We start from the raw sequence: 57,671 nt of genomic DNA on the forward strand, positions 1-57,671 counted from the left end.
CAGCCCTTCAGGCGACGTCAAGCATGATGGGTTCAGTGCAAGAGCGGCTCTCTACGGGGAAAAAGGTCAATTCGGCTCTCGATGATCCGAATGCGTTCTTTACGGCCAAGGGTTTGGAAAACCGCGCCAACGACTTGAGCACCCTGCTCGATGACCAAGGCCAGGCGATCCAGACTCTGAAGGCTGCTGACAAGGGGATCAGCGCTATTTCAGAACTGGTCGATGCGGCAAAGGCAAAAGCCAATCAGGCTTTGCAGACCTCCGACATCGGTGAGCGTGAGCAGTATACAAGCGAATATAATGAGCTGCTGACTCAGATCGAGGACATCGCCAAGGACGCTGGTTATAACGGCAAGAACCTGCTGAGTGGCACGGGCAATGATGTAAACGTGATCTTCAACGAAGATGGCACATCGGACCTCGACATCTCTGCGGTCGACTACACTGATACAGCCAATGGCCCACTAAGCCTTGCTTCATTGGGCGACTCTTCGGGTGGCACAGCGACATTCACGCTAAACAATGACGGTGCTACCGGTACACCAGCCCTCACGGGCGGTCAGTTGGTCACCTTGGATGACTCATTTTCTGCAGGCGACACGCTGACCATCACCAATACCGCCGGTGAAGAGACAAAGATCGAGATCACGGACACAATGACCGTTTCACAGCTGGAAACAGCTATTACGGGCACGTCCTCCGATACGACCGCGTCATTCGCCACTGGTACAATGACCATCACGTCCTCCGATGAGGCTGTGCAGATCAAATCCGACAATGCCACCTTCAACAGCGGGAACACGCTGACGGCTGGCACACTTGGCGGCCTGGGAACGGATTCAGCCATCGACACGGTGCTGACCAACTTGAAGAGCGCACAGGACCAACTGCGGTCCCAAGCCTCCACTTTCGGTACCAACCTGTCCATCGTTCAGAACCGCGAAGAGTTCACCAAGGCGATGATCAGCACCCTTGAAGAAGGTGCAGGCAAACTGGTTCTGGCAGACTCCAATGAAGAAGGCGCGAACCTTCTCGCTCTGCAGACACAACAGGCACTAGCTTCGACCTCTCTGTCGATGGCAGCACAAGCAGACCAAAACGTTCTGCGACTGCTTTAAAAAATACAAAACATAGGCGCAAACAAACCATGACTGGATAAGGCGGGCTTCGGCCCGCCTTTTTCGTTTCGCTGTGGCATAATAGGCGGGCAGGCAAATGCGGGTCGCAAATTCTCGCGATGACTGTAGAAGCATGACAAGGACAATTCTGCCCCTCCTGACACTTCCGACATTGTCAGTCGTGATTTTCATTTCGATATAAATAACAGCTGTTTATATCTTTTTTAATGATGAAATTCGTCAAGTAAAACTGCCAATAACGCCTGAAATAAAAGATGCGGCATGTGTCCTGCCGTCGGACCCAGGACGGGTTCCAGTATTGCGTACCCTAGAAAGGACACACTATGACTGATATCGCAATCACAAGCGCCGTTCGCTCGAACCTGAACGCGCTTCAGTCAGCTTCCTCGCTCATCAGCGGCGTGCAGGAAAAGCTGGCAACCGGCAAAAAAGTCAACTCTGCCCTCGACAATCCGAACTCATTCTTCACGGCCAAAGGCCTTGAAAACCGCGCCAATGACTTGGCAACCCTACTCGACGATCAGGGACAATCCATTCAGACCCTGAAAGCCGCCGACAAGGGTATTGGCGCCATCGGCGAACTGGTCGACGCAGCAAAGGCGAAAGCTAACCAAGCTCTACAGACCTCCAGCATTTCCGAACGCGAGCAGTTCTCTAAAGAGTACAACGAGCTGCTGACCCAGATTGAGGACATCGCCAAGGACTCCAGCTACAAGGGCAAAAATCTGCTCGGCGGCACAGGCAACGACCTCAACGTCACGTTCAACGAAGATGGGTCTTCGGATCTGGACATCTCGGCTGTTGATTACACCGACACGTCCAATGCCAAAGGCCTGAATTTGAGTGACCTGAATAGCTCCACCGGCGGTACAAACTCAATTTCACTCAACAATGATGGTGCAACTGGTGACCCAGCTTTGACTGGTAGCCAATTGGTCACATTGGACGATGCATTTAGCGCCGGTGACACACTGACGATCACCAACACCGCTGGCGAAGAGACCACCTTTACGATTACCGAAACAACTACAGTTACTGAGTTGAACACGGCAATCAGCAACAGCTCCACGGACACGTCTTCTTCTGTAGGTTCAGGCGCAATCAACATCACGTCGAGTGACAACGCTGTTCAGATCAAATCAGACAACAGCGCGTTTAATGGAGGCAACACGCTCCAGGTAGGCACGCTTGGCAGCTTTGGATCGGATTCGGATATTGAAAGCACCCTTTCATCTCTGAAGTCTGCACAAGACACTCTCAGAGCACAGGCATCTACCTTCGGTACCAACCTTTCCATCGTGCAAAACCGGGAAGATTTCACCAAGGCCCTTATCAACACGCTTGAAGAAGGTGCCGGTAAACTGACCCTGGCTGATACGAACCAGGAAGGTGCAAACCTTTTGGCGCTGCAGACCCAGCAGCAGCTGGCCTCCACGTCCCTGTCGCTGGCTTCTCAGGCCTCTCAGAACGTGTTGCGTCTTATCGGTTAACTGGTCAGACCGAAAAAACGAAAAAATATTTTCTCCGATCCTGGCGGGCCTCATAGCCCGCCCTTTTTTTGCTTGAACGCAAACATCAATATTTCCATTATATGTCTGTTTTAAATACCTTTTCTCATCCAAGACTCGCCTTAGGTAATTAAAACGCGTTAGCAAAACTGACGTTAAGAGACTCTTTCAAAAAACAACCTTACGTAACTTTTACAGGGTCAACACAGCTTAATCTTGCATTAAGAGTCCATGTCGTTTCTAGCAATACAGCCGCCCAGGAAGGGTTGGTAAAAATACGAGCTAGAAGGAAACGTATTATGAGCGGGATCACCATCACCAGCGCTGTCCGTAGCAACCTTGTTGCGCTTCAATCGACAGCCGACATGATGAGCTCAGTTCAGAACAAGCTGTCGACCGGCAAGAAGGTCAACTCTGCACTGGACAACCCAAATTCATTCTTCACCGCCAAAGGTCTTGAAAACCGCGCAAATGATTTGGCAACGCTGCTTGACGATCAGGGCCAAGCCATCCAGACCTTGAAAGCAGCAGACAAAGGTATTGGCGCTATCGGTGAGCTGGTTGACGCCGCCAAGGCGAAAGCAAACCAGGCCCTGCAAACCTCCAGCATCTCCGAGCGCGAGCAATTTGCCTCCGAGTACAACGAACTGCTGACCCAGATTGAGGATATTGCTAAGGATTCCGGCTACAAGGGCAAGAACCTGCTGGCTGGTACTGGCAATGATCTCAACGTGGTTTTCAACGAAGACGGGTCTTCCGACCTGGATATCACTGCCATCGACTACACGGACACATCCAGCGCCACCGGGCTGAACCTGTCTGATTTGTCGGACTCTGAAGGTGGAACCGCAACGTTTTCCTTGAACAACGATGGAGCGACTGGAACGCCTGCGTTGACTGGCGGAGCGAAGGTTACGCTTGATGACGCGTTCAGCGTGGGTGACACCTTGACCATCACCAACACTGCGGGTGAAGAGAAAAAGATTGAGATTACGGAAGACCTGACCGTAACGGAACTCGAGAACGCGATTAAGGGCTCATCGGACGATACAACCGCTTCGTTCGCCAAAGGCACGATGACGATCACTTCGACTGATGAAGCTTTTAAGATCAGCTCAGATAGCAGCAGTTTCGCCGACAAAAGTGGCGGCACACTCGGCGGGTTTGGCTCAGATTCCGATATCGAATCGACGCTATCTTCATTGAAGTCCGCGCAAGACACCCTGCGCGCCCAAGCCTCCACATTCGGTACGAACCTTTCAATCGTGCAGAACCGTGAAAGCTTCACCAAAGACATGATCAACACGCTGGAAGAGGGTGCTGGCAAATTGACTTTGGCAGATACGAACCAAGAGGGCGCAAACCTTCTGGCTCTTCAAACACAGCAGCAGCTGGCGTCTACGTCTCTGTCCCTCGCCTCTCAGGCATCGCAGAACGTCCTGCGTCTTATCGGCTAAGCCGAAGGGACAAAACGAAAAATTTACAATTTTGAGGGTGGCGGACAGAAGTCCGCCGCCCCCTCCACGCTAAGATTTCCGTAACGTTAATTTCAGCTAACCACGTTTCTTCAGGATTCGTTACCTCGGTAAGATGCTCACTGTTACCCGCACCCAGGAAGGGTGTTTACATGAGTAATCCTAGAAGGGATAAATCCAATGGGTAACAATGTTACACTGACGAGCGCCGTGCGCTCGAACCTGAACGCACTTCAAGCAACATCTCAATTGATGAGCACTGTTCAGGAACGCCTTGCCACCGGCAAAAAAGTCAACTCCGCTCTCGACAATCCGAACTCTTTCTTCACTGCAAAGGGTCTTGAGAACCGCGCCAACGATTTGAGCACCCTGCTCGATGACCAGGGCCAGGCGATCCAGACATTGAAAGCAGCGGATAAGGGTATCAGCGCGATTTCCGAGCTGGTTGATGCCGCAAAAGCCAAGGCAAACCAGGCTCTGCAAACCTCCAACATTGGTGAGCGTGAGCAATATGCCACTGAATATAACGAGCTTCTGACTCAGATTGAAGATCTGGCGAAAGATGCTGGTTACAAAGGCAAAAACCTGCTTGGCGGTACCGGTAACGACCTCAATGTTGTGTTCAACGAAGACGGCACGTCTGATCTGGACATTACAGCGATTGACTACACCGACACTGCCAATGGTCCATTGAGCTTGTCAGAACTGTCAAACTCTTCCGGTGGTACTGCTACGTTCTCATTGAACAATGACGGAGCAACTGGCGCACCCGCTCTGACGGGCGGTCAATTGGTCACGTTGGACGATGCTTTTTCCGCAGGTGACACCCTGACGATCACCAACACGGCCGGTGAAGAGACAAAAATTGAGATCACGGACACACTGACCGTTTCTCAGCTGGAAACAGCGATCGGCAACACCTCGACTGACACCACGGCTTCCTATGCTTCTGGCACACTGACCATCACATCAACTGATGAGGCGGTTCAGATCAAGTCAGATAATGCCAGCTTCAACAGTGGCAACACATTGCAGGCTGGTACGTTGGGTGGTTTCGGTGCGGACTCCAGCATCGATACGGTTCTGACCAGCCTGAAAAGTGCGCAGGACACCCTGCGCTCTCAAGCTTCTACGTTCGGTACGAACCTTTCGATCGTACAAAACCGGGAAGACTTCACCAAGGACATGATCAACACCTTGAGTGAAGGTGCAGGCAAGCTGACCCTCGCAGACACCAATGAAGAAGGTGCAAACCTTCTGGCTCTGCAAACACAGCAGTCATTGGCATCGACATCCTTGTCACTGGCATCTCAGGCATCACAGAACGTCCTGCGTCTGTTCTGATCCAGCAGACATTGCGAAAAGAAATCAAAATGGCGGGCCTTCCCGCCATTTTTTGTTGCAGTCACTTTCAAAGACAAACAATGGCAAAGATCGCCCCTGCCCTTCTTCGCAGCGGAAGATCTCCAATACATATTGCTAAAACCAACAATTGCAGCTAATTCGAAGCAATAAACGCAAAAATTGCAGAAGATATTTTTTTCTAACCTAACGAAACTTCCCGCAAACTCTTCATTTCAATAGTCTTTTATCGTCCTGACCACCCCTACTGGCTCCGCAATAACGAAAACTCCCCTTCGTCATTAACGTTTGATTTACCCTGATTTGGGAGGTTTTTACTGACTGTTAGGGTTAACAGTGTGCGAACACCTAACATTCCGCTCAGGAAGAGCGGTAGTATTCGTTGACCTAGGAAGGGTACACAATGAAAGACATCACGCTATCGGCTGCCGTCCGGCAGAACCTGTTGACGCTTCAATCCACAGCCGACCTGATGTCCGGCGTCCAGAACAAGCTGGCTACCGGTTTGAAGGTCAACTCAGCCCTCGACAATCCAAATTCATTCTTCACTGCATCTGGCCTCAATAGCCGCGCGGGTGATCTCAGCACCCTACTTGATGACATGGGCCAGTCACTGCAGACGATCAAGGCAGCTGACAAGGGCATTCAGACCATTACGGATCTGGTCGAAACCGCCAAGGCGAAGGCCAACCAAGCCCTGCAAAGTCAAAGCCAATATGAGCGCAAGACCTACGCAAAGCAGTATAATGAGCTGCTGGAGCAGATCGAAGATGTTGCAAAAGACTCTTCCTATAAGGGCAAAAACCTGCTCGCTGGTGACGGCAACGACCTGACCACCATCTTCAACGAAGATGCAACGTCCAAACTGACCATTGATGCGGTTGACTACACGGACACCACATTGTCTGGCGGCCTGAACCTGTCCGACCTTGCTGAAGGCGAAGGCGCGGCAACGTCCTTCGGCTTGAATGGCGGTTCAAACACGATCACCTTTACCGACGCTAGTGGTCAGGTTCTAAACACAGCTTCAAAACTCAGCGAATTCACCGGCATAGCCGTAGCCGATGTGCTTCAGCTGTTTGATGACGCGACGACGGGTGCAGTTGTAGGCGGCGTCTCCCTGACCGTAGCAACAGGGACAACCGTGCAGGACCTGATCACAGAGCTGGAAAGCGCGCCAGGTGTTCGAACAGAGTTCGATCAAACGTCCGGCACCTTGACCATCATCTCAAATGAGACAGCGGACCTCAGAAACAACGGCGCCAGCGGCGCGAACACTGGTGACCTGGTCGCGGTAACGGCCGCAGCTGCTGGTTCACTCGGCGCATTGCTTACTGACGGCGCCAGCTTCAAGGTGGGGGACACCCTGTCCCTGACAGACGGCAACAACTTTGAGCTTGGCTCGCTGGAAATCGAAGACGATACGACCGTTCGGGATCTCGTCGAATTTCTTGATGACTTCAACGGTGTCAGCGCAAGTTTCAATGCAGGAACTGGTCGTGTTGGCCTTCAGAGTGACACCGACCTCGCACTTACGAGCGATAACAACAACTTTAACTCGACAAGTTTTGGGGCCGATACGGACGGTGTAACGATCTCCGCCCTCTCCGACAGCGGGTTTGCGACAGACAATGACATCAACCGAGCGGTGGACAGACTAAACACCGCCTTGTCGAACCTTAGATCGCAAGCGTCCGAATTTGGTACCAATCTCTCAACGGTTGAGATCCGGAAAGATTATACCAAGGCGATGATCAACACCCTGCAAGAAGGTGCTGGCCTGTTGACCTTGGCCGATACCAACGAGGAAGGTGCAAACCTCCTGGCACTTCAAACCCGCCAGCAGCTTGCTTCAACCTCCCTCTCCTTCGCTTCGCAGGCTGACCAAACGGTACTTTCGCTCTTCTAGGTTTAGAATCGCGAAACCTGGCGACACACAACCCTACAACCACCATGGCGGGCATTTTGCCCGCCATTTTTCGTGTTTCGTGCTATTTCCAGGCAAAATGGCCCCAGAATTTTTCGTTAATTTTCAAATGCTTGAAAAAAATCTTTTGGTAACTTCTCTTTACAAAAGGTTAAGAGGTGCACTCTTGAGTGGTTTCAACATTAGAATTGCTGGTAATTGCTTGTAGCCAAATAGGTAAAAGGGCTTCAGGCACACAACTGGTAACTGATGCGGTGACCCCTGATGAGTGATATTGTCCTTACAAGTGCAGTCCGGGAAAACCTTCTGGCCTTGAAAAACACGGCAGACTTGCAGTCTCGCACGCAAAACCGGCTTTCCACCGGATTGAAGGTCAATTCCGCGCTCGACAATCCGAATTCATTCTTTACCGCAGCAGGCCTCAATGCCCGCGCAGGTGATTTGGGCAGCCTGCTCGACAATATGGGACAGGCGGTCCAGACGATCCGTGCCGCCAATGACGGTATTGAAGCCATTTCCAAACTGGTTGAATCGGCCAAGGCCATCGCCAATCAAGCGCTTCAAACACAAAGTGAATTTGAGCGTAAAACTTTCACGCAGCAGTTCAATGATGTGCTTGTGCAAATTGAAGATCTGGCCAAAGATTCCGGCTACAAGGGCAAGAACTTGCTCGCGGGCCTCGGAAACGAATTGGAAGTCATTTTCAACGAGGACAGTACATCAACTCTGACTGTCAATCCGGTTGACTATACTGACACTTCTCTTGAAACCGGCCTAAACCTCGCAGACCTTGAAAACGGCGGGACCGGAACCAGCTCATTTACTCTGCAAGGCGGGTCGGTCGAACTTGATCTCGCAACATTGCAAGCTTCTTCTAACCTGACCGACCTAGCAGCCTGGTCGACAGGTGACGTCGTTACCATTGGAGATGGCACGACATCAAAAACACTCACGGTCGGAACAGACATTACAACCGTGCAAGACTATATCGACGCGATTAGCGGTCTCGGCGGGCTTCATGCCACATTCGATGAAGGCACCGACAAAATCACCGTTACTTCTGCGCTTGATACGGGTGTAACACTCAGCGTTGCGAAGGATAATGCAGGCGGCGGAACCGCTACCGACGGCGGCATTGGAACCGGCACAGCCACCCTTACCACAACAGCGCTGACTGCGAACGCCACGCTGATCACATCAGCAGGTTTCCAGATTGGCGACACGCTGACGATTACAGACGGCAATGGGTTTGAGCCAGCCTCACTAGAAATCGACGAAGACACAACGGTCGATGACCTTGTGACCCTGATCGACAATGTGAAAGGTTTGAACGCGACGTTCTCCGGCGGCAGCATCAGTCTGATTGGTGAAGTGTCTTTCACTATTAACAGTGACAACCGGGACTTCAATCAGGGTGGATTGATTGCGACAGACCCTGTCCCCAAATCACCGGCTTCCCTTCTTGCAGATGCATCCGAATTCCAGAAAGACACGGACATTGAACGCACACTTCAAGCGGTCAATGCGGCTCTGGACGAGTTGCGGTCCTCTGCAACATCGCTTGGCGCAAGTTTGTCCACGGTTGAAATCAGAACAGACTTCACAGAAGAACTGATCAACACGCTGGAAGTTGGTGCCGGTGCCCTGACAATTGCCGACATGAACGAAGAAGGAGCCAATATGCTGGCCCTTCAAACCCGTCAGCAGTTGTCATCCACAGCGCTATCCCTGGCGAACCAGGCCGAACAGAGCGTCTTGAACCTATTCTGACGAGTTATTGGCAGAATATGGTTAAAGCCATCAAGGTGGTTAAGGTTTTGGTTAACTTTTGGGAGCGATACTCACAGTCGGAGGTCTCAGAATGGCGCTCAAGGTCGAACTGAAACCCGGTGAAAGAATTATTATCGGTGACAGCGTAATCACCAATGATAATCAAAGAACACGTTTGTTCATCGAAGGACAGGCGCCTATTCTCCGGGAAAAAGACATATTGACACCGGAAACGGCAGACACTCCTGCAAAACGCGTCTATTTGGCAGTACAACTCATGTATCTGTCCGATGACTTGGAGAAAATTCAGGGAAATTACTTTACACTGGTCAATGATATTGTCTCGGCAGCTCCGAGTACCATTCCATATGTTACTCAGATCAGTAATTCAATAATTTCCGGATCATTCTACAAGGCATTGAAAGAGGCGAAAAAGCTTATTGAGTACGAGAGGACGCTAATAAGTCATGTACAAGCAGGCAGCGCAGGCTTATCAGAAAACCAGCCAGGTGGCAGTGTCGCCGAGGGAGCTGGAAGCGAACCTTCTTATGAAGGCCGCAGCCCGGCTCCAGCTGGTTAAGGATGAGTGGCAGCAAACCTCTCTGGCACAGCGCGATGACGCGCTGACCTATAACCGAAAGCTTTGGACCATTCTCGTCACCTCCGCGACAAACGGTGAAAATCCGCTGCCGCAGGAGATCAAGAACAACATTGCTTCACTAGGTGTGTTTGTTTTCAAGCAAACCATGGAAGCGATGACCGACGAAGAAGGCAACAAACTCAACAGCTTGATCAGCATCAACCGCGCGATTGCAGAAGGACTGCGAGCCCGCGCTGAATAAGCAAGATCGAGCAGGCAGCATCTCAAAGATGAACGAACAAGCCCGGTTACCCCGGGCTTTTTTGTGTTTTGGTGCAGGATGTCAATCAAACAAAAAAGGGAGCGCATAAAGCGCTCCCAGTCTTTCTTGCTTCTTATTGGCCGTTATTTCTTAGCGAACCAGACGTCTTCTGTGAGCATCTGACCATTGTTGGCAGATGACTGCATCAAGGTCTCGCCGCGCTCATTCACAACGTCGTTGCGCTGTGTGGAGAGCTGAGTGACACCTGCTTCAGCTGCAGAGCGGAGCTCGCCAGCGTCAACATCGCCGTCACCATTGGCATCAACCCAAACACCCATGTTGGCCATTTCGCCGCCAGTCAGCTGACCGTCACCGTTCTGGTCATAGGTGGCCATCTTCTGGTAGCCGTCTGTGTAACGACCGCCTTGGTCACCCATCAGGGCATTGCCGTCGATCTCGCCATTGGCGCCGATCTTGGTCATGTCGACAACAAGGCCGTCACCACCGGTGATCCACTCGACCTGCTCCTTGGTACCGTCGCCATCGATATCGAAGGCAATAGTTTCACCAACCTGGCCATCGATACGCTGTTGAGCGGTCGAAACACCCGTTGTGGAGATACGGCCGTCACCATTCAGGTCCAGAGCAACCGGAGAGGCAACTTTGTCCTTGCCCTTACCGTTGTTGTAGTCGGCAACCTTTTGACCATCACCATTGTTGATGTGGTACTTGCCACCGCCCTGGTGAACAGCTGTGTAGCCTTTCAACGGGCCTTCCTTGAAGGTGTAACCGCCATTGGCATGGTTGTACTTGCCATGGCCGATCAGCCACTTGCCTTCCTTGCCCTTGACGTAGTCGATCACGGCCTGGTCAGCTGCAGAGATCTGAGGCTGAGCCGGAACGGCTTGCCAGACGCCGTTGTTATTCACGACAGTCCAACCGCCGTTGTTAACTCCGCCACCGTTGTTGGCACCGCCATTGTTGCCAGCGCCGTTGTTAACAACCTCCCACGTACCGTTATTGTTCACAACTGCCCAGCCAGCATCACCGCCGCCGTTATTGGCGCCACCAGCTCCATTGTCCATGAAGTTGATAGCTTGCCAGACGCCATTTTCGTTCATGACAGCCCAGCCCGCGCCGTTACCGCCGCCGACATTGGCGCCACCGCCCCAGTTGCCACCGTTGTTACCGCCCCAGTTACCGCCGTTGTTCCAGCCGCCACCATTGTTCGCGCCGCCCCAGTTGCCGCCATTCTGCTGGCCAGCACGGAACTGGTTGTCAAAGCCATTGAAGTTTGTGTCAAAGAGACCGCCAACTTCATATTCCTTGACAGCTTCCTTATCGCCCTGGGCTACGATTTCACCTTGGGCGTTCTCAATGGCACCACCGCCCTGTGCACCGGCACCGCGGTCGCCGTTACGAGCCTGACCGTCACCATCAACCGTAACACCCCATAGGCCGTTAGGCTTGACGTTGTCAGCCACAGCATTGTCACTGCGGAAGTTGATATCGAGCCAGCCATTCTGGCCAGGGCTGCGCGCTTCAATTGTAATTGTGTATTCGCCAGCCTTGATCGTGACCTTGTTGCCTTCAAGCTTCACATCACCACCAAGGTGCTCGCCCTTGTTGCACGGTTGACCATTGATGGTCAGAGCCCCGGTCTTATCGAAGCCGATCTGATTGCCGCCAACAGAGATTCCCATGGCACCAACGACTGTTGCTCCGCCGCCACCCCAGGCATCAAAGCGGCCGTTGACCTGAACACCCTGATCAGACAGGAGATTATAAGTCTTCCCGGCTTCACCTTGGACGTCATAGTTACCACCATCAGCACCTACGAAATGCGGGTCGCCCCAGATACGGCCGTTCTCAACTTTGATTGGGTCCATTGGTTTGGCGCCACCGCCGTTGCCACCCCAATTTCCACCATTATTGCCGCCGTTACCCCAATTTCCACCAGGGTTCCAGTTGCCGCCATTGTCGCCGCCGTTCCAGCCGCCACCATTGTTAGCGCCACCCATGTCGCCATGATTGTGACCGCCGCCCCAGTTGCCACCATTGTTCCAGGCACCACCGATATTGACGGACTGGTCGGTAAACGCAAGCTGCTCGATGCCCTTCAGGTTATCTGTCGCGCCGGTGTTGTTGTCGATTACAAGCGTCATGTCACCATTTTTCATGATGGTGTAATCCGCACGGTTGCCGTCATAGAGAGCAACGTCATTGCCAGCGCCACCACGAATGGTGTCTGCCCCTGCCCCGCCTTTGATAATGTCGTTGCCAGCACCACCCTTGATCAGGTCGTCACCTTCACCGCCAAACTGAATGTCGTTGCCCATGCCGCCAACAAGAGCGTCATTTCCACCGTTGCCGAACTGGACATTGTTCATGGCGTTCCCAACGATGGTGTCATTGCCCTGACCACCATTTTGAGCACCATTGCCACCATTGTGGTTTGGCTGTTTTGCGATTGTCAGATGCGCATTTTGCTTCAGCGCGTTCCCAAAACCATCAGCTTTAGCCGCACCACCGTCATGAGCACCGTGATTTGCATGACCAACCTTATTGCACACCATAGTCGTTCTCCTCGAGACAATCCGAATAACCTTTGTTGCCGGAGATACTACAGAATAAAATTTCAATAGTAATTCGCATTGACTACGTACAAGCCTACGTGAATTTTAGTTTTATTTACTTTATATTAAATAACACAAAGATGAATTGCTTAAATAAATTTCAAAACATCAAGTTAATACTTTATTTAGAAATCAAGGCCGTACAACTCAGGCCTTGCAATGGCCCATAAGAACAAAAAAGCGGCCCGTTGAGGCCGCTTTTCTTATTTGATTGGACGCGGGAGAGATCTCTCCCGCTGTCAGTCTGATTACTTCTGAGCGAACCAGACGTCTTCTGTGAGCATCTGACCATTGTTGGCAGAAGACTGCATCAAGGTCTCGCCGCGCTCATTCACAACGTCGTTGCGCTGTGTGGAGAGCTGAGTGACACCTGCTTCAGCTGCAGAGCGGAGCTCGCCAGCGTCAACATCGCCGTCACCATTGGCATCAACCCAAACACCCATGTTGGCCATTTCGCCGCCGGTCAGCTGACCGTCACCGTTCTGGTCATAGGTGGCCATCTTCTGGTAGCCGTCTGTGTAACGACCGCCTTGGTCACCCATCAGCGCATTGCCATCGATCTCGCCATTGGCGCCGATCTTGGTCATGTCGACAACAAGGCCGTCACCACCCGTGATCCACTCGACCTGTTCCTTGGTGCCGTCGCCATCGATATCGAAGGCAATGGTTTCACCAACCTGGCCATCGATACGCTGTTGAGCGGTCGAAACACCCGTTGTGGAGATACGGCCGTCACCATTCAGGTCCAGAGCAACCGGAGAGGCAACTTTGTCCTTGCCCTTACCGTTGTTGTAGTCGGCAACCTTTTGACCATCACCATTGTTGATGTGGTACTTGCCACCGCCCTGGTGAACAGCTGTGTAGCCTTTCAACGGGCCTTCCTTGAAGGTGTAGCCGCCATTGGCATGGTTGTACTTGCCATGGCCGATCAGCCACTTGCCTTCCTTGCCCTTGACGTAGTCGATCACGGCCTGGTCAGCTGCAGAGATCTGAGGCTGAGCCTGCTGACCACCACCATTCACTGCCTGCCAAGTGCCGTTGTTGTTCACAACACCCCAGCCTGCATTGTTGCCGCCTGCGTTTGGCTTTGTTCCGCACCAACCGCCGTGGTTGTGTCCACCACCCCAGTTGCCGCCATTGTTCCAGCTGCCATGGTTATGACCGCCACCTACGTTGCCACCATGGTTGTGACCACCATGGTTATGACCACCGCCAACATTTCCACCATGGTTGTGACCGCCATGATTATGGCCGCCACCAACATTGCCGCCGTGGTTGTGACCACCACCAACACTGGCACCACCACCAAAAAGCCCTGTGAAAGCACTGATCAGTTTGCCGATAAGGCCAGCCTTGATGTTGAGGATGCCACCAACAAGCTTGGTGACCGTACCAACGACACCAGAAACGACGGATGCGATCTTGCCGAAGATGCCACCCAAGAAACCACCACCCTTATGGGCTGTTTGAGCGTTCTGTGCAGTGGCCTGTGCATGTGCATGGCCTGCACCAACCTGGCCCGCGCCATTTGCAGTCGCCTGAATTTTAGCAGCTACCGGCTTGGCAATCGTGCCAGTCTTGTGTGCATGGCCATGAAGAGCTGCCTTGAAGTTGGCGTGACCACCAACATGGTGGTTTTTCTGAGCAAAGAGCCCTTTGATAATTCCGGTCATGTGAACCCCCGACTTTCGGATTTATTGCCAAAAGATTTACGGGATCAGGAAAAATAAAAATATTCGTCTCAACCACGACCTTTTCTGCGTAGTACCTAGGCCGTGTGGACGAATGCAAGAGGCCTACTAGCTTTCAAGCGGAGGCAATTGCACTGCATCAGTATTGAGGCGATTTGTCCGAAGCTCTTCAAGCAAAGCGGTTTCGGCAATGGCTCGGCTAAACAGATATCCTTGGGCGCGCCGACATCCCAATTCGATCAGTTTCTGGCGCTGATGCGAGGTTTCCACCCCTTCCGCCACAACATCTGCGCCAAGCCCACGAGCAACATCGAGAAACCCGGAGATAATCACTTCCGAACTCCGGTCAAGACACACCTTGTCAACGAAACTCTTGTCGATTTTGACTTCATTGAACTGATACTCCTGCAAATGACGGAAAGAGCCATACCCTGTTCCAAAATCATCCATTGAAAGAGAGACACCAGCAGCTGCAAAACTCTGCAAACTCGCCCGGATTGCCTGCGCTGACCGGTCAATCAACGCATTTTCTGTCACTTCGACAGTTAATTTCGAAGTCAATCCTCGATAGCGATTAAACAACTTCAAATATCCACCGCGTATCTCACGCGATGCCAAACTTTCCTCCGAAATATTGATTGAAAAACGGGGGGAGAATTCTCCACCCTCGTGAATGCTATGCATTGCGCTCAGCGTCCGCCCTGCAATCAGGAGATCCAATTCGCCCTGAGCACCAAAATATTCCACCATGTCCATGAATTCAGCTGGCGCACGCAACGTGCCGTCCGAACGGCGCCACCGCGCAAGTGCCTCAAATCCTATGATGCGACCGCTCGAGAGACACACCTGGGGCTGATAGACCGGAAAAATTTCCCCGTTCTCGAGTGCGTTGCTTATTCTCCGACGGCTTTCCTGCCGGTAGCGACGGGATTGAATCGTATCTCTATGAATTTCGACATTTGTTGTCGGGCTTTGCTTTGCAGTAAACATCGCAATATCAGCTCGCGAAAACATGTCCTGAGGATGCAGCACAGTGTGATCGAATATTGCGACACCAATACTGGCACCAACAAACAGCTCTTCCCCGTTGTGCGAAATAGGGGCGGACATCGACTCGTGCAGCCGGTCAGCAATATTCGATGCAAGATCGGCATAAAAGACACGAGGGACCAGCATGGCGAACTCATCTCCCCCAATGCGCCAGACTTTTTTACCCTCGTAGTTGAATTGACGAAGCCGGTCAGCAACGACCTTCAGAACCTTGTCACCTGTCTGGTGGCCAAAGGCGTCGTTGATCGGTTTGAATTCGTCCAAGTCTATGTTGAAAAATGCATCACCATCGGTGAAAGCAGTGGCATCACTCGAGAAACGCTCCTCCATGTCGCGGCGGTTGGGCAACATCGTCAAGTGGTCAGTCCGCGCTTCGACTTCAGCAGCTCGCGCTTGTTTCAACCCCATCCGAAACCGCTCAACAACCTCATAAAGTTTGCGGATCTCGAACAAACTCAATCTTGGCGGGCTGACCGCAACCTCCAGATCTCCCGCAGCCACACGCGCAAGGAGCCGTGTTGTGCTTACAATTGGCCGCGCGATATGACTACGAAGGGCAATCAAAACAACAACCATTACGGAGATTGAAAACACCGATCCAAAGAGCGTCAACCACAGCGCCCTGAGAGAGGCGTCCTGTTGCTCACGCCAGTAATTCTCAATTTCCTTGCCCGACAAGGAAGCTACGGTTGAAATCGCTGCAAGGGCCTCTGTAGAAAGTTCAAAAAACTCCTCAAAACCAGGCGCGTGTTTCCCCTCTTCTCCTGCCAGGGCAGCATCAATCTGGTGCATGAGCTCCATATGGTCGTCATAGTACACACGCTGAGCTTCCTCTATTGCTTCACCAATTGGACTTGCAGGAGCAAGGCGAAGAGAGACATTGCGCAGGATCTCCCAAATCTGCTTTGTAAGCCGCAAGTGCTCATGAATTAAGACAGCTTCCGGTTTTGAAAACGGTACCGCCTTAAGAGTTGCGACCGCGTACGGGGTACGCGCACGTCCGGCGAATTCACGCGCCTCCCAAGCCAAATATTGCAATTGCAACAAGTCGTAAGACTGAGTGCTGATTTCTTCTGAAGGAATCTCCAAAACCGCCCGCAAAACTGCAGAGAGGTCTATGACATTAATAAGTTTCGAAACGAGTGCTGCACAAGTTTCAGAACAAGCTCCTCTACGTTGCAACGCCTGATCAACCTCGACCCGGGTTTGGTGTAACTCACCCAGCAGTGATTGGGCGTTTATCTGGAATTCGGCGGAACTTAGATCTCCAGATTTCATATTGTCCCCATTGTGGGACAGCGCTCTTTCGAAATGACGATCAACCAGCTGACGCTGCTCCTCCAGCATCTCCCTCAATTGACCGCGCTTCTTTGTCTCAAGCGCGAATGCGACTTGGGTCACACTGCGTTCAAGTGAAAGAGCGACCTGGCCATCAATCCATGCAGCAGTCGTTCTGGCTACCAAAGCACTGCTGCGATCCTCGACATGATCTCGCCAGGACGAAACAGAAATACTTCCAAGCAGCGCAAGCAACGGCACAATAAGCACCGTCATCGCAGCAATAAGAAACTGATGGATACGCATTTTACGCAACCCCAAGGTCACACGACACCAAGGATGCTGATATTAATATAGAAATTATAATAGTCTAATAATTCAGAACTGATATTAGCTTTGAAATTACCCTAGAGGAAATAATCAGAGCCATTAGACTTCAAGAAATAGACACATTTTTTCAGATCACAACCTAGGCCGAGTTCACAACGAAACATCGACTTCAATTTGACCGCTATCAGATATAATCAGCCAGATTCAGGTTAAAGACGATGGAACTGGCACGATAAGAAGCTTCCAGATTGGTTTGCAATTGCAAGATTTCAACGGCGAGAAGCTCCTTGTCCACGCCCTCGATTTCATCGATCGTAGCACTGTAAGTCGACTTCATCTGGGTGTGGCGCGAATCCGTATCCTGTACCGTTCGGAAGGCGATGGATATCTCGGTCGAGATATCGACAATTCCGGATTGATCAGCCACATCCGGCTGAACCACTGATCGGAACCGCTGAACAAACTCACCGTAGTGAAGCTTGTCGATGCGCTCCTGTGCGGCGAGCATTTCCTTTTTCTCTTCAGGGGTTTCAGATCCGGTAAAGGCGACATCCGTGCTGAAATCAGCTGCGACAAAAGTTGCCAGAGACTTCATCACATCGGATAAGCCTTTCTCATTCGCCCGAGCGCCGTAACTGACATTCAGATTGTCATCAACTCGGGCATTCTTGTCGCGGCGCGCGTCGGTGGTCGACGTATTCTCTCCGACATACCACTCAACGGTGGTGCTCGCCCCGCTGATCAAAGCTGTCGCACTTTCAAACGGAGGCCCATCGACACGCATTGGGGTCGCCCCGCCGAAGGTATCAAAGAACTGATCCCCTGCCCATTCGGAAGCCGCTGCCTTCAAGCTGGTATTTGCCTGCTCTTCGATTTTTTCGAGGATCTTTGCACGAAGGTTTGCAGCCGTTTCATCTGTGTCCGCACCGATGACAAACGTATCTACCCCCTCCCCGGTGGTATCAGCCGCCAGTTCAAATGAGACCGGCTTCGTGTGTCCCGGCGGCAAGGTAAACTCGATGGATATTTTTTGGCCGGCATCCGGCTGACCGGTGAATTCAATACTCAAACTATCAGGGATAGCACCCGTTGGCTGCGTGATCGAAGCATTGGCTAAATCACTTGTCACACTGCTTAGCTTCAAACCAAAGTCATGCGCACCATCTTCGGTAATTGTAATTGTGGACGCAGTTGGTGCGACCAGCGCCGGAACCTCCAGACGCCCTAACTTGTCGCTGCCAAGGTTGGCGGCAATGTACTCGTTCATGACTTGTTTCAAGCCTGCACGATCACCCGAACCCTCCATAATGGAGTCCACATCAGCCACCGGGTTTTCATAGGCATCGGTACCGCCATAGAGGTAGTAGCCAGCCACTTCGGTGTTCAAGAGGCTGATGGCTTCATGCAGCAGCACTTCCGCTGTAGCCTGGGTTCGGGTCTGACCATCATTTTGCAGTTCATAATCGTTCAGGTCGAGCGCCGACTTCGTATCAAGCCTCAAGTCCTCCAGACGTTCCAGCGTCACATTCAACGACTTGATGTGCAGATTTACCTGCGTGATCGTCTCCTGATAAGACGAAATCCGATTGACCTTCTGGTTCAACTCCAAATCCAGCAGCCGATTGTCTCCAAGACCTCCATAGGTTTGAGAAACTTTACCGCTAGCCAGTTGGCTGGTTTTCTCGGTCAGATTGCCCTTGAGGCTAACCAGTTGCTTGGTGAGATAACTGCGTGAGGTTCCGATACTTTCAATAGCCATAAGACACCTCAGAATGCGCCGAGCAAACGGTCGAAGAGCTCATTGACGGCCTGCATGACCCGGGCATTGGCCGCATAAGCATTTTGCAGGTTCACCAGTTGCGCCATCTCTTCATCAAGATCGACCGCATAGCTTTCTTCGTAACGGATTGCGAAATTTTCAGTGAGGGCCGATTTTGAGGCGCTGTAGGTTTGCGCGTCTTCAGCCTGATTGCCCTGGTAGGCGACAACCTGATTGATAAAGTTCATCACAGACCCTTCATAAGGGCTGCTTTTTGTGCCGATACCAGTGTCGGCGTTATAAACTTCTGTGCTTTTTGTCAGCGCATCCAGCATGAACTCGGCACGCGCCGGATCATTCTCGGAGTTCTGGCTTGGCGTTGTCGTGTGGAAGACCAGAAGCGAGCTTTCGCTTTTCAGAGCCGAATTAACGTCAATCGCGATCGCATAGCCGGTGCGTTGACCGCCATTTTCCAGATAGTCAGTGAAGTTCACTTCACCGTCCCGGTTATCGGTGAAAATGTTCAGGCCCAGCCCTTCATTTGAAGACCCGGTCACGGAACCCTTGAGGGTCAAACCGTCCAGTTCAATAGAGGCTCCACTGTCGCCGAGCACTTGAAGGTTGTCGCTCCCATCATTGGAGGCTGCCAACCCGGTCCCGCTCAATGCTGTCACTGCATAACCGACAATGGTTGCAGCCGTGCCAGAAGAAATATCGAGACCAAAAACCGTATCGTCAGTACGTGGGGTCGCATCGTCTTCCAGTGGTAGAAAAGCCGGATCGTCAACCGCAATCAGCGTGACTGTCTGCGCTTGTCCGGACGCATCCGTGTAGGAGACTTCGACCTTTTCACCAGGCTTCAAAGAGGAGAGGTCAAGGGTCTCACCTTCTTCTGAACCAACGGTAACTTCGGTGCCTTCAACAGTCCGGGCGTTGAGTGCCAGCGTCATCTCAGCTGCGATTTGATCCAGCTGATCCTGAGCTTCAATGAACACCTCATCACGTAGCTCAGCCAGACCAACAATCGTGCCCGATGCTGAACTTTCAACCAGATCGTATTCTGTACCACCCGGGGTGCGGACCATGATTGGCTGCCCGCTCGCTCCCGGCTTCAAAATAGGTGTCTCGGTAAAGGTTAGTTTCGAGGCTTGCCCGTCAGACAGAAGCAGCTCACCGTTCCGGGTGGTGATTTTCAAACTATCATCGACATTAATTTTGATATTCACATCCAGGTACTTGGAGAGGTCTTCCAGATACCGGTCCCGCTGATCGAGCAGTTGGGCAGTCGAACTATCAGCCAGATTGGATTCACGAATATCTGTCTCAACATCGGCCAAGCTAGAAAGGAGGGCATTAATGTCCTCTACCTGGGCCGCAAGCTCCCGGTCAGTGCGTTGGCGCAGGTCTTGAATTTGCTCATAAGACGTGCGGATTTCATATGCCAGCGCCTCGGCATCCGCCACAACAGTGGTCTGGGCCGTACGACTGCTAGGATCATTGATCAGGCTTGAGAGGGACGTGGTAAAGCGCGACGCCAATGCCTGAACACTGGTTCCATCGGAGATTGTCCCGAAAATGGCATCAAGGTCTGACGTATACTGCGCGATTTTCGCGCCGTAGCCGGTGTCCGCAAGCGAATCCAAGTAGGAAGACTGGATTTCGTTATTGACGACCCGTGTGATTTCCGCCGCAAGAAGACCGCTAACACCACCATTTCCGTCATAGAAGACATTGGCTTCCACCTGCTTCTTGGTGTAGCCGACCGTGTCTTTGTTGGCGATGTTTTGGGATGTTACGTCCAGCTGACGCTGGTTGAAGGTAACACCAAACAATGCGTTGTTAAGGGCAGACGTCAGACCCATATTTTGCCCCTTTCCTTGCGCTGGAAAGTCCGGATCGGCGGCGATGCTTCACCGCCGATCAGACCAGATGTTACCGAACCATATTGAGAGCAGAATCGAGCATCTCGTCCGCCGAGGTCACGATCCGTGAGTTCGCCGAATAAGCTTGCTGCGTCACGATCAGCTTGGAGAATTCCGTTGCGATATCCGCGTTGGAAAGCTCAACAGCTTCCGGAACAATATTTCCGTTTGAGGAAATCAGAACTGGAGCACCGGAGGTCGAGGTGGCTGCAAAGGCCGCACCATCCACGCGACGAAGCTCAAATTCAGCTTCAAATGTTGCAAGCGGAATTTCGTAAAGTGCTCGTGTCTGGCTGTTGGAATAGCTGGCATTCACCCGACCAGAGGAATCCACGGCTATACCAACCAACTCACCTGCTGGATACCCGTCCTGAGCAAGATCAACTGAGGAAGCGGCACCTGAGTTTGCTGCAAACTGAGTGAGAGAGTTGCTGCCGAAGTTCAAGTTCACGTTAGCAGCGGACACATCACCGACTTGCAACGAGGCAATTTCAAACGTATTGCCATTCACTGCAACGCCAGTGCCTGCGGTAATTGCATTGAGCGACCCATCGGCATTGAAGGCTGCTTGTCCAAGACGGGTGTATGCCGCGTCCGTTCCAGCTGTGCCGCGATCGGATGCATAATAGACATTCCAGGTATCGTCAGCCGTTTTAGCCCAGCGCGTTTCCACGTTAATCGCAGTGCCGTTCTGGTTATAAATTGTAATCGACCCACCTGAGATCGAAGAATCTACGAAAGCATCATTGTCATCATTGGTGATATCGCTGGTTGCGGTGATCGAACCAGTGATATTCAACTGATCACTATTTGCCAGGTCAGGATTTGACTTGGCCCGGTTTGTTTCCGGGGTCGGCGGCAAGTTCGCCTGATAATTGATAGCTGTTGTCTTGTTCGCAGGCAGCGGCTGATCGGAAATCTGGACGACTTCAGGCGTATCACCAACAGGGTTACCGGTGTCCGGGTTCAGCTCAAATCCTTGGAGATAATATCCAGAGCTGTTGACGAGATAGCCATTTTGATCCCGCTCAAAATCACCTGCACGGGTGTAATAGTCCGTCTCTTCAAAGCTTGTCGTTCCGTCAACAACTGCATTGGCCTCGGTAACGATGAAATACCCTTCACCGTTGATTGCCATGTATGTTCCGACATCACGGGCAGCAATATCACCCTGCAATGTGTTGGTGGCCCGCGATGTTGCGTATGTTGTGCCGGAAACCTGCGTAGCCTGACGCGAACCACCACCGGACACCAGATCCGCAAACGTCGTATCAAGACGCTTGTAGCCTGTGGTCTGCGAGTTCGCGACGTTACCGGAAATATTCTCCAGCGCCCGGGACTGCGCTGTTAGTCCGGACACTGCAGAGTTAATAGCCCCATAGATACCCATGTTACACCCTCTTCGTGGATACAGGCGTGCGCCTTTCGTCGCGCAAGAGGTCAGCAATCTACATGCCACTTTTCATTCAATTTGTTTTATTTGTTTATTTTCAGGCGCTTAGTTAAATAAAGACCGCAGGTAACACCTAAAACCAATCGGAAAAATTGGACTGCCCGGCAAAAACTGCCAGCCCAACAGGGAAGTTTCGACCGCTCGGCAAGCTGTGTGCAGTCTGAAAGGATCACCCTTTGCGCCTTGCAGCTGACAAAACGCAGCCCTACTGTTTGAAAAGATAAAAAATAGGAATTCGCATGCGTTTTGAAGGTACCGACAGTTATATCGCAACCGAAGACTTGCGCGTTGCCGTAAACGCCGCCGTGGCGCTGGAGCGTCCCCTTTTGGTAAAAGGCGAGCCGGGAACAGGAAAAACCGTCCTGGCACAACAAGTGGCAGCTGCGCTGAATGCCGAGCTGATCGAATGGCACGTAAAGTCCACCACCAAGGCCCAGCAAGGCCTTTATGAATATGATGCCGTCTCGCGCTTGCGCGACAGCCAGTTGGGTGATGAGCGGGTCAAGGACATCAACAACTACATTCGCAAGGGCAAGCTGTGGGAGGCGTTTGCCTCAGAGCAACGCCCAGTGCTGCTGATTGACGAGATCGACAAGGCAGACATCGAGTTTCCGAATGACTTGCTGCTCGAACTCGATCGCATGGAATTCCATGTCTACGAGACCGGCGAAACTGTGAAGGCCAGACAGCGCCCGGTCGTCATTATCACGTCCAACAACGAAAAAGATCTGCCAGACGCCTTTCTGCGCCGCTGTTTCTTCCACTTTATCAAGTTTCCTGATGCGGAGACGATGACAGACATCGTGGAAGTCCATTTTCCGGGCCTGAAACAGCGTCTTTTACAGGAAGCGCTGCGCTTGTTCTTTGAAGTGCGCGATGTTCCAGGGCTTAAAAAGAAGCCTTCAACGTCTGAGCTAATCGACTGGATCAAGCTGTTAGTCAATGAAGACATCGATCCGGAAACCTTGCGCCAATCCAGCGCTTCGAAGCTCATTCCGCCGCTGCTTGGCGCGCTATTGAAAAACGAACAGGATGTCCACCTGTTTGAAAAGCTGGCTTTCATGACACGACGGGAAAGGACCTGACACTACGAATGACCCGCGCTCCTAAAGCACTTTCCCTTCTTACCCTGCCGGTTCTTTTTGCGTTGATCTTTATATTATCCGCAACCAATGAGCCTTCGGCACAGGGAACCGGTGGAGCGCGTGTCTATAGTGATCAGCAAGAGGGCTGGGTAGAGGATATGGCTGGTATGCGCCATTATTCGGGATTGCGCTGTCCTGATCTGGTTGGCCCTCTGGCCCGCGCCAAAGTTCTGGCCGCTGATGCAGACCGTGTCGCCGGCTGCATTTATCTGGGGCGCGACGGCATCAACGCCATCTTGCGCAAACATGTCCCCGGCTCAGGCAGGCAGTCCACCTACCTGTTCAAAAAGAACTATTCGAGCGCCGGTTTTCAGCAAGTCCAGTTGACCGGCGTTTCCGCCAGCGGCGTCTCCTTCAAAACCCGACAGCGCGGGGACCGCGTTTACATTGAAACCATGTGGCAGTTCGAAGGGGAAAAGGCCGACTTCACCTTGTGGCTCTATTACATCCTTCCCAAACACGAAACAGATATTGCCGCCACCCTAGAGGCCTTCAAGGTTATGCTTGCACGCCAAAACTAGGCTGTGTGGACACGGGCACAGGAAGAGGGAAAACGCGTCATATGCCAAGGCTCATCTTGTACCGGCACGCAAAATCGGACTGGAACTTCCCGGAGCTGACCGACAAGCAACGCCCGTTGAACAGCCGCGGTCAAAAGGCAGCTCCCGAAATGGCCTGGTATTTGACCGACCAAAACCTCTTCCCGAATCTGATCCTATGCTCTTCTTCCCAGCGCACACGCGAAACTCTCATCCCGGTGCTGGCGCTCATGACACAAGAGACCGAAATCCGGCTGCTGGATCAGGTGTATGACGACGGCGACTTCGATTATCTGGAACTCATCAGAACCCATGGCGGCACCGCTGAAACCCTCATGGTCATAGGGCACAACCCGGCAACCGAAATAAGCGCGCAAAGCTTCGTCAAGGATGGCAGCGGACCGCAATGGGACGATATGCGGACCAAATACCCGTCAGGTGCTATTGCTGTGATCGATTTCAAGATCTCATCATGGGCTGACCTTGCCCTCGAAACGGGCCAGTTCGTCAGCTTTACAAAACCACGGGACTTGATGAGTTGATCTCAAAACTACTGGCGAGAATGCATCCGTCCCCGCCAATAACATGAGATTTCACCCCAGAGCTTTAGTGACCCTTTATCACCTGTTCAGACACCAAACGTCCGATTTCAGCATGAACTTTGGAGATGTCGCGCGGATAGCGATGGCTGCCATCCGTATAAACGGCAAACAACACCGGAGCCCGGCCGGGTGGATACGCAATGGCAATATTGGAAGCCCGGCCACCTGACCCGGTTCCAGTCCGGTCACCAGCGTTCCAATCATCCGGCAATCCACCGCGAATACGTTTCAGTCCTGTCGTGTTTTCAACCATCCAATCAAAGAGCTGCGCGCGGGACGCTTTGCTGAGCGTGGATCCCAAAACAAAACGTTCCAGATTTGAAACCATCGCATTCGGCGTTGAGGTGTCACGGTCATCATTTTGACCAACTGCATTGGCTTCAGGCTCGTACCGACTGGAAATTGACACATCATCTCCCGCATCTCGCAAGAGCGCCGTGAGCTTAGCCGGACCACCCATCGCTTTTAAAAGATAGTTGGTCGCCAGATTGTCGCTTTTGGTCATGACGGCGCTGCACAGTTCGTGGATTGTCATGGTCTGACCAATATGTTTTTCCGTGACCGGAGTCCACGGAACCAAATCTGCTTCGTCGATATCAATTGACCGATCGAACTGTTCGTCTCCGTTTTCAATCCGTTTGAGCGTTGCGGCGACCAGCATGAATTTGAACGTTGAATTCATCGCAAAGCGTTCATCGGCACGCCATCCGGTTTTCGACCCCGTCTCCAAATCCCAGATAGCCACACCGAGCCGTCCACCGAGCTCATGCTCAAACGCCTGAAACTGCTCAGCTTCAATCAAAACAACTTCGTCACTCAGCGCCGAAGAGGCCCCAACGGCGAAAAACAAAAGTGCAGTGGCACCGTTCCGCAACGCCCCTAGAAATGATCGCCTATCGAACATAAAACTCCCTTCAATGTTAGAGCCAGCGCCGTTTTAGGCGAGTCTCAAAGAAATACAACCTAGGAAAGATGTTCGCGCGTCGTGAATTTTATTGGGCAATATCAAGGCCTTATTTGGAAAATCAAATGCGACCAATTCCTCAACTGATAAGTCGATAGATCATTTGCACTTCGCGCTGGTTCTCCCTACATCTGGCAGCGGAGGTGCCCGTGAGCCTATTGACAACCCTGACTGAAGAAGCCCGCCTGACCTTGTCCAACTTATCAGATGCGGCAAGCGATCTGGCGGTCCCCTCCGTACGCCTCGGGGTAACCGGTCTGGCCCGCGCGGGCAAAACGGTTTTCATCACAGCACTGGTCCATAACCTCCTCCACGGTGGACGGCTGCCGGTGTTTCAGGCTGCAGCAGGCGGGCGATTGGCTCACGCGAGACTACAACCACAACCAGACGATGCCGTACCCCGTTTTGACTACGAAGCCCATGTCGCCGCACTGGTCAATGATCGCATCTGGCCGGATTCAACCCGGCAGGTGTCTGAACTGCGGCTCACATTGGACTTTGAAAGTGCCTCGTTCCTTTCCAGGCAATTCGGCCGCGGCAAGCTGCATATCGACCTGATCGACTACCCCGGTGAATGGCTTTTGGACTTGCCCCTACTCGGCAAAACCTATGCCGAATTTTCTGCCAGCTCGCTGGCGCGCGCCAGAGCCAAAAACCGCACCGACCTTGCTGCAGAGTATCTGGCTTGTCTGGCATCAATTGATCCAAACGCAGCCGAAAGCGAACAAGACGCGCAGAAACTTGCAGCAACGTTCAAAACATATTTGAAGAATTGCCGACAGGATGCCCATGCACTGTCGATGTTACCGCCGGGCCGCTTCCTGATGCCCGGTGACCTGGACGGCTCGCCAGCGCTGACATTTGCTCCATTAGACATTCCTCAGGACGCCTCACCTGCCCGCGCTGGCACATTACGCGCGATGATGGAGCGTCGGTTTGAGGCGTACAAAACCCACGTCATCCGCCCCTTCTTCCGAAACCACTTCGCCAGACTGGACCGCCAGATCGTGCTGGTTGATGTCCTTCATGCGCTCAATGCCGGTCCTGCGGCCATCAAGGATCTGGAAGAAGCACTTGGCGAGGTTATGACCGCCTTCAGGCCCGGCAAACAAAGCTGGCTGTCGTCCATTCTGACCCGTCGCATCGACCGCATTCTGTTTGCCGCAACGAAGGCTGACCACCTGCACCGTGACGACCATGACAGGCTTGAGGCCATTCTTCAGCGGTTGGTTGGCCGAGGCATTGACCATGCCAAATTCCGCGGCGCAGAAGTTGACGTTCTGGCCATGGCTGCTGTTCGCGCAACACGTGAAGCAACCGTCCGTCATGGTGGGCAAGACCTGCCCGCTATCCTTGGGACTCCGCTTCCCGGCGAAGGTGTGAATGGCGAGAACTATGACGGAGAAACGGAAATTGCGATGTTTCCCGGAGACTTGCCGGAAAACCCTGACAAGATTTTTAGTCCCGCTGACTCAAAAGATGAGCAAGTTCACGTAACGTCAGAAGAAATTGAATCACAAACTGAACTTACAGACAGTGACTTGCGCTATTTGCGCTTTCGCCCGCCTCAACTGGACCAGACCGCAGAAGGTCTATCCTTGTCACTTCCGCACATTCGGCTCGACCGGGCACTCGAATTTCTGATTGGAGACCACCTCGCGTGACGGATCAAAACCGACAAGAAAACAGACGCCCATCCCGCAAGCCAACTGCGTTTCGTCTTGATGATAAAAATGTTCGGTTGGCGGAGGAAGTCGAAGACCTTCCACTGGCCAGTGAGACGATCATTCAGGAAGCACTGGATGATAGCTTGCTGCCAGTAGAAACGGCCCCAATGCCGGTCCGCAAATCGTCCAGCTTTGGTCGGTGGATAGGTCTTGGTCTGGGCGGGCTGATCAGTTTGGCCGTTGGACTGGCGATTGACAGCCTAATCCGCGATCTGTTTGCCCGCGCAGACTGGCTGGGCTGGGTCGGAATTGGCCTTGCTGCAATTGCGGTCTTGGGACTTGTTGGGCTGGTGCTTCGCGAACTGGGTGCCTTGATGCGCCTGCGAAAAATCGATGACCTTCGCGACCATTTAGCAGAGACTGCTGAGTCCGACAATGCAAAGGCTGCCCGCACCCACCTTAAGGACTTGATCAGTCTTTATGCAGATCGTCCTGACACAGCACGGGGGCGCAAAACCCTTCAAGGCCACATGTCAGAGGTGATCGATGGGAAGGACCTTCTGATTTTGGCCGAGCGCGACCTTCTTAGCCCATTGGACAAGCAGGCTCGCCGCATCGTCATGTCGAGTGCAAAGCGTGTCTCTCTGGTCACTGCCATCAGTCCACGTGCCATTGTCGACCTTTTGGCAGTTCTGTTTGAGAACCTGCGGATCATTCGCCAACTGTCTCACCTTTATGGCGGACGCCCTGGAACTCTCGGGTTTTTCCGCCTGACACGGCATGTGCTTCAACATCTGGCCCTTACAGGCGGCATGGCAGCGGGCGACAGCCTGGCCTCCCAAGTCCTTGGGCACGGGCTCGCAGCGCGCCTCTCTGCCCGCTTGGGCGAAGGCTTGATCAACGGGCTCTTGACCGCACGCGTTGGTATCGCCGCCATCGCCGTGTGCCGCCCTGCTCCCTTTGTCGGCAGCAAAGGACCGAGTGTTTCCGAGTTCATGAATGAGTTGGTATCCAGCGCGGAAAAAGAGGACACAGGAAAACAGGGAAAGTCATCTTAAGACTTTTCCGGCCTGGGGCGCGACCACTCGTCAAATTTGACGTTGAGTAATCTTCCGATTATGCAATGCCCAGCCTTGTAAAGCGACGAGGTTAGGCGGGACTAACTGGGAGCTTACTAGATGGAATCTATACTACCCCTCATCATACAATTGGCGTCTGGCGCTATTGGCGGAAACGTCGCAGGCAAAGTGTTGCCAAACATGAACCTCGGCACACTCGGCAACTCAATTGCTGGTATCGTTGGCGGAGGCCTTGGTGGGCAGATTTTGTCCGCAGTCCTTGGCACCGGCATTGCCTCGAATGCAGGATCACTCGATATTTCCGCAATCCTTCAGTCTGTTGCCAGCGGTGGTGTTGGCGGCGGCGTTTTGCTTGCCATCGTGTCCATCGTGCGTAAAGCACTCGGGAAATAAGCCAGTGCGTGGCCGGAGCCTGTCTTCGGCCACCCTTTTCTCACAGGCTGGACGTATACCGGTTCTCGACAAACCCTCGCCCCAGCCCTAATCTCACTTCATGTTTATCTCGTTCTTTACCGAGCTGAAATCAGCAGGTGTTCCGGTTTCCTTGCGCGAATATCTGTCCTTGATGGATGCCCTTGATCATGATCTGGCCGAACGTCGGGTGGAGGACTTTTACTATTTGGCGCGCGCCATTTTGGTGAAGGACGAGGCCAATCTCGACAAGTTTGACCGCGTGTTTGGACATGTCTTCAAGGGACTAGACCTTTTGAGCGAGGCTCCTGCGGGCGATATTCCCGAAGAGTGGCTGAAAAAACTCGCCGAAAAACATCTGACAGAAGAAGAAAAGGCTCAGATCGAAGCCCTCGGCGGGTTTGAAAAACTGATGAAAACCCTGAAGGAGCGCCTGAAAGAGCAGGAAAAGCGCCATCAGGGCGGCAACAAGTGGATTGGCACAGCAGGTACCTCTCCCTTCGGCGCCTATGGTTATAATCCGGAAGGCGTCCGGATCGGCCAGAAGGAAAGCCGCCATCGGCGCGCGGTCAAGGTTTGGGACAAGCGCGAGTTCAAGGATCTTGATGACACTCAACAACTCGGCACCCGCAATATTCAGGTGGCCTTGAAGCGCCTGCGCAATTTTGCGCGAACCGGAGCGGCAGAAGAGCTTGATCTTGACGACACGATCCGGTCAACAGCCCACAAGGGTCTGCTGGACATCAAGATGCGGCCCGAACGCCACAACGCAGTTAAAGTGTTGTTGTTCTTCGACATTGGCGGATCGATGGACGATCACATTCGTGTCTGTGAAGAGCTGTTTTCAGCTGCCCGCACCGAATTCAAGGTGATGGAGCACTTCTACTTCCACAACTGCCTTTATGAGTATGTCTGGAAGGAAAACCATCGGCGCTACACCGAACGCATCGACACATTCGATGTGCTTCACAAATATCCCTCAGACTACAAAATCATCTTTGTTGGGGATGCGTCCATGTCGCCTTATGAAATCGCGTATCCGGGTGGTTCCGTGGAACATTGGAACGACGAAGCCGGCGCGACCTGGATGCAGCGGGTAACGCGCCAATACGCCTCGACCGTCTGGCTGAACCCCGTGCGGGAGCAGCATTGGAATTACACCCATTCCATCCGAATGATGCAGGAGCTGGTGGAAGGGCGTATGTTCCCGCTCACCGTGGAAGGCTTGACCGAAGCCATGAAAGAACTGGCACGGCAATAAAACAAAGCTGGTCCAGTATCCGCTGATTTCACTGAAAACAACTGTCATCAAATTGACACATGTCAATTCACCTACCCCTTGGTAAGCATAAGCTTACCTCCTACAAAATTGGGAGGAGAAATGACTATATCGACAGCAGCAACAAAAAGCGTATCTAAACCAGAACAAGAGGCCCTGAAACCAGGCCCACTGCCAGAGCTGGATGCTGAGGACGAGCATCAGCTGACACAACGCCAGCGTCTGGCGATGCTGCGCCACGATCAGGCCGCCATTCATCAGGTGTTTGAAAAGGGCGAATACCCTTACACCTCAAAAATGCGCCGTCCGGCGTATGAAAAGCGCAAGCAAAAACTGCAAGCCGAGCTTTTGAAAGCGCAGCAGTGGATACAGGACACAGAGCAACGCGTTGTGCTCTTGTTTGAAGGTCGGGATGCTGCCGGTAAGGGTGGCACTATCAAGCGGTTTAATGAGCATTTGAACCCACGCGGGGCGCGGGTCGTTGCCTTGCAAAAGCCAACCGATCAAGAGCGCAGCCAATGGTACTTTCAGCGCTACGTGCAGAACCTTCCATCGGCCGGGGAGATGGTGTTTTTTGACCGCTCCTGGTACAACCGCGCGGGCGTTGAACGGGTGATGGGCTTTTGCTCTCCCAACCAGTATCTGGAGTTCATGCGCCAGTGTCCCGATTTTGAGCGCATGCTGGTCCGTGACGGCATCCTGATGTTCAAATACTGGTTTTCGGTCACCAAGGAAGAACAACGCAAACGCTTCAAGTCGCGTGAGACGGATCCTCTCAAACAGTGGAAACTGTCCCCGATCGACAAGGCCTCCCTCGACAAGTGGGAGGGTTACACCGAGGCCAAGGAGGCCATGTTCTTCTATACAGACACGGCTGACGCGCCCTGGACCATCATTAAATCCGATGACAAGAAGCGCGCCCGGCTCAACTGCATGGAGCACTTTTTGAACGCCCTTCCCTACCCAGGTAAAGACCATCGCATTGTGGGAGAACCTGACCCATTGATTGTCGGTCATGGCGGTCAGGTGATTGGGCGGGATGATCACATCCTCGGCAAAATGCTTCATCCGGAAAAACGAGGCGGATGAAGCAAAAAGGCGGAGATCCTCCCTCTCCGCCTTTTTCTTTGATAGTTTTCGGCAAATGCGTGCGTTTACTCTGCGTCGCGCAGGACCATGACGGAACAGGGCGCATGACGCACGATATGCGCTGCGTGAGAACCGATAAAGTAAGTCGACAATCCCGGCTTGTGCGAGGTCATGACGATCAGATCGCAGCCTCTGTCCTTGGCACAATCAATTACCTCACTGTCGACAGAGCCAACACGCACTTCGCTGGAGATTGCGTCCTCGGCAATACCCAATTGTGCCGAGACGCCTTTTAGCATCTTGCGGGTTTCGTCCGCTTCCTTGTCCTGAAAGCCTTCCGGCAGCTGGCTTGCGACAAAGCTCTGCACTTCCGGACAGACGGCAAGAAGGTGGACCTTGGACTGATGGTCTTGTGCCAGATGACCAGCTTTGGCCAACGCATCTTCGGCAAAAGCCGGTTCGGCAGGGTCGATTGGAACCAGAATCTTCTTGAACATTGCATTCTCCGTAAATCTGATAATTGGAGAATTGCAACCTCAACGGGTTGTCCGCCATGAGGCAGATCAATCGTTTGCCGCGTCTGTAAAATATCGACCCGGCGTGACCCCAAAAGCTTTTTTGAAGGTCGCCACAAATGCGCTCGGCTCCTCATAGCCCAGCTTGTAAGCAACATCCGAAACACTTCGGCCCAACGATAACAACTCAAGCGCCCGAAACAGTTTCACCTGCCGACACCAGGTTCGATAGCTCATGCCAGTTTCGGCCTTGATCTTGCGCTCGAACGTGCGCACCGAGAGAGCCGTTCGCGAGGCCGCCTCCGCCAAAGCCGGAATGTTGGCTGGACACCGCATAATCGCCGTACACACATCGCGCAGCTTTAGGTCAGCAGGCATTGGCAATTGAAGCGGAGCTGCAGGAAGCAGTTTAAGCTGATCAATAATCACTGCGGAAATACGGGCAGCAGGTCCATTGTTTGCTTCGTGTCGTGGGTAAGACATGAACTCTAAAATGAGCTCTCGAAGAAGATTGGTGACCTGCACCACCTGAGGCTTATCCGGCAAACCCTCCAGAAGATCAGGTGAAATATAGACAAACCGGATATCAGTATCGGAAAGATAGCGGCCCCGGTGTTCCAGCCCCGGCGGAATCCAGAGCGCCCGTTCCGGCGGGACAAAATAGGTACCGCAGTCAGTCTCAACCGCCGATGACCCTGATATGACATGATAAAGCTGCGCGCAGTCATGAGAGTGGAACGCGTTGGTTTGTCCCTTCTTCTGACGTTTCGCAAACCCGACCATTGGAGCCGTGAGCGGCTCAACTGGCATTGTCGCAAGTTCGGGATGTATGCCCATGCACTTTTTCCATTTTTGGCGTTTCAAAACTATTTGATGACAAAACAGCGCTAACACGCAATCAAATATCGCGACTAAGTTCTGCTTCCAAGATGAAAAACGAGCAAGCGATTTGAAATGACGTATTTCACCCGAAGTGAAAACCCGATGGAAATCAAAGGATGGCGTTCACCAGCCGTCCTGTTGATGATCATGGCAGGGGCCATGCAGCTGTCCTTTGCCGCCTGGTGGAACCTGATGAACAATTTTGCGGTTCAGGAGCTCAGCTTCACAGGCCGCGAAATCGGTATCCAGCAGTCAATCCGCGAAATTCCGGGCTTTCTAAGTTTCGCTGCCATCTACCTTCTGCTCCTGATGCGCGAGCAGACTTTGGCCTATGTTTCCCTGCTTTTGCTGGGAATTGGAGTGGCTGCAACCGGTTACTTTCCAAGCGTTTGGGGCTTCTATTTGACCACCTTGGTCATGTCGATCGGCTTTCACTACTATGAAACGATGGCACAATCCCTGTCGCTTCAGTGGCTCCCAAAAGCCACCGCGGCCGCCAGCATGGGCAAAATCATCGCCGTTGGTGCATTTGCACAGCTGATTGCCTATGGGCTGATTTTCATCGGCTGGAAGACCTTTGATCTGTCTTTTACAACGGTCTTTGCGGTTGCTGGCGGGCTCACGCTCGTTGTCCTTGCCTTCTTGATGATGGCGTTTCCCCATTTCAAGGAAGGTGTCGCCCAACACAAAAAGCTGATCCTGCGCAAGCGCTATTGGCTCTACTATGCACTCACCTTCATGGCAGGAGCCCGTCGTCAGATCTTCACCGTGTTTGCAGGTTTCCTGATGGTGGAGAAGTTCGGCTATGACGTGCACGAAGTTGCGTTTCTCTTTCTGATCAATGGCGCGTTCAACATGGTCTTGGCCCCAAAGATCGGAAAGCTGATCGTCCACTTCGGCGAACGCAAGGCACTGATTTTTGAATACATCGGATTGTTTGGTGTGTTCGCAAGCTATGCGTTTGTCACCAGCCCCGAACTGGCCGCAACGCTCTATGTGGTCGATCACGCCTTCTTTGCTATCGCCATCGCGATCAAGACCTACTTCCAGAAGATCGCGGATCCTGCAGATATCGCACCGACCGCAGGCGTCGCCTTCACCATCAACCACATTGCAGCGGTCTTTATCCCGGTCATCTTCGGTCTGGTGTGGCTCTACTCACCAACGGCGGTGTTCCTGTCAGGCGCAGCCATGGCGCTTGTCAGCCTTGCCCTGTCCTCATTAATCCCAAGCGCACCGGAAGAAGGGCATGAGGTCGATTGGTGGTTCCGGCGTACGGCTCCAACGCCCGCCGAATAGGCCTCCTCTCAAGAATGCCTTACACCAACGAAAAAAGCCCGGCACACCTGCCGGGCTTTTGAATCTGTAATTCAGGTGCGTCTTAGGCCTGCCGCTCAGGCACATGAACAACAAGGCCATCCATGTCTGCCGTTACCTTGATCTGGCAGGAAAGCCGGGACGTTGGCTTCACATCATAGGCAAAGTCCAGCATGTCCTCTTCCATCGGCTCAGGCTGACCGGTCTTGGATGCCCATGCATCGTCAACATACACATGGCAAGTCGCACAGGCGCAGGCGCCACCGCACTCTGCCTCAATGCCCGGCACCATATGTTTGATGGCATTTTCCATAACCGTGGAGCCTTCCGGCGCATCCACTTCCGTTGTAGCGCCGTCAGCTGCTTTATAGATGATTTTTGGCATGATCCGCGTCCGACCAAGTTTAGAGGAATAATCCAGTTTCAGAACCGACATAAAGGCTCAAACCAAAAGGTCAAGGCGCGAGCTATCAAAGCGAACGAAAAGAGGCGATTTCGCTTCCCTTTGCCGTTTCAGAGCCGTGGCGATTTCGGCTCAAGAGCTTGTCAGGTCATCAATATAGGCATTTGCCAGAGAGATCGCAGCCTGCAGCTTTGCAAATGAGGGCGCATCCGGGCCTGCCAATTGTTGCTCGGCCCGCTCACACTCATGGGCAACCGTAACAGCGCCGATGGCCCGTGCGGACCCCTTCATGGTATGCACCAGACGCTTCTGCTCATTCCGGTCCGCCTCAGCGATCAACCGGGCGAGCATATTGCTTGCCTGTGATTTGAACATTTGAAGGACCTGAATTTCCAGGTCCCGGTTGCCCAGCGTATTGGTGGCAAGTTGCACCAGATCGATGGGAGGAGATGTGCGCGGGAAGTCCGCTGTCCTGACTGCTGCCGATTGGGCCATCTTGAACTCGCATGCTCTGCACGGCCCCACCGGGTATTTACCGCAAGGAACCGTTTAACGATGCAATTCAGTGTGCTCTCCAGAAGACAAGAAGCCGTTAAAACCCACTCTTGCCACCAGCAACTACCGGTGATGTCCCCAAAAAACTGCTAAAATGGTTAACGGGCTCTTTTGGCTGGTGATCTTCGCCCATGCAAATCTGCCTGGTGGAAGCATGATTTGTCTCGCTTTTTCGATTTACGATGCATTGCGGCAAACGTTAACCTTTATTCGTTTTTTGAGTTGCAAGAGCAGCAGCACGCCCTTCTTGCGTGAGCTTGCAAACCAGCCAATCAGGCTTAATTGGGTTGGAAAACCAAGGCTCTGCCCACCCCGCCTTGATACAAGCACGAATGGTACGCTCTGAAATTCCCTTCCCCGCATCATCGAACAAAGGCAGCTTTCCACCCGCCTGATCCAAGCCTGATGCCAGCCATTTGGCCTGCGCCGCAGTTGGCGCTTTGGGTTTCGAAAGTGTCGTCGTCACGAGTGTTTCCTCCCTGAAATTGCTTTTCAAATTCACCCTCTAAAAGGCCTCAAACACACCCTGTAGGTTGTTATTGTCATTGCTCTTTCTTGTCCAAACACCCAGAGTGTGCCATTAGATTTAGCAATGCGGCAAGGTGGGGAAAGCTGTCAGCATTTTGTTGTCAGTGGGTCAGCGGCGGCCCCTCGCCACACAGAGGATGAGACGGGTTTTGAAAAATCGTCCAGAGTGACAGATTTTCTATCCCGGTATCAGGAATCAACGCATGACGGTGCCACTCCTATTATGAGTCAGGCGACCGGTGTGTAATGAGTATGGACGTGAGGCGATCCTAAAATGGCAAATCCCCCGAAGGTGAAAGATCCGGCAGAAGCGGCCCTGTCAGCGGTCGAGGAAGCCCTGAAGTTGGATTTTGGTGGTCCGGAAGCGAGTGCGGAGAGCGCGCCCTCCAGCAGCGCGCCTGCACCGGATAGCGGATCGGATGCGCCATCTGAGCACAAATCAGCCAATGATGAAGAGCAGCCAGCGCGCCGCCGTGGTCGAGGCAAGCGTCCGCCGGCGGCCAATGACGATCGCCGGAACATCGGTAATCTGATCTACGCATTGCAGCGTCGGCCATCTTCCGCTCCATTCTGGGGTGCCCTCGCACTCACACTGCTCTGGGGCGGTGTGGGAACTAGCCTCGCGATTTCCTCTTTCGGCGACACGCTGTCCGGCCTCACCGGGTTTGGCTCCATCGCCCAGTCACCTGAACTCATTCTGGCTGCCATCGCCGTCATCGTCCCCATCATCTTCTTCTGGGTCATGGCCATGATGATCTGGCGCGCGCAGGAAATGCGCATCGTCGCCCGTGGCATGACAGAAGTTGCCCTGCGTCTCGCTGAACCGGAGGACATGGCAAAGGAATCCATCCTGAGTGTCGGTCAGGCCATTCGCCGCGAAGTCGCGGCTATGGGTGATGGCATCGAGCGCGCAATCGCGCGGGCCAGTGAGCTGGAAGTTCTGGTCCACAACGAAGTCTCGTCGCTGGAGCGCTCCTACAACGACAATGAGCTGAAAATCCGTTCATTGATCGAGGAACTCGTGAGCCAGCGGGAAGCCATCGTCAACAACGCTGACCGTGTTCGCGAGACGATCTCCAGTGCCCATGAGAGCTTTGCATCGCAATTGTCTTCGTCTTCCGGCGAGTTTGGCGAGTCTGTCGACAACGCCACAGACAAGATGTTGGAAGCTGTCAACGCACGTGTTGAGGAACTTACCTCCACCGTTGATGACCGTATTGCGAGCCTTGGCTCGTCCCTCACCTCTTCCGGAAACAAACTGGTTGAGTCGCTGACAGTCCGCGCTGAGGACTACGTTAATCGTCTCACCACCACCGGCACCGATCTGGTCGACAATCTGTCGTCCACTGGCAACCAGATGTGGGAGACCCTTTCCAGCCGCGGCACCGACATCAATAGCCGGTTTGCTGAAACAGCTGATCGCTTTGTCGACATGCTCACTGTGCGTGGCGAAGAGATCAACACGAACCTCACAACATCCACCTCGACGGTTGTCGAAACCCTCAGCCAAAAGGCCGAGGAACTACGTGTGTCCATGGAGAGCACCGGCAACACCGTTGGCGAAACCATTTCGCAGCGCGGCGAAGAAATCAACGCCAACCTGTCGCTCACGTCTGGCCGCCTGATCGATACGATCACTTCGCGCACTGAAGAGCTGATCGGCACAGTCGACACCCGTGTGACAACTCTCGATGCATCACTGGCCGCAACTGGCGACCGTGTGGTGGAAAGCATTTCTGAGCGCGGACAGGACGTCACCAACACGATTTCCGTCAAGGGTGCCGAGATCGTCGAAACACTCTCCGATCGCAGCACGGAAGTTGCCGAAATCCTGCGCGGAACCGGCGAATCCATCGTTGTGGACCTCTCCCTGCGCGGCGGCGAAATCGCCTCCAAACTGGACGAAACCGCTGGAACTCTCACCGAGACCATCACGGTTCAGGGCGGTACGCTGGCAGAGAAGCTGGAAACCATTTCCGACCGGATCTACTCGGCAATCACCGTCAATGGCGACAGCCTGGACGAGCGTCTGGCAGCCCGCGGCAACGAAATGTCTGCCATCCTTGAGCAGCAAAACATCGCCTTCCGCGAAACACTTGAGAGCGTCTCTGCTGACGTCACTGCGAGCCTTGGCTACCAGACAAACGAGTTCTCGCAGCGTCTGGCCGAAACAGGCACTCAGCTGGCCTCCCTCATCGGTGGCCGCGGTGACCGTATTGCGGGCGACATCAACCAAGCCGGTGACAAGATCATCGAAGCCATCGACGTTCGTGGCCGCCTGCTGGAAGAAAATCTTGCCACTCGCCTCACCGAGCTGGACAGCATTGTTACCGACAAGGGCGGCTACCTCATCGAGGCATTCGACACCAAGACATTGCTTCTGTCGGAATCTCTCGATAGCCGTCTGGCAACTCTGGACACCACGTTCAGCACCCGTGTCGACACGCTCGACGCGTCACTTGGCGACCGGGTTGCGTCCATCGATCTAACACTCGACGAGCGTCTGCGTCTGATCGACACAACACTGGAAGATCGTGTTTCGAGCATCGGCTCCACAATGGACGACCGGATTTCCAGCATCGACACCACCTTGGGCGAGCGCATTTCCTCCATCGATGCGTCTTTGGGTAGCCACATCAATACCCTCGACCTGACGCTGGATCAGCGCACAGCGACATTTGAAGCGGCTCTTGAAGGGCGTACGCAGATCCTGTCTGACACAATTGATCAGCGCACAACTGGCATCTCCGAAGCTCTGGACGAGAAAACTCGGAACATCACAGATGTTCTGGCAGATCGCTCCGACGCCATCACCGTTCAACTTGGCGAACGCGTAGAAGCAGCCGGCGACACTCTTGCCACACGTGCAGAGGAAATCGGCAAGGCACTCAACGAGCGCGTTGATGAAGCTTCTGCTTCAATGGTCGACAAGGCAGAGCACCTTGCTCAGACTATGAGCGACGGCACGGACCGGATTGACGAAACCCTTGATGCCCGTGCCCGGCAGATCAGTGAAACCCTGATCTCGCGGACCAAAGAAATCTCCGAGGCCTTCGTTTCCGGCCAGAACGAGATGACCAACGCGCTGGACAACCGTTTGTCAGAAGCCGGATCTGTCCTTGCCAAGCAAAGCACAGAGCTGACGGACTCCCTGTCCGAGCGCATTGCGGAAATCAACGTTTCCCTTGGCGCAAAGGTCTTTGAGGTCGCAGAGACCCTGGACGCCCGCGCAGGTCAGCTGGAAACCATTCTCAACGAGCGTCTGGAAACCATTTCCGGCACCTTGAGCGGCGAGAGCCAGAAGGCACTGGATATCCTGACCAACGTTGTCAGCGAAGCAGGCACCACCCTCTCCACCGAAAGCACCCGCATGCGGGACATGGTGACCGAGGCCGTGGCTCAGGCTGTTGCGTCCCTGTCTGGTGAAGGTCACCAGATTAAGAACATCGTGGATGGGGCCGTCACAGACGCAGTCAGCAAGCTTGCAGATGAACGCAGCAAGACTGTTGGTATCGTCACCGGCACACTTAATGACGCGACGACGAAGATTTCTGACGAAAGCGAACGCATGCGTCAGATCATCCTTGGCTCTGTCGGCGAAGCGCGCGGAATGCTTTCCAGCGAAAGCGAGCGGGCTACTGAGTCCATCTCAGGCGCTATGGATCTGGCCCGCGGCACGCTCTCATCTGAAAGCGAAAAAGTTCGCGAACTGGTCCTGTCCGCCATTGGCGATGCAGCGCGGACAATGGCTGCCGAAAGCGAGAATGCCCGGGCGCTCTACGTTGGAACGCTGGCCGAGTTCTCCGGTTCTCTGACTGGCGAAAGTGAAAAGGTTCGCGAAGAACTGGGTCGCACAATTGCTGAAATCTCCGGCAACTTGTCCTCTGAAAGCGAGCAGGCACGGCAAACCCTTGCCAAAACGCTGGAAGAAATCCGCGGCCAGATGTCCGGCGAAGCAGAAGTGGTTCGTGCCCGGGTTAACAATGCGGTCAACGAAGCAGCTGATCTCCTGCGCGATCGCGGCAACTCCGTTGCAGCAGAGCTGCTGGACAAGGCCAACAACCTCAACGAAGCCTTCAACGCCCAGTCTGGTGAATTGTCCAAGATCATTGGCACCGACGGCAATGAGCTGGTCGAGGCGATCGAAAACCGCGCCAAGGATCTGACGACTCGCGTTTCCGACGTTCACAGCGCTATTCTGGACGCGATCACCGTCAAGGGCCGTGAAGTCTCCGATGCCTTCGCGCAGAACGGTTTGGAAGCCACACGCTCCCTTATGGAAGCAGGCGACCATGTTGTTGCAAGCATGACCGAGCAAAGCCAAAAAGCTGCAGAAGTCATGACCAGCGCCAACGACCGTTTGGTTGCGTCTCTGGAAGACCGCAGCAAGCGCGCTGCCGATCTTCTTGTTGACACAAAACGGCGTCTGGAAACAGACATCACCGAAATTCTGGAGAAGCTGGACACATCCAACACAACTCTCCAGAGCGTCATCACGCAGGCTGGCACAAACCTGAACGAGGTGGAGGTCAACCTTGGACGTCGTGCAGGCGAGTTCCGCTCTGCGGTTGACCGCGCCGTGGCTGATACAACGGCGACAAACTCCGTCATCACGGAGCAGGTCGACGCCCTGCGCACGGTCACTGAGACGACGCTTGCCGACATTCAGGCACTGACCAACCGTTTGGGAGATCACTCTTCCGCCTTGTCCGATGCAGCACGGTATCTGGAGAAAACCAACCAGACCGTCGAAAGCCGCGTTGGCGAGCGCAAAACTGCAATCGAGGAAGTGGCAGAAACTCTTCTCTCCAAAACCGAAGCAGTCGACACGCTCATGCGCTCCTTCACAGCGTCTCTGTCCGAAACGCTGGAAACAGCGGACGACAAGGCCCGCGAAGCAGCCCGCATGCTCAGTGCAGCTGCAGAAGCTGCAACGAAGAACGTTTCCGAGCAGTTCGAAAGCATGCGCATGACAGCAGGCATGGAAGGTCAGAAGGCCCGTGAAACCATTCGCGCGGCACAAGACGACATCATGTCCGAAATGTCTCGCACCGTTGCCGAAGCGTCCGAGCGCTTCAACGATGCGGCCAGCCGGATGCGTGACGTTGCCCGTGATGTCCATCTCGAGCTTGAAGCCACCCGCAACGAGCTGAAGCAGGGTGTTCTGAGCCTGCCGGATGAAGCAGAAGAATCCTCTGCGGCCATCCGTAAGGTGGTCAATGAGCAGATCCGGGCACTTAGCGAGCTGTCTGACATCGTGGCAAAGCAGGCCAACACTCTGGACGTATCCCGTCCGCAGATGCAGGTTGCTGCCGCAGCTCCTGCCCCTGCCCCTGCCCCGCAGAGCTATGCTCCTGCTCCAACGCCAGCGCCAGCGCCAGCGCCGACTGAAGTTGCTCAACGCGAACCATCACGTCCAATGGAAGCCCCGCGTCGTCCAGCTCCGGCAGCAGAAGAAGCTCCGTCCGGAAAAGGATGGGTTTCCGACCTGTTGCGCCGGGCAAGCCGCGATGATGAGCCAAACAGCGATGTGACTGTGGCGCCTGGTCCGCTGAAGTCTTTCGAGAGCCTGAACTCGCTCTCGGTCGACATTGCACGCGCAATAGATCACGAGACATTCATCGACCTGTGGGCGCGTTACAAACAAGGTGAGCGGCATGTCTTCACCCGCCGTCTCTACACCCTGCAGGGACAGCAGACCTTTGACGAAATTCGTCAGAAATACGCCCGCGATCCGGAGTTCCGCTCCGCCGTAGAGCGCTATGTCACGGATTTTGAACAGCTCTTGCAGCAGGTCGCCAGAAACGACCGCGACAATATGCTCGGCCAAACATACCTTACGTCAGACACCGGCAAGGTCTACACCATGCTGGCCCATGCCAGTGGCCGTCTCGACTAGCGGCACATCAAAGCAATTGATGACAAGGGCGGCCTTCGGGTCGCCCTTTTTTGTAGGTGAACTGCCTCGATCAAGACGGACAGTCCATCACGCAATTTGACAAATGGGTTTTCGCCATTCACCGCGGCAATTAAATTGTAGGCTGAAAACACTGCACTCAACCTTGACGGCACCGAGATCAACCGTCACTCTGGGTGCGAATTTCAAACAATCAAAACATTCGGGCGCTCATGTCCCCAGCTTCTCCGTCTCCGATACGCGGATTGGGCTTTGCTTTAACAGGCTTTGCCTTTTTCGCGATGCACGATGCTCTGATTAAACATCTTGGCACCACATATTCTGTGTTTCAGATCATCTTTTTCGCCATGCTCTTTGCGTTTATTCCCATGGCAACGATCATGCTGGCGGACAAGGCAGAAGAGAATTTTCGCCCACGCCATCCATGGCTTGTGGTTGCCCGTGGCGCACTCGGCATTATTGGGATGAGCGGGGCGTTTTACGCCTTCTCCACCCTGCCGCTGACCGAGGTTTATGGTCTGTTGTTCTCCACTCCATTGTTGATTACAGCCTTTTCCGTACCCTTGCTCGGAGAAGTCGTCCGCGTACGGCGTTGGCTCGCCGTTTTCATCGGCTTGATCGGAGTGTTGATTGTTCTGCGCCCAGGCGTTTCAGAATTCACGCTCGGCCATGCCGCTGCGCTCACGGCTGCTTGTGCGTCTGCTCTTACTTCTGTCGTATTGCGGAAGATCGGTGGCCAAGAAAGGTCTGCAGTCTTGATCCTCTACACCATGCTGGCTGCCTTGCTGGTCACCGGGATATTGATGCCACAAACCTACAAACCCATTGAGTTACCTGACCTTTTACTATTGGCCGGCGTAGGTTTTTTGTCCGTTTGCGCGCAGTTCTGCATCATTTACGCCTACCGACAGGCCCCAGCGGCGGTGATTGCACCAATCCAGTACAGCCAGATCCTATGGGCAGCGCTTTTCGGTGTCTTGTTCTTTATGGAAAAGCCGGACATCTATGTCGCCATCGGCTCGGCCATCGTTATTGGGTCCGGCGTCTTTGTTGTCTGGCGGGAAAGCAAACAGGATGTGTCCGCGCAAAGCCCGGTACTGCGAACGGGCAACCCGCGCTATGATGCGGGCCCATCCCCATGGACGAAGAAGTCGGAATAAAGGGTTAGGTTTTCGAAAGGTTGTCCCGCACCCGGCTCATGACACCTAAAAACGTCTGAAAGTCCTTATCGGAAATCCCGTTCAGCATGCTGCGTTCTGCTTCCAGTACCTTGGGAACAATATCCTTGTAGACAGCCCGACCTTTGGGCGACAGTTCAAGCAAAACACTTCGGGCATCGTCCCGATTGAGGGCTTTGTCTAACAGGCCCCGCTCATGCATTTTCTTCACCGCCCGACTAACTGAAACCTTGTCCATGCTGGACCGTTCGACGATCTCTGTTGCCGGAATACTGCCGTTTTCACTCAAGATCGCCATAGTGCGCCACTCGGACGGCGTAAGACCATGATCTTGCGTATAAATTTCAGAAAGTGCTGCGGTTACGTCAGCATAGAACACGCGCACCAAATAGGGAAAGAACGATTGAAGATCAAACGCGGGAGACCCACTCGTTTCCGTCAAATCGGCCTTTGCCATGCGATCACCTAAGGTCTCGTTTCTGCTTCGTTACATATGAAACTAAGCAGTTCTGCGCGCGCAGGCAAGCCTATAGAAAACAGCAGCTACCGAAACGGAATGCCGGTTCTAAACGTTCTGGACCGTCCAAAGAGCGATGTCGGAAAACACTTGATCAGCAGCCCGGTTCAACGCCTCCACGGCCTTGTCGGCAGACGTAGCTGAAGCTGGAATTTCAGCGCGGAACACACGGTTCGACACCGTTCGGCCATTTCGGTCATTCACAAGCTTTGCCGCAATGGCAACCACGGCCTTGTCGGCATTTGCCAACTGGATTTCAAAGGACCGAATTTCCAATTGCAATTGATAGTCGATCAGCAGGCCGTCACCTGGCAGACCGACACCACGCAAAAGGTTCGTGTTTTGCAAGGTCTCAACAACCTTGGTCTGAACAAGGCTCGGCAATGCATCCGCCCAAGACACCTTGGGATAGTAGCTATAGACCGGACCCTGATTGACAACCGCAATATACTCTGTGTCCAGCGCCTTCAGCGCCCTTGGCCGTGGCACAAGCACCTGGCGGCTTTTCCGGCGACCTTCCACCTGAGATGTGGCCGCGTTCAGTCCATAGAGTGCAGCAGGTCCACTGGCTGCACAGCCAGCAACAAGCAGGCTCGCCCCCAACCAAATCAACACATTACGGCGTCCCGGCAAACGGGTATTGCTACTCATAAGACTGTGTCACCCTTTTGCACTGCCAGCACATTCATAAACGTGCCGCATATTATCGCCGATTCCCGGTGTAGGTTGGAACCTGCTCACCGCCAAAGATCACACGTTGCGGGTTCCGGTCAAAGCTTTCCACCGCTCTTTGGATGGAGATAAGCGTGCGGTTGACCTGCTCCATCGCAGCTGCAAAGTCCGACGAACCCTGATTGGCAAACTTCGCCAACCCGTCGGCAATCGTACCGGCGCGCGACTCGAATGCCTCGGCAATTTTTCGGATCGAGGCAGCTGCTGCCGTTGCTTCCTTGATCAACCCTTCCCCGTCTGCATCCACCATGGTTCCGACATTGTCGACAATGCCCTGAATGCGAACGGATGTCGCATTGAGGTTTGCTGTCAGCTGCTTTGCATCCGTAATGATCTGATCCACGTCCGGTGTGCGTGATGCCAGATTTTCACTCATCTTCTCAACGTTTTGCGCCGTTGCCCGAGCTGAGAGAATAATCTCGTCAATCGTCTGCTTTTGCGCAGACAATCCGCCTGTCATGGTCTCTACCGATCCAACGATATTGGCGACCTGTTCCGGTTTGACAGCGCTGATCACAGTATCTGCGCTGGCGAGCGTCTCGGTAAACTGGACAGAAGCAACCCGCAAATCATCAATAAGCGCGATGATCCGGTCTTCTTCGCCTCGAACCGTTGCTGTGACAGATTCAATGTTCTGGATAGAAGATCGTGTCGCGGTAATGATCTCGTTGATCTGCGCTTCTTGGGCACGGAAGTTCGAGACAATCTCTGCTGTATCATCAACCACGGACTGAACAGAAACAGGGTCAACAGCCGCTACAATTGCATCAACCCGGCCAAGCGAAGCGTTGAGATTGGTGGTGAAGCTTTCAACGGAGGCGACAGTTTGCTGCACACTGGCTGGATCGACCGCATCCACGATCTCAATCCCCCTCGCCATCATGACATCTGCTTTCTCCAGAACCCCCTTGCCGCTTTCAATAGCTGCAACGAGGTTTTGGTCCTGCTCACGGATGGTGGTGGAAACCGAGGCCAGATTGTCCATCGTGGTTGAGCTGGCAGAAATCAACGTGTTGATTTCAGATGTTCGGTCTTTTAGAACCTTGCCAAGAGAGGCTGCGCCGGACACCACCTGCTGGACATCCTCAGGGTTAACCGCAGCAACAATCTTGCCGACACTGTCCAGCTGCGCGTTCAAACCGACCGAGAATTTCTCCAATTCTTGGGCAGCTGACTGGGCGTCGGCGAGTACAACTTCAATGTCCTTCCCAACCTTGCCAAGGCTATCGGTAAAGACATCAACATTATCAACGATATCCGTCACCTTGTCGGACGGAATAGCCGCCAGGATGCGTTCGCCTTCCACCACAAGCGTTTCCATCCGACCAGACAGTTTGACGAACGCCTCTGTGGCAGACGACAAGCTGGCCATGAAATCGGAAACCCCGTCCGAATTGGACGCCAGTGCGGTGGAGAATGTCTCGACATTTGTCACGATTTTCGTGATCGCGGGTCGATTATCTACTAACAAGCCTTCAACTTCATCGAGTGTCGTCTCGATCTTGTGAAGCACATCCCGCGCACCGCCTGTAATGTCGTCAAACAGCGACTTCTCGGCGTAGATGACTGGCCGCGGCCCCTCACCAAGATTTTCATAGCCGGTAAACAGGAGTGGCGAATCGAGGCTGCCACCGTTCAAATCAACATAAGCAACCCCGGTCAGCCCCGTGAAATTGAGCGTCGCCTTTGTGTCCTTGCGCAACGGTGTATCCGGTTTGACACGGACAGTTGCCACGACCTTTGTGGGGTCCGTACGGTCGAAGTTCAGCTGGCTGACATCGCCGACCTTGATACCGTTGAAAAGGACTTGGCCGCCAACGGGGAGACCGGTTACCGGGGCAGGAAACACGATGTCAAAAAAGACATTTTCACGCGTCTCAGCCGTGAGCGCCAGCCAGTAAATAAAACCAAAGGCCAGTGCCAGAGTGCCAACCATAAAGGCACCGATCACGACATAATTAGCACGGGTCTCCATTAAGTCCCTGTCCCTATACCCTTTTCAGTGCCCGATCGCCGCGGAAGTAGGATTTGATCCACGGATCGTCATTCACCATCATTTCTTCAATTGGCCCAATGGCCGAAACTTTTTTCTGACCCAAAACTGCAATCCGGTCACAAATGGAATGCAGGCTGTCCAGATCATGGGTCACCATATAAACGGTCAACCCGAGCGTCTCACTCAAATTCGCAATAAGCTTGTCAAAAGCCGCAGCGCCGATTGGGTCAAGCCCTGACGTAGGCTCGTCAAGAAATACCAGATCCGGGTCTAACGCAAGGGCACGGGCCAAGCTTGCCCGTTTCACCATTCCGCCTGACAATTCAGATGGATACTTATCCCCCGCATCTTGTGGCAATCCCACCAACTCAAGCTTCAAGGTCGCAAGCTCATCCATAAGCCGAGGTGATAGTTTCAAATGCTCGCGCATGGGCACTTGAATGTTCTGCTTGACCGTCAGGGAGGAAAACAGCGCCCCTTGCTGGAACAAGACCCCCCAGCGCCGATCAATGGAAAGCCGTTCAGCTTCCGTGGCCCGTTCAAGGTCATATCCAAAAATGCGAATTTTCCCGGCGCGGCGCGGGATCAAGCCCAAGATGGCCCGCATCAGAACTGACTTGCCAGTTCCCGACCCACCAACAAACCCCAGAACTTCGCCACGGCGAACATCCAGATCCAGCTCGTTGAGGATAACTTTCGTTCCAAAGCCAACCGTTACGCCGCGTGCTGACAGAATGATGTCCTGCCCCCCCTTGCTGGCTGTGCTGTTGGACTGGGACGCGTCTACCGTTTGCATCTACACAACCTAAACATTGATCGATGCAAAGAATATCGCGAAGACACCATCGACGACGATCACGAGGAAAATGGCTTTCACCACAGACATGGTGGTGTGCCGACCGAGGGATTCGGCAGAACCTCCCACTTTCAGGCCCTCAACACAAGCAATCAAACCAATAATCAACGCCATGAACGGGGCTTTCACGATACCGACCCACAGCGTCTTCATGGTAATGGCCGCCTGCAACTGCGTGAGATAAGCGGCTGGCGGAATGTCCAGATAAACCCAAGTGGTTAGCCCCGCTCCGACAAGTGCTGCCATGTCTGCAATAAAAGTCAGGACGGGCAGCGCAATCATCAAGGCCAGAATGCGCGGAAGAACCAGAACTTCTGTGACGCTCAGACCAATCACATGCAAGGCATCCACCTCTTCCTGCATGCGCATGGCACCGAGTTCCGCCGTGAAGGCTGAACCAGATCGGCCAGCAACCATAATTGCGGTCAGGATTACACCAATTTCTCGCAGCACAAGAATACCGGCAAGATCCACCACATAGATGTCGGCCCCGAATTGGCGGAGATAAAATCCGCCCTGCTGCGAGATAATCGCCCCGATCAGAAAGCTCATCAGTGCGACGATTGGTACTGCACCGATGCAGGTTCGGTCGAACTGAACAGCCACCGCTATCCCACGAAGGCGCTTTGGCTGCAGCAAAACCGTTGAAAGAACAACACCGAGCGAGCCCAAAATATGGAGCATCGCAATCGCGTCGCGCCCGACATTGACCACCTGTTTTCCGGTCGCTTCCAAAAAGCCGACGAGAGAGACCTTACTTTTTTCGGGTTTATATTCGGGCGGATGGTGTCGCTCGATCTGACAAAACAAATTGAACCGATTTTCGGTCAGACCGATCAGTTCCACGCGCCGTCCCTGATACTCCAGGCTGCCGCGCAATCTATGCACCAACCATGCACCGCTGGTATCGAGGTTGTCGATTGCGGAGGTATCCAGGCAAGTCACCCGGTATTTATCCAGCATAATGCTCTCAACAAGCCGTTCAGCCTCTGCCAAACTGCTGATTGTCCAGTCACCACTCAGGCATAGCACCTGATGGTTGGGAGAATTGTCATTGATCCTGAATGCCGGAGGCGTATTTTTCTCAAGGAACGCCATAACAGACCATTCACCCCTTGCCGCTGAAATCGAGTCCCTCGTATATCTGACAGGGACATACACCGTCCAGTCGCAACCGGATGGCACTTGAAGGATTTTGAGTAATGGAAATAGCACATCCCTATCTTTTGTTTCTGGGTGATGTTCACGATGCCCTTGCCGCCAAGACAGCCATAGGCATCGTGGATTGGCGCAAAGATTGGTGCCTTGGCCAAGTTCGCCTTGATGGGTGTGCGGCAGACACAGGTCTGCCCGATGTCTCAATCGTGGAAGGAGCCAGCAAAGGCGCCAAGACTATGGTGATTGGAGCTGTCAACGCAGGTGGCCGGTTGCCAGACCACTGGATCACTTCGATTGTCGAAGCACTGGATGCAGGTCTTGATGTTGCCAGCGGCCTGCATGTCCGTTTGGCTAGCATTGACGCAATTCGAGAAGCAGCCGAGCGAAACGGCAAAGCCTTGCACGATGTCCGCCACAACAGTGAGACCTTTGCAACGGGCAAAGGCACAAAGCGAACCGGCAAACGCATCCTTACGGTTGGAACCGATTGCTCCGTTGGCAAGAAGTACACCGCGCTCGCAATGGACAAAGCCATGAACGACCGCGGCTTCTCCAGCTCTTTTTGCGCCACAGGCCAAACCGGCGTCTTTATTTCCGGACGCGGCATCGCACTGGATGCTGTGGTCGCAGACTTTATTGCCGGCGCGGCAGAATGGTTGTCTCCAGATTCAGAAGAAAACCATTGGCAGGTTGTTGAAGGACAAGGCTCCCTCTTCCACCCTTCATTTGCCGGTGTTTCCATGGGGCTTCTGCACGGTTCGCAGCCAGACGCGTTCATTGTCTGTCATGAACCAACGCGGACGAAAATGCGGGGCGTGGAAACGCCCCTTCCAACCATCCGACAGGTCATTGATATGACCATTCAATGCGGCAAGCTCACCAATCCTGACATTCAATGCATCGGAATTGCGGTGAACACTGCTGCGCTCGATGAAGACGAGGCTTGGGCCTATCTGGCGAAAATCGGCGAGGAGTTCGGACTACCAGCAACCGATCCCGTCCGGTTCGGCATTGATGTGATGGTCGACAAAATTTCTGCCGAATATGGTGCACCGTGACCTGCCAGATCGACATTGAAACCGAACGCTTCAAGATCGCTGGGGGCGGATTTGCAATTTCCCGTGGGCGTCGCACCCACGCGGAAGTGCTCACAGTCTGCATCACCGATGGCCCAGTGTCGGGGATTGGGGAATGCGTGCCGTATACTCGCTATGGTGAAAGCCTTGAAAGCGTTCGAGAGCAAATCCTGCAAATCGAAACGGACTTACAGAAAGGTCTTGACCGTACCCAACTCATGGTGAGCTTCCCGGCTGGCGCGGCCCGCAATGCAATTGATTGCGCGCTTTGGGATCTGGAAGCCAAATCTTCAGGTCGCTCCATCTCCGAATTGGCTGGATTGGAGCCTCTACAGTCTCTGACGACCGCCTTCACGATCAGCGTTGGCACTCCGGAAGATATGGGAGCTGCAACAGAAAAGGCAGCTCATCGTCCGCTATTGAAAGTAAAGCTGGCCGGTCAGGGTGATGTGGAGCGAATACTTGCCGTTCGCGATGCGGCTCCAAACGCGACCTTGATCGTCGACGCCAACGAAGCGTGGGACGAAACGTGTTTCCGGGACAATCTGGAGGCCTGCATAAAGGCTGATGTTGCCCTGATCGAACAGCCTCTGCCAGCAGGCAACGATGCTGCGCTAAAAGGGTTGACCAGTTCAGCCGCGATTTGTGCTGACGAAAGTCTGCACACGAGCGCCGATCTGGAGACGCTACGTGATCGCTATGATGCCGTTAACATCAAGCTGGATAAGGCCGGAGGTCTCACAGAGGCTCTCAAGATGGTGACGCATGCCCGTGCCCTTGATTTCAAGGTTATGCTCGGTTGCATGCTCGGAACGTCGCTCGCAATGGCACCCGCCATTGTTGCTGCGCAGGGTGCCGACTTTGTCGATCTTGATGGTCCACTGCTCTTAGAGGAAGACCGGGATCCGGCGCTTCGGTTTGAAGGCAGCACGCTGTTTCCGCCCACGCCTGAACTTTGGGGCTAGGCAGCGTTCGTATCCCCAATGCGGCGCTGAAAAAGGCTGCGACATCCAAGTAACACAGCAAAGGCGGTGGCGGAGGCTGCCGCCATCAGCCAGAAGGCATAAGCTGGCGCAAGCGCATAAAGCGGACCGCTAAGCGCCATACCAGCGGCGGTCATGACTCCGGCAAAAGTGGACAAAAACCCTTGCCCTGTTCCCGCCCAGTCAGAGGGAACAATTCGTCCCATAATCGCGATCAGCCCTAAATGCGCGGCACCGAATGTCAGGCCATGCAAAATCTGGAGCGCAGCGATTGTCAGGACATCTTGTGCAAAGGGAAAAAGGCTCCACCGAATGATCCCGGCAGCTGCGGCCAAGATCAACAAACTGTAGGGGCTGATCCGCGTAGCCAATCGGGCAGCAGCCAAGAACAGCACCACTTCAGCCGCAACGCCCAGCGACCACAAAATGCCAATAACGCTGGTGTCCAACCCAACGGATGTCCAATACAGAGTCGAGAAGCCGTAAAACGCTGCATGGGTGCCTTGCAATACACCCGCCGTCGCGATCAACATCCAGAACCATGGCTTGCGAAAAATATCCGCTTTTTCCTTGGTCGGTTGCCTTTTGGCTTCCTCGCCGCCCTTGGCCATACCCGGCAGTGGCAATGCGACAACTCCTGTCAGAAGGGTTGCTGCCGCGATCCAAAGCAATACCGGATCGCTTGGTCCAGACACGACCAGATATCCGCCACCGATATTGGCCCCTATGAAGGCAAGCGACCCCCAAAGCCGCATCTTGCCATAATCAGCTTTTGCCTTTTTAACGGCATCAAGAGCATAGGCATCGCACAACGGCACAATGGGCGCCCAAAAAACGGACAGAATAATGACGCAAAGTGCTGCAGTGCCTGCACCCGGTGCCAGATACATCAGAACTGGAACAAGCGAACCTACCGCAGAGTAAATAAAGATCGAAAAACGCCTTCTTCCAGTCCTGTCAGACAAATTTGTCATCACCGGACTGGCCAGAATACGCACAAACAAAGATATTCCGAGAATAAATCCGACAAATTCGGATGTTAACCCTCGTTGCTCTAATACCAGTGGTAAAAATGGCAAGTATAAGCCAAACGCTAGAAAGTGACTGGCGAATAGAGCTCCTACCCCGGCATTTAAATATCGGGTTTTAAGCACCATAAAATTGTATTTCCGGGTCTCGACCTAAAGAGATGTTAAGATTTGTGGGGCTACGCTACGTCGACAAGTGCCTCCGTACGGCATCCTTTTTGGTTACGCAAGCTGAGAAACGGTTACATATGCAAAGCGAAGCTGCCGAGGATCAATCCGAACCGATTGGTGAAGCGGAATACCAGACCCTAGCCCAAACTCTCCTGGAATCCGACCGCGGACGGCGTTTCCTTGGCGAGTATCTGCGGCGAAACAAAACGCCCGAGACTCAAGAAATCCTCTCTGCAATCAAGCGGCTGGAGAAGACGGTCGGGCAAAGTCCGTCCGGCCCGAATGTTGATACGATCAAGCTTGATATCGCAGACATGGCCGAGGCGATCGTCCGGACGAAATCCGAGATTGCCAGTATCAAGGCTGAAGAATCGGATTCAAACCGATTTGTGAATGCCTCTTCTGAGCTGGATGCCATCGTCAAACATACCGAAGCAGCAACTCAAACCATTCTGGAGGCTGCTGAAGCCATTCAGGAACAAGCCTGGACCATGCGCGAGCAAGGCGCAGCTGATGAGCTATGCGATGTCATCGATGAAAAGGCCACTGAGATCTTCATGGCTTGTTCCTTCCAGGATTTGACAGGCCAACGCACCAACAAGGTGGTGCAGGTTTTGAGCTATCTGGAAAGCCGCATCAACTACATGATCGGCCTTTGGGGCATTGCCGAGGTTTCTGTTGAAGACGTGGCAGCCCCTGAAGATGTTCGCCCGGATGCGCATTTGCTCAATGGGCCGCAAATGGAAGGCGAAGGCGTTTCACAAGACAATGTCGACGAGCTGATGTCTGTCAGCAGCGACGTTTTTGACGCAGCTCTGGAAGACGCCGCCGGTGGAGAAACTGAAACTGGCGAAGTCGATATGGAAGCACCAATGGATGCATCCGATATCGATGACATGTTCGCAAGTGCACCTTCAGAAACCGAAGATACAGAAGCTGCTCCAGAAGCCGAGGCTGACGAAACCGCTCCGTCAGAGAGTGTTGCGGAAGAGAGTGCACCGGCTCCAACAGAAGCCGAACCAGAGTTCGAAGCTGCCTCAGACGATATCCTCGACGAAAGTGAAATCGACAAGCTTTTCGATGCAGAGACTCAAGGTGCAGAAGCTGCTGATGCTCCTGAAGCAGATGAGACCATCGAGCCTGAAGAAGTGGATGTTGATGCGCTCATGGCAGCGGAGCCTGAAGACGCCTCTGTTGAAGCAGCTTCAGAAGACGAAGCAGATGCCGATTGGGAGCAGACAGCTGTGGAAGCTTCCACAGACGAAGCTGATCCACTGGAGAAGCTGTCAGAATCTGAACGTCAGGCCCTCTTCAACTAAACAGCTGATTTATCAAACAAAAAAAGCGGCCCATTGAGGCCGCTTTTCTTATTTGATTGGACGCGGGAGAGATCTCTCCCGCTGTCAGTCTGATTACTTCTGAGCGAACCAGACGTCTTCTGTGAGCATCTGACCATTGTTGGCAGAAGACTGCATCAAGGTCTCGCCGCGCTCATTCACAACGTCGTTGCGCTGTGTGGAGAGCTGAGTGACACCTGCTTCAGCTGCAGAGCGGAGCTCGCCAGCGTCAACATCGCCGTCACCATTGGCATCAACCCAAACACCCATGTTGGCCATTTCGCCGCCGGTCAGCTGACCGTCACCGTTCTGGTCATAGGTGGCCATCTTCTGGTAGCCGTCTGTGTAACGACCGCCTTGGTCACCCATCAGCGCATTGCCATCGATCTCGCCATTGGCGCCGATCTTGGTCATGTCGACAACAAGGCCGTCACCACCCGTGATCCACTCGACCTGTTCCTTGGTGCCGTCGCCATCGATATCGAAGGCAATGGTTTCACCAACCTGGCCATCGATACGCTGTTGAGCGGTCGAAACACCCGTTGTGGAGATACGGCCGTCACCATTCAGGTCCAGAGCAACCGGAGAGGCAACTTTGTCCTTGCCCTTACCGTTGTTGTAGTCGGCAACCTTTTGACCATCACCATTGTTGATGTGGTACTTGCCACCGCCCTGGTGAACAGCTGTGTAGCCTTTCAACGGGCCTTCCTTGAAGGTGTAGCCGCCATTGGCATGGTTGTACTTGCCATGGCCGATCAGCCACTTGCCTTCCTTGCCCTTGACGTAGTCGATCACGGCCTGGTCAGCTGCAGAGATCTGAGGCTGAGCCTGCTGACCACCACCATTCACTGCCTGCCAAGTGCCGTTGTTGTTCACAACACCCCAGCCTGCATTGTTGCCGCCGTTGTTACCACCGGCATTGTTCACTGCTTGCCAGGTGCCGTTGTTGTTCACAACAGCCCAGTTGGTGTTGGTGTTGCCAGCATTGGCCCAAGGGATGTTGTTCCATCCACCGCCGTTGTTGCCGCCACCATTGTTCCAGCCACCGTTGTTCCAACCGCCATTGTTCCAGCCGCCGTTATTCCAACCGCCGTTGTTCCAACCGCCGCCGTTGTTGCCGCCGCCATTGTTCCAGCCGCCGTTATTCCAACCACCGTTGTTCCAACCGCCGCCGTTGTTGCCGCCGCCATTGTTCCAGCCGCCGTTATTCCAACCACCGTTGTTCCAACCGCCGCCGTTGTTGCCGCCGCCATTGTTCCAGCCGCCGTTATTCCAACCACCGTTGTTCCAACCGCCGCCGTTGTTGCCGCCGCCATTGTTCCAGCCGCCGTTATTCCAACCACCGTTGTTCCAACCGCCGCCGTTGTTGCCGCCGCCATTGTTCCAGCCGCCGTTATTCCAACCACCGTTGTTCCAACCGCCGCCGTTGTTGCCGCCGCCATTGTTCCAGCCGCCGTTATTCCAACCACCGTTGTTCCAACCGCCGCCGTTGTTGCCGCCGCCATTGTTCCAGCCGCCGTTATTCCAACCACCGTTGTTCCAACCGCCGCCGTTGTTGCCGCCGCCATTGTTCCAGCCGCCATTGTTCCAGCCGCCGTTATTCCAACCGCCGCCGTTGTTGCCGCCGCCATTGTTCCAGCCGCCGTTATTCCAACCACCGTTGTTCCAACCGCCGCCGTTGTTGCCGCCGCCATTGTTCCAGCCGCCGGCGCGGAATTGGTTGTCAAATCCGCGGAAGTTGGTGTCCAACAGACCTCCGACTTCATATTCCTTGACGGTTTCCTTATCGCCACGCGCTACAATTTCGCCCTTGGCATTCTCGATGGCACCGCCACCTTGCATGCCGCGTCCAACATCGCCGTTGCGAGCCTTGCCGTCGCCATCAACTGTCACGCCCCAGAGGCCGCTTGGCTTAACGTTGTCTGCAACAGCGTTTTCGCTCCGGAAGTTGATGTCGAGGTAACGGTTGTTTCCACCGCCCTTCGCCCAAGCCTGAATGGTGTATTCACCAGCCTTGACGGTAAGGTCTTTGCCGTTCCACTTCACGTCACCGTTCAGGAACTCACCCTTACCGTTTTGAACCTGACCATTTATGGACAGTTTACCGGTTTTGTCGAAGGTGATCTGATTACCACCAGCGGTGATGCCCATTGCTCCAACAACAGTCATACCGGAGTTGTTCGCGCCCCACTGGTCGAAACGACCGTTAACCTGCACACCGCGATCAGAAAGCAAGTTGTAGGTTTTGCCAGCTTGGCCCTGGACGTCGTACTTGCCGCCGTCTGCGCCTACAAAGTGCGGATCACCCCAGATACGGCCGTTTTCAACCTTGATCGGATCCATTGGCTTCGGCTTGCCGCCGCCCCAGTTTCCGCCACCGTTGTTCCAGCCGCCGTTATTCCAACCACCGTTGTTCCAACCGCCGCCGTTGTTGCCGCCGCCATTGTTCCAGCCGCCGTTATTCCAACCACCGTTGTTCCAACCGCCGCCGTTGTTGCCGCCGCCATTGTTCCAGCCGCCGTTATTCCAACCACCGTTGTTCCAACCGCCGCCGTTGTTGCCGCCGCCATTGTTCCAGCCGCCGTTATTCCAACCACCGTTGTTCCAACCGCCGCCGTTGTTGCCGCCGCCATTGTTCCAGCCGCCGTTATTCCAACCACCGTTGTTCCAACCGCCGCCGTTGTTGCCGCCGCCATTGTTCAGGTCGTGACCATTGCCACCAGCTTGCTTATCGTCACCGCCCTTGCCAACGATCTTGTCATTGCCTGCGGTGCCTTTTTGAAGGTCGGCACCAGCAGTGCCTTTCAAGGTCTTATCAAACTTATCGGCTTTTACATCAGCCTTTGCAGCTGCATCAGCGTTCTGAGCGCCAGCATCCGCCTTATTAATCTTAGTCATTGTGACATCTCCCTTAGAGCACAACTCACACACACTAATTGCCGTGGTTACCGCTAAGTTAAGGGATGGTGTCAAATTTGATATTCGCGCGGGCTACGTATGTCTCTACGTAGAACCTAAGGGGTCACCGAAGCTGTAATTCCCTCATATTTTTATAATAATTTCAATTAGATGCACTAAAATGCAGACATTCAACACACAATAAGCCGGATACGTGCTCCACGTATCCGGCTTGCAAACTGCGATTACGGTAACATCTCGGTTAGTTTGACCGCGTGAATAAATTTCGTCTCGCCTTCACCCGCACAGCAAACAAAATCCCCAGGGTCCTGACGCTAGTCAGAAACCCGGGCAAAGAAGGCGCGGCTTTCATCCCCGATCCGCGAAGCTTGTGTCTTTAGGTCAAACGCCATGCCATGGATCTGCGACGCACTGACTTCTGTCCGCTCCAGCACAACACGTGATGCGCCAATCGCATCGGAGAAACCCTGAGCTCCATTTGCGACCTGTTGAACATTGCTGGAAATCTGAGCCGTGGCGGCAGATTGTTCTTCGACGGCGGAGGCAATGCTTGTTGCGATCACGGCCACCTTTCCAATTGTAGAGGTGATACCTGAAATGTCATTGACCGACTGCTTGGTTGCAGACTGAATGCCGGCGATCTTTTCGGTGATTTCCTCAGTCGCCTTGGTTGTCTGGCTGGCAAGCTCTTTGACTTCGGCTGCAACAACAGCAAACCCACGCCCCATTTCGCCGGCCCTTGCCGCTTCAATTGTGGCATTCAGCGCCAACAGATTGGTTTGCTCGGCAATATCGGAGATGAGGCCAATAACAGATCCAACCTGATCCGCAATTTGAGCCAGCTCTTGAATAGAGCCATTTGCAGCCTCCGGACTGTCAGCCGCCTGCTGGGCAATTGAACTCGACTGGCTCGCTTGTCGTCCGATTTCCTCGATCGACATCGCCATTTCTTCGGTCGCAGCTGCACAAGACTGGACACCGGTTGCCGTGCTATCAGACGACGCATCCATTTGGGACATTCTTTGCGACATGTCGCCAGAAGCCGTATTCAGGTCAGTGGACGTCGCCTCCAGGCGGCTGGAGGCATCCTCCAAATCCGAGATCGCCCCACCCATTACCACATCGAATTCAGCGATGGTAGTTTTCAGCTGTTCTTCCTTTGCTTCGACCGCCGCCACAGAGTCTTCGTGATACGTTGAGATCGCAATATCCATGTCCAGCATGGCGTATTTCGTGACCACTTCGAGTGTTCGAGCAGCCTTTCTCGCCGAAAAGCGATGATGTTTCGTGATTATGTCGCTCAGTTCGCTCATTATGAAACTGTAGCCACCAATATACCATGTGGGGTCCAGCCCTACCCGTATATGCGCCTTCCCAATATTGCGAGCCGCTTCAAAATACGCAGTATTGATGCCATTGAGGAACAATGACCGCCAATGCGTCGTCTGTGCCGCGACCAATCGTGCTTGCTGATCCCCAACCAGATCTTTCAAATGTGGCTCGGTTTTCAAATGCGCATAAAACCGGCCAAGAATTCCCGGCAAGTGCTTTTCAATAAGTGGCCAGCTCTCCCGTGCAGTCTGGGCATCTGCATCAGCTATTTTAAAAAAACGGCAGCGCCCCTCAATGCTGCTTTGCTCCATCATTCCTCGCAAAATCTAAGCTTTAAAATTCAAATGACGAAGACTTGATAGTTGCTACAATTTTATCAATAGTTAAAAACCTGAATAAAAATAACTTAACACGAAAAATTATTAAATATAAAACATATAATTACTTTAAGTTATTCTTAAAATAGAGAAAAATATTTCCGGAAATTCAAAAAGTATTGCATAATACAGGAAATAAGCATATTCCCTTACTGTGTAGTTATTTCGAAATTCTCAAACCCGCTTCAGATAGAGTATATTCTGCTTCGCGCTCAACGCGCGTCCAGAGCTCGATTGAGAACTGTTGCATCGATATTTCCTCCCGTAAGGACCAAACTGACAATACGGTTGGCACAATCAATTTTTCTAGCCAAAACAGCTGCAAGCGCCGCCGCACCTCCGGGTTCAACAACAAGCTTGAGTTCGCGAAACGCGAAGGCGACAGCCGCGAGCGCTTCATCATCTGAAATAGCAAGCCCGTCACCTGCTCTTTCCTTCAGAACTGAGAAAGGAATATCCCCCGGGCATTTGGTCAAGATTGCATCGCAAAGCGACCCCGCAACCTTTTCATTGGCCTGAATGCGCCCTGTTTCCAACGACCGCTTGAAGTCGTCGAATCCAACGGGCTCAACTGTTCGAAATTCGGCACGAGGCAAGCCTTCGCTAATACCGAGCGCCACCCCGGCGGACAAACCGCCACCTCCCGTACACGCAAGAACGACGTCGGGTTTCAGGCGGAGCGCAGCTGCTTGCTCAGCCAACTCGAGACCAATTGTGCCTTGTCCAGCAATCACATGCGGATTGTTATAGGGGTGAACGAAGATCGCACCGGTTTCCTGTTGGATCTTATGCGCGATTGCATCCCGGTCTTCATGAACACGGTCGTAAGTCACCACTTTCGCACCCAATGCCTGCGTGCGCTCCAGCTTGATGATTGGCGCATCCTCCGGCATGACGATTATCGCTGGCATCCCAAGCAATCTGGCGCTTTCGGCAATTCCTTGCGCATGGTTCCCCGAAGAACAAGCAACCACACC

At 53.6% G+C, this 57,671-nt stretch carries 43 protein-coding genes (1 of these 43 cut by a window edge); 22 read left to right on the plus strand and 21 right to left on the minus strand.

All coding sequences use genetic code 11. The features are described from left to right. The 8 genes from TRICHSKD4_RS19335 to flaF all read left to right on the plus strand — a co-directional run. On the plus strand, positions 1-1,118 hold a 1,118-nt coding region (locus TRICHSKD4_RS19335; protein ID WP_050763478.1), incomplete at its 5' end, for a flagellin. Positions 1,119-1,462: 344 nt separating this feature from the next. Continuing rightward, the gene (locus TRICHSKD4_RS19340) at positions 1,463-2,629 is read left to right on the plus strand and encodes a flagellin (protein WP_009468619.1); all 1,167 of its coding nucleotides are present in this window, start codon (positions 1,463-1,465) and stop codon (positions 2,627-2,629) included. A gap of 317 nt (positions 2,630-2,946) precedes the next feature. Continuing rightward, positions 2,947-4,104: a flagellin gene (locus tag TRICHSKD4_RS19345; RefSeq protein ID WP_009468620.1), complete on the plus strand. Its 1,158-nt coding sequence runs from the start codon at positions 2,947-2,949 to the stop codon at positions 4,102-4,104. Positions 4,105-4,302: 198 nt separating this feature from the next. Beyond that, a complete protein-coding gene (locus tag TRICHSKD4_RS19350; protein ID WP_009468621.1) occupies positions 4,303-5,466 on the plus strand; it encodes a flagellin in 1,164 nt (387 codons plus the stop codon). A gap of 421 nt (positions 5,467-5,887) precedes the next feature. Then, on the plus strand, positions 5,888-7,393 hold the full coding sequence (locus TRICHSKD4_RS19355; RefSeq protein ID WP_009468622.1) for a flagellin: 1,506 nt from the start codon (positions 5,888-5,890) through the stop codon (positions 7,391-7,393). Between the two features lie 282 nt (positions 7,394-7,675). Further along, complete coding sequence (locus TRICHSKD4_RS19360) at positions 7,676-9,181, plus strand: flagellin (RefSeq protein ID WP_009468623.1); 1,506 nt, start codon at positions 7,676-7,678, stop codon at positions 9,179-9,181. Between the two features lie 91 nt (positions 9,182-9,272). Further along, positions 9,273-9,761, plus strand: a complete 489-nt coding sequence (gene flbT, locus TRICHSKD4_RS19365; RefSeq protein WP_009468624.1) for a flagellar biosynthesis repressor FlbT — start codon at positions 9,273-9,275, stop codon at positions 9,759-9,761. Then, on the plus strand, positions 9,649-10,023 hold the full coding sequence (gene flaF / locus TRICHSKD4_RS19370; protein ID WP_040617115.1) for a flagellar biosynthesis regulator FlaF: 375 nt from the start codon (positions 9,649-9,651) through the stop codon (positions 10,021-10,023). The genes flbT and flaF overlap by 113 nt, the downstream gene beginning before the upstream one ends. Positions 10,024-10,166: 143 nt before the next feature. Here flaF and TRICHSKD4_RS19375 read toward each other — a convergent pair whose 3' ends face one another. The 6 genes from TRICHSKD4_RS19375 to TRICHSKD4_RS19400 form a co-directional block, all read right to left on the minus strand. Beyond that, positions 10,167-12,599, minus strand: coding sequence for a Na-Ca exchanger/integrin-beta4 (locus TRICHSKD4_RS19375; protein ID WP_009468626.1), 2,433 nt, complete (start codon positions 12,597-12,599; stop codon positions 10,167-10,169). Positions 12,600-12,907: 308 nt separating this feature from the next. Then, entirely contained in the window at positions 12,908-14,332 is a 1,425-nt protein-coding gene (locus tag TRICHSKD4_RS28420) for a hypothetical protein (protein ID WP_050763479.1), read from the minus strand. 126 nt (positions 14,333-14,458) lie between these two features. Beyond that, the gene (locus TRICHSKD4_RS19385) at positions 14,459-16,984 is read right to left on the minus strand and encodes a bifunctional diguanylate cyclase/phosphodiesterase (RefSeq protein ID WP_009468629.1); all 2,526 of its coding nucleotides are present in this window, start codon (positions 16,982-16,984) and stop codon (positions 14,459-14,461) included. A gap of 208 nt (positions 16,985-17,192) precedes the next feature. Beyond that, entirely contained in the window at positions 17,193-18,767 is a 1,575-nt protein-coding gene (locus tag TRICHSKD4_RS19390) for a hypothetical protein (protein ID WP_009468630.1), read from the minus strand. Between the two features lie 8 nt (positions 18,768-18,775). Further along, positions 18,776-20,629 carry a flagellar hook-associated protein FlgK gene (gene flgK / locus TRICHSKD4_RS19395; RefSeq protein ID WP_009468631.1) on the minus strand — a complete coding sequence of 618 codons (1,854 nt, stop codon included), beginning with the start codon at positions 20,627-20,629 and terminating at the stop codon, positions 18,776-18,778. A gap of 70 nt (positions 20,630-20,699) precedes the next feature. Further along, positions 20,700-22,079: a flagellar hook protein FlgE gene (locus tag TRICHSKD4_RS19400; RefSeq protein ID WP_009468632.1), complete on the minus strand. Its 1,380-nt coding sequence runs from the start codon at positions 22,077-22,079 to the stop codon at positions 20,700-20,702. A 302-nt stretch (positions 22,080-22,381) separates the two neighbouring features. On the opposite strand from TRICHSKD4_RS19400, the gene TRICHSKD4_RS19405 reads away from it, so the two are divergent. The 3 genes from TRICHSKD4_RS19405 to TRICHSKD4_RS19415 are packed head-to-tail and all read left to right on the plus strand — an operon-like array spanning position 22,382 to position 24,368. Next, positions 22,382-23,227, plus strand: coding sequence for a MoxR family ATPase (locus tag TRICHSKD4_RS19405; protein WP_009468633.1), 846 nt, complete (start codon positions 22,382-22,384; stop codon positions 23,225-23,227). Between the two features lie 8 nt (positions 23,228-23,235). After that, a complete protein-coding gene (locus tag TRICHSKD4_RS19410) occupies positions 23,236-23,808 on the plus strand; it encodes a hypothetical protein (protein WP_009468634.1) in 573 nt (190 codons plus the stop codon). A 41-nt stretch (positions 23,809-23,849) separates the two neighbouring features. After that, positions 23,850-24,368 (plus strand): histidine phosphatase family protein, encoded by a 519-nt coding sequence (locus TRICHSKD4_RS19415; RefSeq protein WP_009468635.1) that lies wholly within the window; start codon positions 23,850-23,852, stop codon positions 24,366-24,368. A 64-nt stretch (positions 24,369-24,432) separates the two neighbouring features. On the opposite strand, the gene bla is transcribed toward TRICHSKD4_RS19415, so the two are convergent. Further along, entirely contained in the window at positions 24,433-25,332 is a 900-nt protein-coding gene (gene bla, locus TRICHSKD4_RS19420) for a class A beta-lactamase (RefSeq protein WP_009468636.1), read from the minus strand. Between the two features lie 209 nt (positions 25,333-25,541). On the opposite strand from bla, the gene TRICHSKD4_RS19425 reads away from it, so the two are divergent. The 5 genes from TRICHSKD4_RS19425 (at position 25,542) to ppk2 (ending at position 30,917) form a co-directional block, all read left to right on the plus strand. Beyond that, positions 25,542-27,056, plus strand: coding sequence for a YcjX family protein (locus TRICHSKD4_RS19425; RefSeq protein ID WP_009468638.1), 1,515 nt, complete (start codon positions 25,542-25,544; stop codon positions 27,054-27,056). Further along, positions 27,053-28,117, plus strand: coding sequence for a YcjF family protein (locus tag TRICHSKD4_RS19430; protein ID WP_009468639.1), 1,065 nt, complete (start codon positions 27,053-27,055; stop codon positions 28,115-28,117). Before TRICHSKD4_RS19425 ends, TRICHSKD4_RS19430 begins: the two co-directional genes overlap by 4 nt. Before the next feature lie 120 nt (positions 28,118-28,237). After that, the gene (locus TRICHSKD4_RS19435; protein WP_009468640.1) at positions 28,238-28,531 is read left to right on the plus strand and encodes a hypothetical protein; all 294 of its coding nucleotides are present in this window, start codon (positions 28,238-28,240) and stop codon (positions 28,529-28,531) included. A gap of 100 nt (positions 28,532-28,631) precedes the next feature. Next, positions 28,632-29,810 carry a VWA domain-containing protein gene (locus TRICHSKD4_RS19440; protein ID WP_009468641.1) on the plus strand — a complete coding sequence of 393 codons (1,179 nt, stop codon included), beginning with the start codon at positions 28,632-28,634 and terminating at the stop codon, positions 29,808-29,810. A 120-nt stretch (positions 29,811-29,930) separates the two neighbouring features. Then, complete coding sequence (gene ppk2 / locus TRICHSKD4_RS19445; RefSeq protein WP_009468642.1) at positions 29,931-30,917, plus strand: polyphosphate kinase 2; 987 nt, start codon at positions 29,931-29,933, stop codon at positions 30,915-30,917. Positions 30,918-30,982: 65 nt separating this feature from the next. Here ppk2 and TRICHSKD4_RS19450 read toward each other — a convergent pair whose 3' ends face one another. Together TRICHSKD4_RS19450 and TRICHSKD4_RS19455 are read right to left on the minus strand one after the other, a co-directional pair. Then, complete coding sequence (locus TRICHSKD4_RS19450; RefSeq protein ID WP_009468643.1) at positions 30,983-31,414, minus strand: universal stress protein; 432 nt, start codon at positions 31,412-31,414, stop codon at positions 30,983-30,985. A gap of 66 nt (positions 31,415-31,480) precedes the next feature. Further along, positions 31,481-32,269 (minus strand): helix-turn-helix domain-containing protein, encoded by a 789-nt coding sequence (locus TRICHSKD4_RS19455; protein ID WP_009468644.1) that lies wholly within the window; start codon positions 32,267-32,269, stop codon positions 31,481-31,483. 117 nt (positions 32,270-32,386) lie between these two features. Between TRICHSKD4_RS19455 and TRICHSKD4_RS19460 the strand changes: the two genes are divergently transcribed. Beyond that, positions 32,387-33,613, plus strand: a complete 1,227-nt coding sequence (locus TRICHSKD4_RS19460; protein ID WP_083782839.1) for an MFS transporter — start codon at positions 32,387-32,389, stop codon at positions 33,611-33,613. A gap of 82 nt (positions 33,614-33,695) precedes the next feature. Here the strand turns inward: TRICHSKD4_RS19460 and TRICHSKD4_RS19465 are convergent, their stop codons facing one another. From TRICHSKD4_RS19465 to TRICHSKD4_RS19475, 3 genes are all read right to left on the minus strand, one after another. Continuing rightward, on the minus strand, positions 33,696-34,016 hold the full coding sequence (locus TRICHSKD4_RS19465) for a 2Fe-2S iron-sulfur cluster-binding protein (RefSeq protein ID WP_040617254.1): 321 nt from the start codon (positions 34,014-34,016) through the stop codon (positions 33,696-33,698). Positions 34,017-34,166: 150 nt separating this feature from the next. Further along, entirely contained in the window at positions 34,167-34,529 is a 363-nt protein-coding gene (locus tag TRICHSKD4_RS19470) for an Hpt domain-containing protein (protein ID WP_009468648.1), read from the minus strand. 259 nt (positions 34,530-34,788) lie between these two features. Next, complete coding sequence (locus tag TRICHSKD4_RS19475; RefSeq protein ID WP_040617255.1) at positions 34,789-35,055, minus strand: hypothetical protein; 267 nt, start codon at positions 35,053-35,055, stop codon at positions 34,789-34,791. A gap of 336 nt (positions 35,056-35,391) precedes the next feature. On the opposite strand from TRICHSKD4_RS19475, the gene TRICHSKD4_RS19480 reads away from it, so the two are divergent. Together TRICHSKD4_RS19480 and TRICHSKD4_RS19485 are read left to right on the plus strand one after the other, a co-directional pair. Then, positions 35,392-41,016 (plus strand): antitoxin, encoded by a 5,625-nt coding sequence (locus TRICHSKD4_RS19480; protein ID WP_009468650.1) that lies wholly within the window; start codon positions 35,392-35,394, stop codon positions 41,014-41,016. A gap of 230 nt (positions 41,017-41,246) precedes the next feature. After that, positions 41,247-42,194, plus strand: a complete 948-nt coding sequence (locus TRICHSKD4_RS19485) for a DMT family transporter (RefSeq protein ID WP_040617118.1) — start codon at positions 41,247-41,249, stop codon at positions 42,192-42,194. A gap of 4 nt (positions 42,195-42,198) precedes the next feature. On the opposite strand, the gene TRICHSKD4_RS19490 is transcribed toward TRICHSKD4_RS19485, so the two are convergent. From TRICHSKD4_RS19490 to TRICHSKD4_RS19510, 5 genes are all read right to left on the minus strand, one after another. Continuing rightward, positions 42,199-42,669 carry a MarR family winged helix-turn-helix transcriptional regulator gene (locus tag TRICHSKD4_RS19490; RefSeq protein WP_009468653.1) on the minus strand — a complete coding sequence of 157 codons (471 nt, stop codon included), beginning with the start codon at positions 42,667-42,669 and terminating at the stop codon, positions 42,199-42,201. A gap of 108 nt (positions 42,670-42,777) precedes the next feature. Continuing rightward, positions 42,778-43,380 carry an ABC-type transport auxiliary lipoprotein family protein gene (locus TRICHSKD4_RS19495; protein ID WP_040617119.1) on the minus strand — a complete coding sequence of 201 codons (603 nt, stop codon included), beginning with the start codon at positions 43,378-43,380 and terminating at the stop codon, positions 42,778-42,780. A gap of 52 nt (positions 43,381-43,432) precedes the next feature. Then, positions 43,433-45,436 carry an MCE family protein gene (locus tag TRICHSKD4_RS19500; RefSeq protein ID WP_009468655.1) on the minus strand — a complete coding sequence of 668 codons (2,004 nt, stop codon included), beginning with the start codon at positions 45,434-45,436 and terminating at the stop codon, positions 43,433-43,435. A gap of 13 nt (positions 45,437-45,449) precedes the next feature. Then, the gene (locus TRICHSKD4_RS19505; protein ID WP_009468656.1) at positions 45,450-46,253 is read right to left on the minus strand and encodes an ABC transporter ATP-binding protein; all 804 of its coding nucleotides are present in this window, start codon (positions 46,251-46,253) and stop codon (positions 45,450-45,452) included. 9 nt (positions 46,254-46,262) lie between these two features. Then, positions 46,263-47,411: an ABC transporter permease gene (locus TRICHSKD4_RS19510; RefSeq protein ID WP_009468657.1), complete on the minus strand. Its 1,149-nt coding sequence runs from the start codon at positions 47,409-47,411 to the stop codon at positions 46,263-46,265. Positions 47,412-47,515: 104 nt separating this feature from the next. On the opposite strand from TRICHSKD4_RS19510, the gene dgcN reads away from it, so the two are divergent. Both dgcN and dgcA read left to right on the plus strand, forming a co-directional pair. Continuing rightward, on the plus strand, positions 47,516-48,529 hold the full coding sequence (gene dgcN / locus TRICHSKD4_RS19515) for an N-acetyltransferase DgcN (protein ID WP_009468658.1): 1,014 nt from the start codon (positions 47,516-47,518) through the stop codon (positions 48,527-48,529). Beyond that, the gene (gene dgcA, locus TRICHSKD4_RS19520; protein ID WP_009468659.1) at positions 48,526-49,512 is read left to right on the plus strand and encodes an N-acetyl-D-Glu racemase DgcA; all 987 of its coding nucleotides are present in this window, start codon (positions 48,526-48,528) and stop codon (positions 49,510-49,512) included. The genes dgcN and dgcA overlap by 4 nt, the downstream gene beginning before the upstream one ends. Here dgcA and TRICHSKD4_RS19525 read toward each other — a convergent pair. Continuing rightward, positions 49,509-50,687: an MFS transporter gene (locus tag TRICHSKD4_RS19525; protein WP_009468660.1), complete on the minus strand. Its 1,179-nt coding sequence runs from the start codon at positions 50,685-50,687 to the stop codon at positions 49,509-49,511. The genes dgcA and TRICHSKD4_RS19525 overlap by 4 nt on opposite strands. Before the next feature lie 119 nt (positions 50,688-50,806). Between TRICHSKD4_RS19525 and TRICHSKD4_RS19530 the strand changes: the two genes are divergently transcribed. After that, on the plus strand, positions 50,807-52,048 hold the full coding sequence (locus TRICHSKD4_RS19530) for a protein phosphatase CheZ (protein ID WP_009468661.1): 1,242 nt from the start codon (positions 50,807-50,809) through the stop codon (positions 52,046-52,048). A gap of 93 nt (positions 52,049-52,141) precedes the next feature. Here TRICHSKD4_RS19530 and TRICHSKD4_RS31295 read toward each other — a convergent pair whose 3' ends face one another. The 3 genes from TRICHSKD4_RS31295 to TRICHSKD4_RS19550 form a co-directional block, all read right to left on the minus strand. After that, the gene (locus TRICHSKD4_RS31295) at positions 52,142-54,964 is read right to left on the minus strand and encodes a hypothetical protein (RefSeq protein WP_009468662.1); all 2,823 of its coding nucleotides are present in this window, start codon (positions 54,962-54,964) and stop codon (positions 52,142-52,144) included. A 335-nt stretch (positions 54,965-55,299) separates the two neighbouring features. Next, positions 55,300-56,631, minus strand: a complete 1,332-nt coding sequence (locus TRICHSKD4_RS19545) for a globin-coupled sensor protein (RefSeq protein ID WP_009468663.1) — start codon at positions 56,629-56,631, stop codon at positions 55,300-55,302. A gap of 275 nt (positions 56,632-56,906) precedes the next feature. Beyond that, positions 56,907-57,671, minus strand: the 3' portion of a protein-coding gene (locus TRICHSKD4_RS19550; protein WP_009468664.1) for a threonine/serine dehydratase. The gene runs 237 nt beyond the window's last position; the window shows 765 of its 1,002 coding nt (coding positions 238-1,002); its start codon lies beyond the right edge, outside the window — the gene reads right to left on this strand; the stop codon is at positions 56,907-56,909.

Origin of the sequence: Roseibium sp. TrichSKD4, assembly GCF_000148725.1 — a bacterium.
GTDB lineage: Bacteria > Pseudomonadota > Alphaproteobacteria > Rhizobiales > Stappiaceae > Roseibium.

What these genes read in the sequence shown, in the direction of transcription:
- flaF (WP_040617115.1), top strand. Translation starts at nt 9,649, where the DNA reads ATGTACAAGCAGGCAGCGCAGGCTTATCAGAAAACCAGCCAGGTGGCA.
- TRICHSKD4_RS19390 (WP_009468630.1), bottom strand. Translation starts at nt 18,767, where the DNA reads ATGGCTATTGAAAGTATCGGAACCTCACGCAGTTATCTCACCAAGCAA.
- TRICHSKD4_RS19505 (WP_009468656.1), bottom strand. Translation starts at nt 46,253, where the DNA reads ATGCAAACGGTAGACGCGTCCCAGTCCAACAGCACAGCCAGCAAGGGG.
- TRICHSKD4_RS31295 (WP_009468662.1), bottom strand. Translation starts at nt 54,964, where the DNA reads ATGACTAAGATTAATAAGGCGGATGCTGGCGCTCAGAACGCTGATGCA.
- flgK (WP_009468631.1), bottom strand. Translation starts at nt 20,629, where the DNA reads ATGGGTCTGACGTCTGCCCTTAACAACGCATTGTTTGGTGTTACCTTC.
- bla (WP_009468636.1), bottom strand. Translation starts at nt 25,332, where the DNA reads ATGTTCGATAGGCGATCATTTCTAGGGGCGTTGCGGAACGGTGCCACT.
- TRICHSKD4_RS19350 (WP_009468621.1), top strand. Translation starts at nt 4,303, where the DNA reads ATGGGTAACAATGTTACACTGACGAGCGCCGTGCGCTCGAACCTGAAC.
- TRICHSKD4_RS19450 (WP_009468643.1), bottom strand. Translation starts at nt 31,414, where the DNA reads ATGTTCAAGAAGATTCTGGTTCCAATCGACCCTGCCGAACCGGCTTTT.
- TRICHSKD4_RS19440 (WP_009468641.1), top strand. Translation starts at nt 28,632, where the DNA reads ATGTTTATCTCGTTCTTTACCGAGCTGAAATCAGCAGGTGTTCCGGTT.
- TRICHSKD4_RS19545 (WP_009468663.1), bottom strand. Translation starts at nt 56,631, where the DNA reads ATGATGGAGCAAAGCAGCATTGAGGGGCGCTGCCGTTTTTTTAAAATA.
- TRICHSKD4_RS19485 (WP_040617118.1), top strand. Translation starts at nt 41,247, where the DNA reads ATGTCCCCAGCTTCTCCGTCTCCGATACGCGGATTGGGCTTTGCTTTA.
- TRICHSKD4_RS19460 (WP_083782839.1), top strand. Translation starts at nt 32,387, where the DNA reads ATGACGTATTTCACCCGAAGTGAAAACCCGATGGAAATCAAAGGATGG.
- TRICHSKD4_RS19465 (WP_040617254.1), bottom strand. Translation starts at nt 34,016, where the DNA reads ATGCCAAAAATCATCTATAAAGCAGCTGACGGCGCTACAACGGAAGTG.
- TRICHSKD4_RS19360 (WP_009468623.1), top strand. Translation starts at nt 7,676, where the DNA reads ATGAGTGATATTGTCCTTACAAGTGCAGTCCGGGAAAACCTTCTGGCC.
- TRICHSKD4_RS19510 (WP_009468657.1), bottom strand. Translation starts at nt 47,411, where the DNA reads ATGGCGTTCCTTGAGAAAAATACGCCTCCGGCATTCAGGATCAATGAC.
- TRICHSKD4_RS19400 (WP_009468632.1), bottom strand. Translation starts at nt 22,079, where the DNA reads ATGGGTATCTATGGGGCTATTAACTCTGCAGTGTCCGGACTAACAGCG.
- TRICHSKD4_RS19530 (WP_009468661.1), top strand. Translation starts at nt 50,807, where the DNA reads ATGCAAAGCGAAGCTGCCGAGGATCAATCCGAACCGATTGGTGAAGCG.
- TRICHSKD4_RS19525 (WP_009468660.1), bottom strand. Translation starts at nt 50,687, where the DNA reads ATGGTGCTTAAAACCCGATATTTAAATGCCGGGGTAGGAGCTCTATTC.
- TRICHSKD4_RS19415 (WP_009468635.1), top strand. Translation starts at nt 23,850, where the DNA reads ATGCCAAGGCTCATCTTGTACCGGCACGCAAAATCGGACTGGAACTTC.
- TRICHSKD4_RS19490 (WP_009468653.1), bottom strand. Translation starts at nt 42,669, where the DNA reads ATGGCAAAGGCCGATTTGACGGAAACGAGTGGGTCTCCCGCGTTTGAT.
- TRICHSKD4_RS19375 (WP_009468626.1), bottom strand. Translation starts at nt 12,599, where the DNA reads ATGGTGTGCAATAAGGTTGGTCATGCAAATCACGGTGCTCATGACGGT.
- TRICHSKD4_RS19385 (WP_009468629.1), bottom strand. Translation starts at nt 16,984, where the DNA reads ATGCGTATCCATCAGTTTCTTATTGCTGCGATGACGGTGCTTATTGTG.
- TRICHSKD4_RS19495 (WP_040617119.1), bottom strand. Translation starts at nt 43,380, where the DNA reads ATGAGTAGCAATACCCGTTTGCCGGGACGCCGTAATGTGTTGATTTGG.
- TRICHSKD4_RS19345 (WP_009468620.1), top strand. Translation starts at nt 2,947, where the DNA reads ATGAGCGGGATCACCATCACCAGCGCTGTCCGTAGCAACCTTGTTGCG.
- TRICHSKD4_RS19435 (WP_009468640.1), top strand. Translation starts at nt 28,238, where the DNA reads ATGGAATCTATACTACCCCTCATCATACAATTGGCGTCTGGCGCTATT.
- ppk2 (WP_009468642.1), top strand. Translation starts at nt 29,931, where the DNA reads ATGACTATATCGACAGCAGCAACAAAAAGCGTATCTAAACCAGAACAA.
- TRICHSKD4_RS19355 (WP_009468622.1), top strand. Translation starts at nt 5,888, where the DNA reads ATGAAAGACATCACGCTATCGGCTGCCGTCCGGCAGAACCTGTTGACG.
- dgcN (WP_009468658.1), top strand. Translation starts at nt 47,516, where the DNA reads ATGGAAATAGCACATCCCTATCTTTTGTTTCTGGGTGATGTTCACGAT.
- TRICHSKD4_RS19480 (WP_009468650.1), top strand. Translation starts at nt 35,392, where the DNA reads ATGGCAAATCCCCCGAAGGTGAAAGATCCGGCAGAAGCGGCCCTGTCA.
- TRICHSKD4_RS28420 (WP_050763479.1), bottom strand. Translation starts at nt 14,332, where the DNA reads ATGACCGGAATTATCAAAGGGCTCTTTGCTCAGAAAAACCACCATGTT.
- TRICHSKD4_RS19410 (WP_009468634.1), top strand. Translation starts at nt 23,236, where the DNA reads ATGACCCGCGCTCCTAAAGCACTTTCCCTTCTTACCCTGCCGGTTCTT.
- flbT (WP_009468624.1), top strand. Translation starts at nt 9,273, where the DNA reads ATGGCGCTCAAGGTCGAACTGAAACCCGGTGAAAGAATTATTATCGGT.
- TRICHSKD4_RS19405 (WP_009468633.1), top strand. Translation starts at nt 22,382, where the DNA reads ATGCGTTTTGAAGGTACCGACAGTTATATCGCAACCGAAGACTTGCGC.
- TRICHSKD4_RS19455 (WP_009468644.1), bottom strand. Translation starts at nt 32,269, where the DNA reads ATGGGCATACATCCCGAACTTGCGACAATGCCAGTTGAGCCGCTCACG.
- TRICHSKD4_RS19340 (WP_009468619.1), top strand. Translation starts at nt 1,463, where the DNA reads ATGACTGATATCGCAATCACAAGCGCCGTTCGCTCGAACCTGAACGCG.
- TRICHSKD4_RS19470 (WP_009468648.1), bottom strand. Translation starts at nt 34,529, where the DNA reads ATGGCCCAATCGGCAGCAGTCAGGACAGCGGACTTCCCGCGCACATCT.
- TRICHSKD4_RS19500 (WP_009468655.1), bottom strand. Translation starts at nt 45,436, where the DNA reads ATGGAGACCCGTGCTAATTATGTCGTGATCGGTGCCTTTATGGTTGGC.